55 protein-coding genes, 1 pseudogene and 1 riboswitch (1 of these 57 running past the window's edge) are annotated in these 57,671 nt (G+C 32.3%); of the genes and pseudogenes, 31 read left to right on the top strand and 25 right to left on the bottom strand.

Annotated features, from left to right (window positions below; translation table 11 throughout):
• Positions 1-113: 113 nt before the first annotated feature.
• Positions 114-485 carry a hypothetical protein gene (locus tag LQ611_RS05895; protein WP_119494966.1) on the bottom strand — a complete coding sequence of 124 codons (372 nt, stop codon included), beginning with the start codon at positions 483-485 and terminating at the stop codon, positions 114-116.
• Positions 486-500: 15 nt separating this feature from the next.
• Positions 501-2,276, bottom strand: a complete 1,776-nt coding sequence (locus LQ611_RS05900; protein WP_107572993.1) for a CapA family protein — start codon at positions 2,274-2,276, stop codon at positions 501-503.
• A gap of 463 nt (positions 2,277-2,739) precedes the next feature.
• Between LQ611_RS05900 and LQ611_RS05905 the strand changes: the two genes are divergently transcribed.
• The 5 genes from LQ611_RS05905 to LQ611_RS05925 all read left to right on the top strand — a co-directional run bounded on the left by LQ611_RS05905 (position 2,740) and on the right by LQ611_RS05925 (position 5,476).
• On the top strand, positions 2,740-3,609 hold the full coding sequence (locus LQ611_RS05905) for a hypothetical protein (RefSeq protein ID WP_239703262.1): 870 nt from the start codon (positions 2,740-2,742) through the stop codon (positions 3,607-3,609).
• A gap of 3 nt (positions 3,610-3,612) precedes the next feature.
• Entirely contained in the window at positions 3,613-3,963 is a 351-nt protein-coding gene (locus LQ611_RS05910; protein ID WP_037589628.1) for a hypothetical protein, read from the top strand.
• A gap of 15 nt (positions 3,964-3,978) precedes the next feature.
• Positions 3,979-4,479: a hypothetical protein gene (locus tag LQ611_RS05915; protein ID WP_239703261.1), complete on the top strand. Its 501-nt coding sequence runs from the start codon at positions 3,979-3,981 to the stop codon at positions 4,477-4,479.
• Positions 4,480-4,491: 12 nt separating this feature from the next.
• Positions 4,492-4,797, top strand: a complete 306-nt coding sequence (locus LQ611_RS05920) for a TM2 domain-containing protein (RefSeq protein ID WP_119494911.1) — start codon at positions 4,492-4,494, stop codon at positions 4,795-4,797.
• Between the two features lie 301 nt (positions 4,798-5,098).
• Positions 5,099-5,476, top strand: a complete 378-nt coding sequence (locus tag LQ611_RS05925; protein WP_119494910.1) for a hypothetical protein — start codon at positions 5,099-5,101, stop codon at positions 5,474-5,476.
• A gap of 67 nt (positions 5,477-5,543) precedes the next feature.
• Here LQ611_RS05925 and LQ611_RS14205 read toward each other — a convergent pair whose 3' ends face one another.
• From LQ611_RS14205 to LQ611_RS05950, 5 genes and pseudogenes are all read right to left on the bottom strand, one after another.
• Positions 5,544-5,765, bottom strand: a complete 222-nt coding sequence (locus tag LQ611_RS14205) for a transposase (RefSeq protein WP_345773228.1) — start codon at positions 5,763-5,765, stop codon at positions 5,544-5,546.
• A gap of 17 nt (positions 5,766-5,782) precedes the next feature.
• Positions 5,783-6,055 (bottom strand): annotated as a pseudogene (locus LQ611_RS05935) (transposase); the annotation flags it as partial.
• A 395-nt stretch (positions 6,056-6,450) separates the two neighbouring features.
• Positions 6,451-6,804, bottom strand: coding sequence for a hypothetical protein (locus tag LQ611_RS05940; protein ID WP_107565956.1), 354 nt, complete (start codon positions 6,802-6,804; stop codon positions 6,451-6,453).
• 13 nt (positions 6,805-6,817) lie between these two features.
• Positions 6,818-8,281, bottom strand: coding sequence for a sensor histidine kinase (locus LQ611_RS05945; RefSeq protein ID WP_239709449.1), 1,464 nt, complete (start codon positions 8,279-8,281; stop codon positions 6,818-6,820).
• 4 nt (positions 8,282-8,285) lie between these two features.
• A complete protein-coding gene (locus LQ611_RS05950; protein WP_048540557.1) occupies positions 8,286-8,945 on the bottom strand; it encodes a response regulator transcription factor in 660 nt (219 codons plus the stop codon).
• Positions 8,946-9,079: 134 nt separating this feature from the next.
• Between LQ611_RS05950 and LQ611_RS05955 the strand changes: the two genes are divergently transcribed.
• Both LQ611_RS05955 and LQ611_RS05960 read left to right on the top strand, forming a co-directional pair.
• Positions 9,080-10,255 carry a DUF418 domain-containing protein gene (locus LQ611_RS05955; protein WP_239703157.1) on the top strand — a complete coding sequence of 392 codons (1,176 nt, stop codon included), beginning with the start codon at positions 9,080-9,082 and terminating at the stop codon, positions 10,253-10,255.
• Between the two features lie 7 nt (positions 10,256-10,262).
• Positions 10,263-10,484: a hypothetical protein gene (locus LQ611_RS05960; RefSeq protein WP_151359212.1), complete on the top strand. Its 222-nt coding sequence runs from the start codon at positions 10,263-10,265 to the stop codon at positions 10,482-10,484.
• A gap of 56 nt (positions 10,485-10,540) precedes the next feature.
• Here the strand turns inward: LQ611_RS05960 and LQ611_RS05965 are convergent, their stop codons facing one another.
• Entirely contained in the window at positions 10,541-10,987 is a 447-nt protein-coding gene (locus LQ611_RS05965; protein ID WP_119475226.1) for a MarR family winged helix-turn-helix transcriptional regulator, read from the bottom strand.
• Between the two features lie 214 nt (positions 10,988-11,201).
• Here LQ611_RS05965 and LQ611_RS05970 point away from each other — a divergent pair, with 214 nt between their 5' ends.
• On the top strand, positions 11,202-12,845 hold the full coding sequence (locus tag LQ611_RS05970) for an alpha-keto acid decarboxylase family protein (protein ID WP_119651027.1): 1,644 nt from the start codon (positions 11,202-11,204) through the stop codon (positions 12,843-12,845).
• Between the two features lie 67 nt (positions 12,846-12,912).
• On the opposite strand, the gene lacD is transcribed toward LQ611_RS05970, so the two are convergent.
• The 3 genes from lacD to pfkB are packed head-to-tail and all read right to left on the bottom strand — an operon-like array spanning position 12,913 to position 16,660.
• Entirely contained in the window at positions 12,913-13,848 is a 936-nt protein-coding gene (gene lacD / locus LQ611_RS05975) for a tagatose-bisphosphate aldolase (RefSeq protein WP_119651026.1), read from the bottom strand.
• Positions 13,845-15,719, bottom strand: a complete 1,875-nt coding sequence (locus tag LQ611_RS05980) for a fructose-specific PTS transporter subunit EIIC (protein WP_119651025.1) — start codon at positions 15,717-15,719, stop codon at positions 13,845-13,847. The genes lacD and LQ611_RS05980 overlap by 4 nt, the downstream gene beginning before the upstream one ends.
• A 5-nt stretch (positions 15,720-15,724) precedes the next feature.
• Entirely contained in the window at positions 15,725-16,660 is a 936-nt protein-coding gene (gene pfkB / locus LQ611_RS05985; protein WP_119651024.1) for a 1-phosphofructokinase, read from the bottom strand.
• Between the two features lie 112 nt (positions 16,661-16,772).
• On the opposite strand from pfkB, the gene LQ611_RS05990 reads away from it, so the two are divergent.
• A complete protein-coding gene (locus LQ611_RS05990) occupies positions 16,773-17,549 on the top strand; it encodes a MurR/RpiR family transcriptional regulator (protein WP_233670771.1) in 777 nt (258 codons plus the stop codon).
• Between the two features lie 53 nt (positions 17,550-17,602).
• Here LQ611_RS05990 and LQ611_RS05995 read toward each other — a convergent pair whose 3' ends face one another.
• The gene (locus tag LQ611_RS05995; RefSeq protein ID WP_239709451.1) at positions 17,603-18,187 is read right to left on the bottom strand and encodes a LysE family translocator; all 585 of its coding nucleotides are present in this window, start codon (positions 18,185-18,187) and stop codon (positions 17,603-17,605) included.
• Between the two features lie 117 nt (positions 18,188-18,304).
• Between LQ611_RS05995 and LQ611_RS06000 the strand changes: the two genes are divergently transcribed.
• Positions 18,305-18,811, top strand: a complete 507-nt coding sequence (locus LQ611_RS06000; protein ID WP_119651021.1) for a P-loop NTPase family protein — start codon at positions 18,305-18,307, stop codon at positions 18,809-18,811.
• A 104-nt stretch (positions 18,812-18,915) separates the two neighbouring features.
• Positions 18,916-19,800, top strand: a complete 885-nt coding sequence (locus tag LQ611_RS06005) for a nuclease-related domain-containing protein (protein WP_239709453.1) — start codon at positions 18,916-18,918, stop codon at positions 19,798-19,800.
• A gap of 143 nt (positions 19,801-19,943) precedes the next feature.
• Here LQ611_RS06005 and LQ611_RS06010 read toward each other — a convergent pair whose 3' ends face one another.
• The 8 genes from LQ611_RS06010 to LQ611_RS06045 form a co-directional block, all read right to left on the bottom strand.
• Complete coding sequence (locus tag LQ611_RS06010; protein ID WP_119651019.1) at positions 19,944-20,981, bottom strand: galactitol-1-phosphate 5-dehydrogenase; 1,038 nt, start codon at positions 20,979-20,981, stop codon at positions 19,944-19,946.
• A gap of 26 nt (positions 20,982-21,007) precedes the next feature.
• Entirely contained in the window at positions 21,008-21,166 is a 159-nt protein-coding gene (locus tag LQ611_RS06015; protein ID WP_088592136.1) for a hypothetical protein, read from the bottom strand.
• Between the two features lie 41 nt (positions 21,167-21,207).
• Positions 21,208-22,239, bottom strand: a complete 1,032-nt coding sequence (locus LQ611_RS06020) for a zinc-binding dehydrogenase (protein WP_119651018.1) — start codon at positions 22,237-22,239, stop codon at positions 21,208-21,210.
• 20 nt (positions 22,240-22,259) lie between these two features.
• Positions 22,260-23,519 (bottom strand): PTS galactitol transporter subunit IIC, encoded by a 1,260-nt coding sequence (locus LQ611_RS06025; RefSeq protein ID WP_119651017.1) that lies wholly within the window; start codon positions 23,517-23,519, stop codon positions 22,260-22,262.
• An 84-nt stretch (positions 23,520-23,603) separates the two neighbouring features.
• Positions 23,604-23,882 carry a PTS sugar transporter subunit IIB gene (locus LQ611_RS06030; protein WP_037590477.1) on the bottom strand — a complete coding sequence of 93 codons (279 nt, stop codon included), beginning with the start codon at positions 23,880-23,882 and terminating at the stop codon, positions 23,604-23,606.
• A 57-nt stretch (positions 23,883-23,939) separates the two neighbouring features.
• On the bottom strand, positions 23,940-24,407 hold the full coding sequence (locus LQ611_RS06035) for a PTS sugar transporter subunit IIA (protein ID WP_037590476.1): 468 nt from the start codon (positions 24,405-24,407) through the stop codon (positions 23,940-23,942).
• Between the two features lie 19 nt (positions 24,408-24,426).
• Entirely contained in the window at positions 24,427-26,454 is a 2,028-nt protein-coding gene (locus LQ611_RS06040) for a BglG family transcription antiterminator (protein ID WP_107590793.1), read from the bottom strand.
• 305 nt (positions 26,455-26,759) lie between these two features.
• The gene (locus LQ611_RS06045) at positions 26,760-28,388 is read right to left on the bottom strand and encodes an APC family permease (RefSeq protein ID WP_239709455.1); all 1,629 of its coding nucleotides are present in this window, start codon (positions 28,386-28,388) and stop codon (positions 26,760-26,762) included.
• A 288-nt stretch (positions 28,389-28,676) separates the two neighbouring features.
• Between LQ611_RS06045 and LQ611_RS06050 the strand changes: the two genes are divergently transcribed.
• Entirely contained in the window at positions 28,677-29,387 is a 711-nt protein-coding gene (locus tag LQ611_RS06050) for a MerR family transcriptional regulator (RefSeq protein WP_107590791.1), read from the top strand.
• Positions 29,388-29,457: 70 nt separating this feature from the next.
• On the opposite strand, the gene isaB is transcribed toward LQ611_RS06050, so the two are convergent.
• Complete coding sequence (isaB, locus tag LQ611_RS06055) at positions 29,458-29,964, bottom strand: immunodominant staphylococcal antigen IsaB family protein (RefSeq protein ID WP_107590790.1); 507 nt, start codon at positions 29,962-29,964, stop codon at positions 29,458-29,460.
• A gap of 368 nt (positions 29,965-30,332) precedes the next feature.
• Positions 30,333-30,438: riboswitch (SAM riboswitch) on the top strand.
• Positions 30,439-30,519: 81 nt separating this feature from the next.
• Between isaB and LQ611_RS06060 the strand changes: the two genes are divergently transcribed.
• From LQ611_RS06060 to LQ611_RS06070, 3 genes are all read left to right on the top strand, one after another.
• Complete coding sequence (locus LQ611_RS06060) at positions 30,520-31,335, top strand: MetQ/NlpA family ABC transporter substrate-binding protein (protein ID WP_204172457.1); 816 nt, start codon at positions 30,520-30,522, stop codon at positions 31,333-31,335.
• A 200-nt stretch (positions 31,336-31,535) separates the two neighbouring features.
• The gene (locus LQ611_RS06065; protein WP_107590789.1) at positions 31,536-32,804 is read left to right on the top strand and encodes a pyruvate MFS transporter; all 1,269 of its coding nucleotides are present in this window, start codon (positions 31,536-31,538) and stop codon (positions 32,802-32,804) included.
• A 130-nt stretch (positions 32,805-32,934) separates the two neighbouring features.
• Complete coding sequence (locus LQ611_RS06070) at positions 32,935-34,254, top strand: Nramp family divalent metal transporter (protein ID WP_107590788.1); 1,320 nt, start codon at positions 32,935-32,937, stop codon at positions 34,252-34,254.
• A 25-nt stretch (positions 34,255-34,279) separates the two neighbouring features.
• Here the strand turns inward: LQ611_RS06070 and LQ611_RS06075 are convergent, their stop codons facing one another.
• Positions 34,280-34,870, bottom strand: a complete 591-nt coding sequence (locus LQ611_RS06075) for a TetR/AcrR family transcriptional regulator (protein ID WP_103361792.1) — start codon at positions 34,868-34,870, stop codon at positions 34,280-34,282.
• Between the two features lie 126 nt (positions 34,871-34,996).
• Here LQ611_RS06075 and LQ611_RS06080 point away from each other — a divergent pair, with 126 nt between their 5' ends.
• On the top strand, positions 34,997-36,490 hold the full coding sequence (locus LQ611_RS06080; protein WP_233695058.1) for a CoA transferase: 1,494 nt from the start codon (positions 34,997-34,999) through the stop codon (positions 36,488-36,490).
• 272 nt (positions 36,491-36,762) lie between these two features.
• Here the strand turns inward: LQ611_RS06080 and LQ611_RS06085 are convergent, their stop codons facing one another.
• Positions 36,763-37,050 (bottom strand): putative quinol monooxygenase, encoded by a 288-nt coding sequence (locus tag LQ611_RS06085; protein ID WP_037590620.1) that lies wholly within the window; start codon positions 37,048-37,050, stop codon positions 36,763-36,765.
• A 97-nt stretch (positions 37,051-37,147) separates the two neighbouring features.
• Entirely contained in the window at positions 37,148-38,527 is a 1,380-nt protein-coding gene (locus LQ611_RS06090; protein WP_037590619.1) for an amino acid permease, read from the bottom strand.
• Between the two features lie 259 nt (positions 38,528-38,786).
• Between LQ611_RS06090 and LQ611_RS06095 the strand changes: the two genes are divergently transcribed.
• The 13 genes from LQ611_RS06095 to LQ611_RS06155 all read left to right on the top strand — a co-directional run bounded on the left by LQ611_RS06095 (position 38,787) and on the right by LQ611_RS06155 (position 53,496).
• Entirely contained in the window at positions 38,787-39,788 is a 1,002-nt protein-coding gene (locus LQ611_RS06095; protein WP_107577127.1) for an NADP-dependent oxidoreductase, read from the top strand.
• A 196-nt stretch (positions 39,789-39,984) separates the two neighbouring features.
• Positions 39,985-43,143, top strand: a complete 3,159-nt coding sequence (locus LQ611_RS06100) for an NEAT domain-containing protein (RefSeq protein WP_239709457.1) — start codon at positions 39,985-39,987, stop codon at positions 43,141-43,143.
• A gap of 435 nt (positions 43,144-43,578) precedes the next feature.
• A complete protein-coding gene (locus LQ611_RS06105) occupies positions 43,579-44,757 on the top strand; it encodes a YbfB/YjiJ family MFS transporter (protein ID WP_107590786.1) in 1,179 nt (392 codons plus the stop codon).
• A gap of 98 nt (positions 44,758-44,855) precedes the next feature.
• Positions 44,856-45,566, top strand: a complete 711-nt coding sequence (locus LQ611_RS06110) for a GntR family transcriptional regulator (RefSeq protein WP_025906953.1) — start codon at positions 44,856-44,858, stop codon at positions 45,564-45,566.
• A 55-nt stretch (positions 45,567-45,621) separates the two neighbouring features.
• Positions 45,622-46,722, top strand: coding sequence for an SIS domain-containing protein (locus LQ611_RS06115; protein WP_107590785.1), 1,101 nt, complete (start codon positions 45,622-45,624; stop codon positions 46,720-46,722).
• Between the two features lie 12 nt (positions 46,723-46,734).
• On the top strand, positions 46,735-47,670 hold the full coding sequence (locus LQ611_RS06120; RefSeq protein ID WP_107590784.1) for a 1-phosphofructokinase family hexose kinase: 936 nt from the start codon (positions 46,735-46,737) through the stop codon (positions 47,668-47,670).
• Entirely contained in the window at positions 47,667-48,608 is a 942-nt protein-coding gene (locus LQ611_RS06125) for a tagatose 1,6-diphosphate aldolase (RefSeq protein WP_107590783.1), read from the top strand. Before LQ611_RS06120 ends, LQ611_RS06125 begins: the two co-directional genes overlap by 4 nt.
• A gap of 22 nt (positions 48,609-48,630) precedes the next feature.
• Positions 48,631-50,415 carry a glycoside hydrolase family 35 protein gene (locus LQ611_RS06130; protein ID WP_239703152.1) on the top strand — a complete coding sequence of 595 codons (1,785 nt, stop codon included), beginning with the start codon at positions 48,631-48,633 and terminating at the stop codon, positions 50,413-50,415.
• Positions 50,416-50,892 carry a PTS sugar transporter subunit IIB gene (locus LQ611_RS06135; protein WP_025906948.1) on the top strand — a complete coding sequence of 159 codons (477 nt, stop codon included), beginning with the start codon at positions 50,416-50,418 and terminating at the stop codon, positions 50,890-50,892.
• 27 nt (positions 50,893-50,919) lie between these two features.
• A complete protein-coding gene (locus LQ611_RS06140) occupies positions 50,920-51,822 on the top strand; it encodes a PTS mannose/fructose/sorbose/N-acetylgalactosamine transporter subunit IIC (RefSeq protein ID WP_025906947.1) in 903 nt (300 codons plus the stop codon).
• Entirely contained in the window at positions 51,809-52,666 is an 858-nt protein-coding gene (locus tag LQ611_RS06145; protein ID WP_107590781.1) for a PTS system mannose/fructose/sorbose family transporter subunit IID, read from the top strand. Before LQ611_RS06140 ends, LQ611_RS06145 begins: the two co-directional genes overlap by 14 nt.
• 18 nt (positions 52,667-52,684) lie before the next feature.
• Positions 52,685-53,080, top strand: a complete 396-nt coding sequence (locus LQ611_RS06150; RefSeq protein WP_049320560.1) for a PTS sugar transporter subunit IIA — start codon at positions 52,685-52,687, stop codon at positions 53,078-53,080.
• A gap of 68 nt (positions 53,081-53,148) precedes the next feature.
• A complete protein-coding gene (locus LQ611_RS06155) occupies positions 53,149-53,496 on the top strand; it encodes a DUF2200 domain-containing protein (RefSeq protein WP_025906944.1) in 348 nt (115 codons plus the stop codon).
• Between the two features lie 37 nt (positions 53,497-53,533).
• On the opposite strand, the gene LQ611_RS06160 is transcribed toward LQ611_RS06155, so the two are convergent.
• Positions 53,534-54,313: a class I SAM-dependent methyltransferase gene (locus LQ611_RS06160; protein WP_204172452.1), complete on the bottom strand. Its 780-nt coding sequence runs from the start codon at positions 54,311-54,313 to the stop codon at positions 53,534-53,536.
• A 134-nt stretch (positions 54,314-54,447) separates the two neighbouring features.
• On the opposite strand from LQ611_RS06160, the gene LQ611_RS06165 reads away from it, so the two are divergent.
• The gene (locus tag LQ611_RS06165) at positions 54,448-54,966 is read left to right on the top strand and encodes an NUDIX hydrolase (RefSeq protein ID WP_199185206.1); all 519 of its coding nucleotides are present in this window, start codon (positions 54,448-54,450) and stop codon (positions 54,964-54,966) included.
• Positions 54,967-55,342: 376 nt separating this feature from the next.
• On the top strand, positions 55,343-57,671 hold the 5' portion of the coding sequence (locus tag LQ611_RS14260; protein ID WP_239709459.1) for a YSIRK-type signal peptide-containing protein. Its footprint extends 698 nt past the window's final position; the window shows 2,329 of its 3,027 coding nt (coding positions 1-2,329); it begins with the start codon at positions 55,343-55,345; the stop codon falls past the right edge of the window.

Below are 57,671 nucleotides of genomic sequence, written 5' to 3' on the forward strand. Positions count from 1 at the left end.
AGGTACTAACTCTGAAACAGAAATCATTTCATATTGGTCACGTTTATTCTCGGATTTATTTAACATAGAATCAACTCCTAAATAAAATTTCTACTATATTATAAAACGGATTGTTAATTTTTAGTATTTTTTAGCGCTGACTCCTGCGGGAACAGCATGATTCGAAGACTACAGGCTGAGAACATGCGCGCGGAAAGCATGCGCATAAAAAAATGCCGGCAAAGTCTAAGACTTTGTCGACACTCTGATATTTCAGGATATTTTCGTTTATCCATCGGTACATTATCCACTGTATCAGGAAATTCTGTACGCTTTTTTACCCATTGTCCATCTTCAAAAAATAAACCATCAATTGTCTCATTTTCAAGATCAACATCATCATAAGTAAATACAAAAAAGTCTATATTATAAAAATTACTTATATATGTTAGTGTTCTTCCAAGTACACCTTTTTTATGCTTTTCTCGTAATAATCCTACTTTCATAAACAAAATCCTCTCTTAATTAATTTTTATTTCAAATGCTCGATTTTCCCAGTCTGTTTCAATATATTCTTTACCTTCAGCAATAAATTCTACTATTTCTTTAAATTGTTCATCATTCACATAATCAGGACACCAAAAAGTATCCAAATTATTTGCGTAGAATGGCACTAATCTAAGTTTAATTTCATCATTTTCAAGAAACTTCAATTTAGTTAAGAAACCATATGGTAATGCATCATGTTTATCAAATTCACCGTTACTATTAAAAATCCCATTTCCCATACTATAAACAATCACTGTGTTGTTATATCTTCTCAATTTTTGAATTGTATGAGGACCGTGTCCAAGTATTAAATCGCAACCACTATGAATTAATTGTTCTGCATTCTCAACTTGATACGGTAAAATTTGTTTAAAATCAACACCCCAATGAGGTTGTACGATTATAAAACAATTAGGATCTTCTTGTTTCTTTCTTCGAATTTCTTCATTTATTAAATATAATGGTGCCACACCTGCATCATGACCAATAGCGTAAAAATCGAATTTACGATATGCAATTTTGCGATACCAATAGCCATTATAAATATATACATTTCTATTATTTATATTTAAATGTATCGGTGCTAAAGCTTCTTTAGAGTTCAGACCAGCACCAAATACTTTTAAATCGTTATTTTTAAAGCCTTCAATAGTCTGTTTTAAACGATTAAGTCCGAAATCCATCGCATGATTGTTTCCTAAAGAAACAGCATTTAAATTTAATGATCTTAATGCATTTAATGTTTTTTCTTCATTTGCCCATAATAAAAATGGTTTCGCACCTTCTAAATTTGATACTTCACCTTCTTCAGTAAATACTGCTTCAAAATTGATAATGTTATATCCATTTGGATCAAAGAATGTCTTTAAATGCTTCAATGAATGATCATAACCATAACGCATTAATGCATCTTCTTGATTGCGCTTTTTTCGACGTTCTGTATAAAATTCTCCAAAGTATGTATCACCTAAAAAATTAATTTCTTTTTCTCCTGTGAATGTTTCAACTTCTAATTTAGGCGCTTTAATATCGAATTGAATTTCGTCCATTGCTTCTTTCAGTAAGAAATCTCTATGAAACGCGTTATCTGCACCCATTACAGCTAGTAACACACGCTCATTATTAATGTTAGTTAAGACAATCCCACTATTATCATGTGACCCAAATAAGTAGTTGCATACGACACGATCATCAATATCTATGAAACTTGGATTTTCATAAACAGTGCCACGATAATCAACTAATGAACTATTATATAATTTAAAATCTTTTTCATATTGGCCAAACATTTTTTCTCCAATCTTCAAAAGATCTTTTATCGTATAAGATTGAGGCTTATTTTTCATCTTTCTACCACTAATATTTATAGCAACCTGCTTTTCTAAATCATACTCATCTCGCTTCACTTTCACTTTGATAGCAGGATTATTTCTAGTAGGATCTAGATATTCTGCGATAGCCAATACTGCTGCATTACAATTAAGATTAATGACTAATTGTAATAACTTATATATCGTAATTTCTTTCCCTTCTTCTAAAAACACTTTATCTTTTCTAGAAGTTTTAGAAATAAATTCACTAATTTTCACACTTGCTTGTAGTTTAATCTTTTTATATTTAAGCAAATCTAAAACATAATTTAAAAATAGAGCATTACCCAGTCCATAATCATTTTTGTCTTTATTGCCCTTATCATATAGTACTTTTTTATCACTTAGACGCATCGCCACGACTTTATAATTATTCATACACTTAACTCCTTCATAAATAAAATTAATAGAAAGAATCTATAATCACTTTTTGAACTTACTAAATTAAATATACCAAATAAAAATAATATTACACTAATTTCATGTTAATCCTCTTTTAAGCATTTTTACATTTACATTTTATTACAATTATTAGACCTTTACAATATTAATTACATTTTATTACAATTATTAGCCCTTTACTATATTAATTACATGTTATTTTGCGAACTAAAATGTGCGGATATTGTTTTGTTTTAATAATATTTATATTTTATATATATTATAAATCTTCTCTATCCTTATAATATTCACTTTTTCACCTTGCCATTTAATATAATAATTATATAAACTCTATATACCAATATAAATAAATAAAAATAGAAGGGAATTTTAAATAAAGTTGGAAAATGGACTTATAATATCCATTTAAATATATATTATACATCAGGAGTTGATTAAGTTGGACAAAGCCACTCGTGTATTATCATTACTCACGCGTCTATTAAATGGGGATGTTGTGAACAAGTCAGAGTTTAGCAATATTGCAAATGTTGGAGAAAAATCGATACAAAGGGATATTAATGATTTAAATATGTTTTTCTATGAGAGTGATTATTGGAATAACAAGAATACTAAAATCGTTTATAGTCGTTCACTAGATGGATACGTACTTTCAAATGGTTCCTATTCAGCCGATAGCTTAGCACTGTTAAGTCTATTAATTAAAATCAAAAGCTTAACACCTATGTTGCACAAAAGTGTTTATAACCTTTTCTTAGATAATATTTCGCTTAACCGTATTGAAGATAAATACATTCTAAAAAGTGTTTTGAATCACTTTAATTTACGTTCCGAACCACTACCAGGTATTCATTTAATGAATTTGCAAGAATGTATTACGAAAGGGTTAAAAGTTCGTATTGAATTAGATAAAAAGTTGGTTGTAAAGCCATTGTCTCTTATGTATATGCACTATGATTACTGGTTAACTTATGAGTATGAAGCTAAAATTCATACCGTTAAAGTTCAAGATATTAAGTCAGTATATATTTTAGAAGCTTCTACATATGAAAATGTACCCAACTTACAACCTGTTAAATTTGAAATAGACGTATCTATTTGGGATCAGTTTAAACAGCAATTTTCAATCAAAGAAATCTTAGAATACAAAGATAATAAAATTATCGTCTTAGTATCGTGTACAGAACTAGACTCCTATTACATAGCATATCAACTAGCACCACTCGCACGCATGTTAGGTCCACAAGCTTATATCGATGCCTTTATAAACCGTTTAGACAAAATAAAACACACATACAAAGTAGAATGATTTATGAAGAATTTATTAGGCGTTTGTTTAGTATTAGTTCTATTATTAGCAGCATGTGGAAAGAATGTAGATGGTACATACTCAAATAAAGATTTTAGTATCACTGCAAATAGTGAGACTGGTGAAGCATCATTACATATGGATGCACTAGAATCAGGTGGACTATTTGGCATAGGTGCAAATGACGGAACCTTAGACGGAAAAGTCAATGCAGATGAAAAAGTCATGACATTTAAAATGGAAGACGGTCAAGATCTACAACTTAATTATAAAGTCAAAGGAGACAAACTCATCATCGATAGTCCAGTCGGATATGGTAACGGCGATGGAGAAGTAGAGTTGACTAAAGAATAGGAGTAGAGACTATATATGAAAAAACTATTAGGAACTTTTTTAGGACTAGTTATTATTCTTACAGCTTGTGGGAAAGGAGATAACTTAGTAAACAATAATGATGGTATTTACACATATCGATTACATGTTTCATCACCTCAATATGTTGATCCTTTTTACGAGTATGAAGGAATTGTTATATTCAAAGATAATAAATTAAAAATTTATGGTACCCATAATAATTCACCAGATGAAATTATAGCTTCAAAAAAAGCTAACAAAAATGATGTATTTCAACAATCAAATCCTATTAAATTTAAAACAGACGGTTCTTCGTTGATAACTGATGAAAAAGGAAATGAGACTGGAGATTATAGTAACACTATATTTTCTGAAAAAAACATAAAATTTATAAGAGACATAAAAAAAGATGGGGATAATTTTGAAGGAGTTTATAAACTTAACGATAAAGATGACGGAATAAAAATAACGTTTAAGCCATTAAAAAATAAAGATAAAAAAGTATTATATAAATAAAGGAGAATAATTATGAATTTAGAAGAAAAAAGTTATATAGAATCTCAAGTAGCAAACAAAGGTAAAAAAACAGGCATTGCTTATATTCTTTTAATACTTCTAGGAGGATTTGGTGCACACCGTTTCTATCTAGAAAAAACAGGTTCAGCTGTTGGTTTACTACTATTAACACTACTCACTGGTTGGATGACATTTTTTATTCCATCTTTAATATGGATTATTGTCGATGCATGTTTAATACCTGGATATATAAATGAAAACAACGAAAAAATAAGAAGAGAAGCAACAAATGAAATTAAAACTATAAGAGGAAAATAAGAATATGAAAAAATTATTAAGCATTTGTTTAGGGGTAATTATTTTATTGGCCGCTTGAGGTTCTGATAGTAAAAGTGATGAAAAGTCTAAAGAAAATAACACTTCTAATTCACAACAAGAAAAGAAAAATAATTCGGAATCAAATAGTAAAGTCAGCAGTATAGATGAAGAATACGAAAAGGAATGGCAAGAAGCAAATACAGTAGACTCATCTTCAGAAGATGATTAAGATGTAGATGAAGATTTATACAAACATGAATATGATCAAAATTATGTAGTATCTAAGAAAGAAGAAGAACAATTGAAAAAATTGTTATATAAGAGTACGAATGCTTATGGAAAGATAACTGAAATTGACCACATATGGCAATACGGTGAAGAAGATAGACATTATCCAACGTTTGTAATTGATGGACAAAGCATTATGTATGACGGGCATAATAAAAATTTATTTGAAGATGAAAGTAGTGAAGGATATCAAATTAAAAAAATTGATGATCAGTCTATTGAAGCTGTTATAGCAAAAACACCTAAATCTCAACTTAATGAAGTGAGTGATCCTGTACTTAAAAATAGTAAGATGATTATAACGTATATTGATGATAATACAATCAAAATTAAAAAAGATGATTTTCCAGCAGAAACGCTACATGCATCTATTAATAATTATGAAGAATAAATGATCAGTTTGTTTTTTTATATGGATTAATATTTTCCACTAAAATCATGATTAAACTACGTTTAATCTAGGCTATTTGTGGCTCTTTTACGAGCCACATTGCCAACTTTTTAAGATTCATGGCAGCACAAATAAGCGTGGTGTCCATGGAAACTTTTTTAATTCCTCTATATCTAGTCCATCTCATACCATGCTGTTCTTTTGCATCACCAAATCGTCTTTCTACTGTTTGACTTCTTAGTTTATATGCTTTTTTTATTGTATCTACAAACCTTAAATCTTCGATTATATCTAAATCATCTTGCCATAACGGTAAGCTACGTTAGTTTCAATTTCTTTAATAGTTTGCCTCATTGATTTTATGCCAAATAATCTTTGAATCAGTAAGATCTTAACTAAGATAACAGGATCAATAGAAGGACGTCCGTTATCTAAACAGTATTTATCTTCAACAAGTTCATAAACGAAGTTTAAATCTAATATTTTATCAACTTTTCTCAATAAATGATTTTTAGGTACTAACTCTGAAACAGAAATCATTTCATATTGGTCACGTTTATTCTCGGATTTATTTAACATAGAATCAACTCCTAAATAAAATTTCAACTATATTATAAAATGGATTGTTAATTTTTGGTATTTTTTTAGCGCTGACTCCTGCGGGAATAGCATGATTCGAAGACTACAGGCTGAGAACATGCCCGCGGAAAGCATGCGCATAAAAAAATGCCGGCAAAGTCTAAGACTTTGTCGACACTCTGAGACGCTCAATTCTTGAGCGTCTTTTTTGAATAAAAGAAATAAAAAAATAATCATCACAACTTTAGCTAGTTAATGGTTATTTAAAAATAATTATACAGCTACCGTCACTTAAACGGGCTTGTTGAGGTAATGTGTTCCAGCACGTTACCTTTATTTGATTATAGAATATCATGAAAAAATACAATTTGTCTAGTGTCTTAAACACCTGAAGCTCAATTCTCGAGCTTCTTTTTCTTTCTTCTCTTAATGATTTCTTGTGTAATCAAAATAACAACAATCACCAGCATAGGGTATATTCTGTAATCGGGAGAAACGAATAATCTAATCAAGATGAATGCGATAATTAATGAGCTAAACTGTATTAAGTATTCTTTAGTAAAGATATTATATCTATCTTTTTTATATTTATTATTTTCTAAAACTAGTGGTGTAGCTACTGATATTCCTATTATTGCACCAATTAATGACGCTAAATCCACTTTATTGAAGATAATAAGTTGGGTTAATACAATAATTGAAATCATATACAATCCATACGTCACACTATAAAACAATTTCTCCTTCATTCTTCTCAGCTCCTTAATTTAAATGGATTTTGAAGTTTACACCTTTTGTAGTTGGCATAATTTTAACGGTTCCGTTATGAAATGTGATGCAATCCATAATAATCGTTGAACCGATACCGTGTCCTTCTTTGTTGTCTTTTGTTGTGTAATTTGAATGAAGCATGTGTTTCTCTGTTGTCTTGCTTATGCCGACACCGTCATCTTTGTAGTTAATTTCTAAACCTTCATTTATATTCTTAATGTTGATTTCGATGTTTGGATTGCGTTTATTATGATCGATACTATTATCTATAAGGTTCATCATCATACGTTCAAAATATAGTTTATTGCCATAAAATTTTTGTTCTGTTAATTCATTGATAATTTCAAGCTTGTCATATTGTATCGTTCTTCTCAGCTGCTTTAATGTTTCTGTAATATCGAATGATTCTTTATGAATGGTCATTTGATCTGTTTCATATCTGAAGTTATTGTTTAAACTATCAATCAATTCAGTCATATATGCAGCTTTATCTGAAATTAAAATCGCATATTTCTTAGTGTCTATTTCTTCTGATGATAATAGTTTGGCGTAACCATAAATAGATGTTAAAGGTGATTTTAAATCATGAGATAGCTGATTAAGCCATTTCTCGCGATAGTAATTAATTTGATTTTGATAAATTTTATCTTCAGTCAGTTGTAAGTTTAAGCTTTCTACAGAATCATTAAGTTCTTTAAATAATTTTTTGCTTCTTTTGTTGTAGTGTTTAGAGCTTGGCTTAAACAATTTACCTTTAGAAAGATTTTCTATCCAATCCGTATAGAAGAATAATGGCTTAGAAAGTCTTTTAGAAATGATAAATGCGAAAATAATTACTAAAATCATGTTGAGTAAAAGTAACAATAAGTATGTTAATGCTAAAAATTTAAATGTCTTATTTTCAATGTCATTAAACTCATCTGTATATTGAACTTTATGATAAGCAGGATTATCTATAAATTTTAATTGATTATCCTTTTCGACATGATAATATTTATTATAATTATTGATATACAAGCTACTTATCAGTTTTTTAGTATCAATTTTTTCTATTGAATGTATGTGATGGTTGTGAGATTTTGGATAAATTAATATGACGCTATAGTCATCACTACGAAATGGAATGCCTTGTATATTGTATAAGTTTTCAACAATTTTATTTTTCAAATTCATTTGTTTTTTAGGATAAAGGACATTGGCATCTTTATCGATAATATACAACTGAACATGATTGTCTTTTAATTTTTGTTTTAAATCATCACTCAGTTTATAGCCATTTTCTTCATTTGATATTGAAAAATCCATATAAAAATCATCAACATCATCTAAATCGGAATAAGAAATTTTTATAACATTTGTAAAGAAAAGCCATATGCCAATAACACCTATAATAAAAGTAATCGTAAGAAAAATAAAAATGTATTTCGTGAATTTCCATGTGAATCTTTTATTCATTTCATTAACCTCTATATATGTAACCTTTTCCTCGAACTGTCTGTATGAGCTGAGGATTATTCGGGTCATCTTCTATTTTTTTGCGTAATGTTCGAATGTGAACCATTAATGTATTGTCATCCACACTGACTGAATAACCCCATACACGTTCGTATATTTGACTCTTCGTCAAAACTTGGTTTTTATTTTTAATGAAATAAGCTAGAAGGTCATATTCTCTTGATGTCAGATTAGCTTTTTTATTATTTGTGATAACGTCAGTTGTATCTAGATTGACTTGCAAGTTCTTATTGTGATGCGTATTGATATTTTTAATATGTACAGAGACGCGATAAGCAAGTTCAATAGGATCAAATGGTTTCTTTACATAATCTACGGCACCATTTTCAAACCCTTTATAAACATCTAAATCAGAATCTTTCGCTGTAACGATAATAAGTTTAGTATCTTCATGTTTAATATATTTCACGAGTTCATAGCCGTTTTCTGATTTTAAGTTTAAATCAAGTAACACGACATCAAAGCGATGGGCTTTTAATTTTGCTTCAGCTTCTGGTTTGTCACTTGCTAAATATATGTCACCTAATTGTTTATTAGATAAGGATATTTTTATCAATGTTTGTATATCTAAATCATCTTCTACTATTAATATTTTGGCAGTCATTTTTACACCTCTATATTATTGTATATTTTCATTTTATATGTATCTACACGTATATGTAAAATTAAGTCAGATTTAAGGTTTATATAAGTCAGATTTTATTTTAACTTGTTAATATAATATGTGAGGTGAATAGAATGAACAGAATAGAAGTTGCCGATGCACTAAGAGGATTTAGTTTATTTGGCATATTTATGGCCAATTTATTAATTTTTCAATTTGGTTTAACAGGGCAATTATACATAGATCAGTATCATTTAAGTGGTTTGAATCAAACAATTTATCATATTATCAAGATTATATTTGAAGGCAGCTTTATGCCCATATTTGCGATTTTATTTGGTTTTTCTTTAGATAAGCTCTATCAATCTATGAAAAGTAAACAAGTTAAACGTCCGAGAATTAAGCTGTTAAGAAGAGCCATTTTCTTATTAATATTAGGTAGTTTACATGCTTATTTTATATGGGAAGGAGATATCTTATTTGGTTATGCACTATCGATGTTAATCGTGATTCCATTCATTTTATTGAATCGTAAATTTTTTAAATGGGTGACGATTATTGGATTTGGGTTCATATTAGCAATGTCAGTGGTTTCTTTATTTGATACTTCAGGTCCTATTATAGAAACGAGTGATAAAGCTTCGTATGTGCATGAAGTTAAAACATTATTTAGTGAAGGTAGTTATTGGGATATTCGTGAAGCGGATGATACTATACAAGATCCGAAATTCATGCAATTAAAAGCAATGCTTGGCGATAATACAGGATGGTTATTTGTAATGATTCTGTTTATAGAAGTTCCATATTTCACACTAGGTATATGTTTGTCCAAATATAAATGGTTTGAAAAAAGTATCAAAGATCAACACATTTCAAAATGGTTTATATATTTAATACCCGTATGGATATTAGGGAAGTCATCTTATTTATGGTTATCGAATGAAAATGTGACAGATAACATAGCTATAATATTTGGTATATCGCTGGCCATTGGTTTTATTTGTTTATTTAAATACTTATATCAAACGTATCAACAAAACGTAATATTTAGAGGATTTGAAAGCCTCGGTAAAATGTCGTTATCGATGTATATTCTACAAAGTATTATCGGAACACTCATTCTATATGGCTATGGATTAGGATTCTTTGGTAAAGATATACTCATAGTGACATCGTTTAGTTTTATGTTAATTTATGTATTACAAATGATTTTCGCAACATGGTATCAAAAGCATTGGCGATATGGTCCGCTAGAATATATACTTCGTATGTTTACACATTGGAAAATTAAAGTAGGGAAGAGGAGATGAAATAATAATGATTGAAACAGTTAAGAAAATCGCACGCATATTATTTGTCGTATTTTCAGGACTATTAGTCGCAAGATATGTCATTCAGCAGCTTAATCAATTTACTGATTTGCAATTAAGTTGGTTCTATTTAGAACATGTGCCATATAGTTTCATCATCATTGTTATTTTATATTTTATTTGTATTGTCGTTTATAGTTCATTGCGTACATATGAACAAAGAGATTAGTTTAAGTATATAAAGAAAGGGAGCCGGACGTGTTGTCCAGCTCCCTTTTTTGATTGCTATTCTTTCGGTTTAATAGATTTAACATTTTTAAATCCGCTTTTCATACTTGCAAGGTGTTCCATGAAATCGTGCCACTCTGTACCAGCTTCTTCAAACGTTTGCTGTAATAATTCATTTTGTGCTTGGTTTAATTTATGAACTAATGCACTACCTTCTTCAGTAGTATATAAATGTTTTACACGTCTATCGTTATCAGAGTCTACATATCTAATTAATTTTTTCTCTTTTAATTTTTTTAATGAAGCGTGAGAAGCTTGTTTAGATATTTCAAGTGTATCTAATAAATCTTTAATTGTTATACCTGGCATTTGATCTATAAAAAATAAAAATCTATGATGTTGTCTGTTCATGCCATGATTTTTAATAATATCGTCAGCTGTATTGATAAATGTTTTGTATGCGAAATAAAAAAGCATATGATCATAATTGTTTTTATTATCCATTGTGTCGACTCCTTTTCAACTATTATAAAGGATAGTTGTTAAAAATTCATTTTTAGGTCAATGATGTTGACTTAATTTTAAAGTAGGTATATACTAAGAATTGTTATAGGGATTATTAAACATTTGATATTTAATCAAAGGTTTATTTTTTACATTAATAGGTCAACTATATTGACTTAAATTGATTCGTAAAAATAGAAAAGGAGAATCGGATATGAAAAAACGTGTTGGGGAATATTTAATGGATTCATTAAGTACAGTCGGGGTAGAAAAAGTATTTGGTGTTCCTGGAGATTTTAATTTAGCATTTTTAGACGATATTGTAAGTAGAGACGATATGGAATGGGTAGGCAATACGAATGAATTAAATGCAAGTTACGCTGCAGATGGTTATGCAAGAATGAATGGTATTAGTGCAATGGTCACTACATTTGGCGTTGGTGAACTAAGTGCAGTTAATGGAATTGCCGGATCATATGCAGAACGCGTGCCAGTGATAGCTATTACAGGTGCACCAACAACAGTTGTTGAAGAAGCGGGTAAATATGTTCACCATTCATTAGGTGAAGGTAAGTTTGATAGTTATAGAAAAATGTTTAAAGAAATCACAACAGCTCAAGGTTATATTACAGTAGAAAATGCTCAGACTGAAATTCCAAGATTAATTAATGCAGCATTAGCTGAAAAAAGACCTGTTCATATACATTTACCAATCGATGTAGCTCAAGCAGAAATTGAAGTTGAAGAAGACTTCAAACCAGCTGACGTGATCAATCAAGATGTTTCTCATTACATTGAAATGGTACAACAAAAATTAAAAACAGCTCAGCAACCAGTTATCATTACAGGACATGAAATTAATAGTTTTAAATTACATGATGAATTAGAACGCTTTGTAGAACAAACTCAAATTCCAGTTGCACAACTTTCTTTAGGTAAAGGTGCATTTAATGAAGAAAGTCGTTATTATATGGGCATTTATGATGGTAGTATTGCAGAAGAAGAAATTAGAAATTATGTAGATAACAGTGATGCTATTTTAAATATTGGTGCTAAATTAACAGATTCAGCAACTGCAGGTTATTCATATGGATTTGATATTGATGATGTCGTAATGATCAATCACTTAGATTTCAAATTAAATGATACAACTTCATCAGAATATACATTACCAAGTTTAATGAACGGATTACTTGATATTGAATTTAAAAATGCAGCATATTTCCCAGAAAATAATCGTCCTGAAAAAGGTGATTACACAGTTGATAATGCGCCACTTACACAAGAAACTTACTTTAAAATGATGCAAGACTTTATCGGATTAGATGATATCATCTTAGCAGAACAAGGTACTTCATTCTTCGGTGCGTATGACCTTAACTTATACAAAGAAAATACATTTATTGGACAACCATTATGGGGATCAATCGGTTATACATTGCCAGCAACAACCGGTACACAAATGTCTAATTTATATAGAAGAAATATATTATTAATCGGTGATGGTTCATTACAATTAACAGCACAAGATATATCAACAATGATTAGAAACGACCTTAAACCTGTTATTTTTGTTATTAATAATGATGGATACACAGTTGAAAGAAAAATCCACGGTGAACACCAAGTATATAATGATATTCAAATGTGGGACTACAAAATGTTACCAGCCGTATTTGGCGGTAAAGATACAGTAGCCGTTCATGACGTAGAAACATCTGCCGATTTAGAAAATGTATTCTTAAAAATTAACAACGAACCAAATCAAATGCATTTCATAGAAGTTAAAATGGGCGTATCAGACGCACCAGAAAAACTAGACGCAATCGGACAAGCATTCTCTAAACAAAATAGTTAATACAAAACCCCCTAAACCATTAATCATGGATTAGGGGGATTTTTTATGTGAAGAGGATGGAGAAGGGTTATATGGGTGTAGCAATTTCTTCCACCAATTTATTTAATTCTAGAATGTTATTCTTACAAGTTGATTTCAGTTGTTTTCTGGAAGAATTAATACCATCATCTACATATGCTTTTGCGGCATCACTCCATGTAGCTCTACCACATAATACACCATTAAACTTAGATCCTGACTTATATGCGAAGTTTAATGTATCTAAAAATAATTGTGACGACACTCCAGCACTTAAGAATATAAAAGGTAGGTTGGTAGCATTAGATTGTTCCAGGAAGAATTCAGCAGCTTCTTCTTTTGTATAAATATATTCATTCTTAGCATATCCCTCTACAAAGTTCATATTAACCGGAACTTCTACTTTTAGTACATCTACATTAAATCTTGATTCACTGTAAAGACGCATGGCATTAATCACTTTATGTGGCTTTATCTTAGCAAACTCAATTCCTTTTTCATCACCAATAGAGTCATCATATGTTAAGATTTCTAGGAAAAAAGGTAATGATTCTGATACACATTCACTACCAACTCTCTCTACAAAAGCTTCTTTTTGACTATTTATTTCATCTGACTCATTAATGTCTACATAGATTAGTAGTTTGATAGCATCTGCACCTTTAGATTTTAAGTTTTTTACTGAACAATTTGGAATTAAGTCAGGGATTCTTCCTGGTGTTTTTTTATCATAACCTGTTTTTTCATATGCCATAATTAAACCACAATTTGCATCTCTTATATTAGCTGCTTCTATACCAAATTCAGGATCTAATAATATAGACGATGCATAAGGTGTTAATTCATTCGAGACCAATTCTTTAAAATTAGATATTTCAGTATATGAAATGTTTTCGCCCATCATTCTTTTTAAAGCACCTCTTTGGTCTATAGCTAATGCAGTAATAATACCATTATTGTTAGTTAGTTTTTTTAAGGATTTCATTTCTTATTCACTCCACTTAATAGATTTACGATTTCTTCTATTGAATTTGAAGATATTAGTTGATTTGTAAATTCTTTGTCCATTAATTTTCTAGATAGGTTAGCTAAAATATTTAAATGTTCCTCACCATTATTTTCTGGTACTAATATACTTATTAAGAAATTAGTAGGCTTCTCATCTAAAGATGGCCATTCAATTTCATTATCCATTTTAATTACAATTAGACTTGACGTACTTATTGATTTATCTGATACATGAGGTATAGCTATACCATTCTCCATACCAGTACTACTTTCTGCTTCGCGAGCTTTCAAACCTGCAAAGACTGAATTGAAATTATCTGAAACATTTGTTTCAACTGATTGTTGGGCAATAAACTCTAAAGCACTTTCTTTGTTATTGAAAGATTTATTTAAGAAAACTCGTTTACTGTCTACTAAGTTGTTAGTAGATTTGATTTTAGACTGTTCATCAGACTCATTACTTTTAGTAACATATCTTTTTTGTTCGATTGACATTAATATTCCAGCAACAAGAGCACCAATGATTATTGATACTACCCAGAAAATTGGATGAGTAACTACAGGTAATACTATAAATCCACCATGTGGAGCTGGAACTTCAACTTTCAACATATATGTGAGTATTGCAGCTATAGACGAGCCCACCATAAGTATTGGGATAATAATAAATGGTCGTTTAGCAGCAAATGGAATCGCACCTTCAGTGATATGTGTTGAACCAAGTAAAAAGTTGACTAATCCAGCACTCGTCTCAGATTGACTGTAATATTTTCTAGATAATAATACTGAGAATCCAGTTGCTAATGGAGGGACTATACACGCAGCTGATACTCCAGCCATGAAAAGATGATTACCTTGTGCTAATAGAGCAGTACCTGTTACATACGCTGCTTTATTAACTGGTCCACCCATATCAAATGCACACATTATACCGACAATTAAACCTAAAATTATTGGATTTGAGTCTTGGAAACCTGCTAAAAAGTTCATCATACCTTTATTAATAAATTCCATAGGTATTGATAAATACCACATGATAAAGCCTGCAATAAAAATACCCAAAACAGGTAGTAAAAATATTGCTTTCAAACCATCTAGTGATTTAGGTAAATTTTTTAGAGATTTTTGTAATAATAATACGATGCCACCAGCTAAGAAACCTCCTGCAATACCTCCTAGAAAGCCTGTACCATTTGTATCAGCTATCATACCAACGATAAAACCTATAACTAGACCTGGCCTATTGGCTATTGATTGTGCTATATATGCACTAAGTATAGGAACCATTAGTCCCATAGCTAAGCCGCCTATTGTATTCATTTGTTCAGCGATTACATTATATTGGTCAGATTTTGGATCAGCAGAGTATATGCCAAACATGAATGATATAGCAGTCATAACACCTCCTGCTACTACGAAAGGAAGCATATGCGAAACACCATTCATTAAATGAACATATATTTTATGCCACATATTAGAAGAAGTATTTTCTTGATGCTCAGAATTATCTAATTGATTATTCGTAGATTGATAAATTGACACATCACCTGAAATAGCTTGATCGAGTAACTGATTTGCTTGCTTAATACCTTTAGATACTGAAACATTAATAACTTTCTTCCCTTTGAATCTGTCGATATTTACATTTTTATCAGCTGCAATAATAATGACTTCTGCTTCGTCAATTTCTTTTTTACTAAATTCATTTTCAGTTCCTCTTTGTCCATGCGTTTCTACTTTAATTGTTACATTTTTATTTTTAGCAGCATTTTCTAGTGCTTCAGCTGCCATGAAAGTATGTGCTATTCCCGTTGGACATCCTGTAACTCCTAAAAATTGATATTTCATTAATATCACCCCTGTTTAGTAACGTTTAATGTTGAAATTTGAATCTCTTTCAATAATTCTTTGGTATCGCTAAAATCTGTGAGTCCTGATTTAAATGCCGTAGAAGAACCGGCAACAACAGCTTTTTTGAGAGCGGTAGCTTCATCTAAAGTTTCTTGAAAAGTATGATAAAATGTTGCTAAAATTGTATCTCCAGCTCCAGCTGTATTTAAAACTTCACCTTTAGGAGCAGTACAATGATAACTACAATATTTATTGAAAAAATATGCTCCATTTTCTCCAACAGATACTAAAACATTTTGACACCCCTCTTTAATAAGTAGATTGGATACATATGCGATGTCTTTATCAGATTTTAGATCATGGTTAGGGAAAAGGTTTTGTAACTCTTCTTCATTAGGTTTGATTAAAAACGGTTTATATTTAATAATTTCTTTTAGAATAGGATGGCTGGTATCAATAATTAATTTAAATCCTATTGATTTTGATAATTTTGCAATTGTTAATAATATTTCACCATCAATACTTTTGGGAAGACTTCCAGATACAAAAAGAATATCATTACTATTCAAATTTTTTATTTTGGATAATAGTGTATTTATCTCATTTTTCTTAATGGTAGGTCCCGAATTAACAATTTTATATTCACCTTGGTTTGATTTAAGAAATACATTAATTCTAGTATTACCTTCTACTTCAATAAAATCTGTTTGAATTTTCATTTTTTCTAATTCATCTTTGACAAATTTCCCACTAAATCCTCCTACAAATCCTGTTGCGATATTAGGAGTACCTAATTTACTTAAAATTACAGATATGTTAACTCCTTTTCCATTAGGTTGAAACTCGTCATAAATACTTCTATTTACATAATCAGGTTTAAAATCATTCATATGAACGAACATATCAATAGCTGTGTTTAATGTACAAGTGTATATCATAAGCAAACATCCTTTCTTAATAATGATTATGGCATGTGTAAGAATGAAAATGTTTACAATTTCTATGATATAGTAAAAATAAAGTGAAAATATTTACATAAGGAGGGTTAACATGAATTTTCAACAACGTGTACAATATTTTTATAGTAAGTTAAGTGATAGTGATAAATACTTAATAAACTATATAGAAAAAAATTATCTTGATATGGTAAATCTTTCTATTATTAAATTGAGTGAAGATGTTAATGTATCTACTTCAACGATAGTAAGATGTATGAAAAAACTAGACTACAGTGGTTTTACGGATTTTAAGTTTCAAATTGCAACAGAGATTTCTAATACCAATCCAAAGTCGTTGGAACAAGTAGAATACATTGATAGTCAAATTCAAACTGCGATTATTAAAAATCAAGAAGAAGTTGATAAGACGATTAGATATATTCAATCTTCTATAATAGAGGATGCTATATCAGCGATTAAATACAGTAAAAAAGTTACTATATTTGCAAGAGGATTTTCAGAACATATATCAAATGAAATGACAATAAAATTGCAACTACTAAATAAATATACTGAGGAGCATAATGATCCGAACATAATTCGAATAAAATCAAAAACATTTACAAAAGATGATTTAGTAATATTTATTTCTTTGAATGGTGAAACAGAAGAACTTGTGGAAGCTGCTGAATATTGTAAAAACTTAAACGTCAAAACAATTTGTTTAACAACAAATAAAGAAGGTAGACTATACGAACTATGCGATATAATTTTATTAGGATTTAAATCTGATAAAAATTATTTACCTGAATATGAAGTTAGGTCACGCTTACCATTACAAGTTTTATCTAGAATACTTTTGGATGCATATGTAATAAGAAATGATTAAAATAGTTAATACAAAACCCCCTAAACCATTAATCATGGATTAGGGGGGATTTTTTATGTGAAGAGGATGGAGAAGGCAGTATAAACGAGAAGTAGTGCCATTATGAGGTTAAATGCTAATTCATGTTGATTAATAAACTTTTTAAAGATTGAACCAAAGACACTCCAACTGAACGAGGATAGAAATCCTATGAGTGCTAAATATGTAATTAAGATGATTTGGATAGAGAAGTGTTCAAAGTTTGGCGTTATAAATGCTGCCACAACACTTAACACATAAATCACACCTTTAGGATTTACGAACTGTAACAACATACCAAATTTAATATTATTGTATCTATTACTAAACGATTGAGCATCCGTACCTTTACTCGTTCCAATTTTGTATGCTAAATAAAGTAAATAAATTGCCCCGAAAATCTTCATATATAATTGTATTTTAGGGAATAGGTGATACAAAGCAGAACTAAAGAAATTAGATACGAGTAGTAATATAAAGAAGCCAAGCGCAACGCCAATACAGAATCTTACTGTACCTCGTAGACCAGTTTGTTTAGAATAATATAAAGACATAATGTTATTTGGTCCAGGCGTGAAACTAGAAACAATCGCATAAATCGTCATAGATAATAAAGTCATAAAAAGCGCCCCTTCAAATTAAACTATTGAGAGTATTGTATCGATAGAAGAAAGGATTGTAAATGGTTGATGGTGGGGGATGAGAATGTATAAATCTAATAAAAAGAAGGTGGAAGTATGAAACAACGTATTATGGTTATTGGATGTCCGGGCTCAGGTAAATCAACATTATCAAATAAATTACATAATAACTTAGGAATTCCTTTATATCATTTAGATGAAATAAAATGGCAAAATAGTAACAAAACAATAGATAGTGAGACTTTTGAAGAAATATTAAAAAATATTACTCAATTAGATGAATGGATTATTGATGGTAATTATAACAGTACTTTGGAATTAAGAATGAAGAAAGCTGACATTGTTATCTGGTTAACTTATAGTAGAACAATTTGTATATTTAGAGTTTTTAAAAGGTTTATTCAAAGTTTTTATAGAAAATCTGAAGGGGGAAACCCTAAAAGAATGAGTTGGAGTTTTATCAAATTTGTTTGGAATTTTAAAGACAATCATGATAAAAAATTACTTGATTTAAAAGATAAATATAGTAATCAAAATGAATGGGTAATATTAAAGTCTAAATATGACACTAAATTATTTTGTGATAAACTGCAGGAAAGTTAATGTTGTATAGGTTTATTAATTAAGTATAAGGAACTTTAACATTTTAGTTTATCTTTTCCTGCGCATTCTCTATAATAATTGTAAAGAATTATGGAGGTGCATCGATGAACAGTCAAACATACTTACTGGCTCTCAAAAATCGTATCATTCAAGATAAACTTGATGAAGATACGAGGAACTATATTAAAGGTCTGGAGGGTGAACTTTTCATTAAAGATATTCTTGATGAATATCCAGATCTTCATTATTTATATGATTTTCATATAAACTACAAAAATCGCGTTCAAATTGATTTCTTAATTGTAACGGATGATGCTATATGTCACTTTGAGGTTAAACATTATTCCGGAGATTATACGATTAAAGATGGTCAGCTTATGAACGAATTTGGAAACATGTTTTATACACCTTTTCAACAACTGCGACGAGCCAATCACGAATTAAATTATTTAATATCCCATTTGAATATCAACAAACCCTTACATTCCTATCTTATTTTTTCAAACCCCAAATTTACTTTAAAAGGTACAATGCCTCAACAATTCAATATCCTATTACCAACAGAATTACACAAACTTAAATATATGTTCAAAAATAATCATACTATAGAAAATGCTAATATCTTACATATATTTCAACAAGAGCATAGTGACTTTTCACATCTTTATAACAATATTAAAAAAGTCCCAATGTCTAGTTTAAGACCAGGATTGAAATGCCCGAAATGTAAAAGATTGAATACAGTTGAGGTAGAAGAACGAAAAAAGTATCTACGTTGCAAATTCTGTCACTTTGAAATTAGTAGAAATAAATTGTACTTGTATAATTTAATGGAATTCTATACCTGCAAAGGGGAGCCTTTTACTTTATCAGAAGCTCAAAAATGGTGTGAGGTGGAGAATAAATATACTTTGAGAAGAATATGTGATAAACATTTTAACTATTTTAGGAAGAAACCAAAGAAATATTTTTTAAATAATGATGATTAATTGAGTTTATCATATCTGTGTTGCAAGACTAAGTAAACAAGCAACATACGAACCGTCTCCACCCATCACCAACCAAAATAACAGGGGCGCACTCGGCGCCCCTGTTCCTTCTTAAGGTATTATTGATATATGGTTATGTTTATTTACGGGTGGAAGATTACTTTATCGTACTGTTTCTTTCTGTTTACTAAGTTATCAAATGTTTCTGGTCCTTTTGATAAAGGAAGTACGTCTGAGATAATGGGTTTTACATCAATTTCTCCTGTAGACATATAATGTAATGTAGCTGCCCATTCTTCTCCTGGGAATGGGGCGGATAAACCGTTCCATGAACCTATAACATTAAGCTCATTTCTTAATATCTTTTCGAAATGTTGACGATGAATCTCGATATCTGAATATGGAATACCTAATAGTAAGACTTCGCCACCTTTAGTTGGTAAGGTAAGTACTTGTCCTATCGTAAACGGTGATCCTGCTGATTCAACAGCAACATCAATTTTTTCAGGTATTGCAGATATAGCTTCATCTAAGTCTGTTTCTTTAGAATTAATCGTATAATCCGCGCCGAGTTCCTTAGCGATTTCTAACTTATGGTCATCAATATCTATTGCGATTATTTTAGCTGCCCCAAATATTTTCGACCATTGAATGGCAAGTAACCCGATGCTTCCACATCCCATGACTGCTACAGTAGCACCCGGCTTCATACGTGTTCTGTAAAATCCATGTGCAACGACTGCAGAAGGTTCGACCATTGCTGCAGTATCTAAATCTACATTGTCTGGTACTTTAAGTACATTGCTTGCTGGGAGTTTCACATATTCTGCAAAACAACCAGGTTCATATGATCCTATCACATATAAATTTTCACAACGTGAGTATTCACCTTTTTCACAGTAATGGCATTGGTGGCATACGACAGCAGGGCATCCTGTTACAGCATCTCCGACATTTAACCCTGATACGTCGCTACCAACTTTCTCAACAATTCCTGAAAATTCATGTCCGAACGTCATACCTTGTTTGTAAGGTCCAAGCTTTTTGTAGCGGGAGGTATCTGATCCACATATACCCGTTGCTTTAACTTTAATAATGATATCATTCGGTGCATCTATCTTTGGTACAGCTGTTTCTTCAAATCTTAAATCTTCAATACCATATAAATTTAAGGCTTTCAAAAGTAATATCCTCCCCTCTATTTATATTATGAGGTTTGTTCAGAAGTAACTTTCTTCTTCTTGAAAAGTTTAGAACCGAAATAACTTAAGAAGACAGCACTATTACATACGAGTAAATTATCCATATAGAATTGCGTGATACCTCTCATTGGCCCAAGCATAAAATCTAACATGTGTTCAACCATAATCAACATTCTCCTTTTTTATCTTTTAAAAGATTATTTGTTTATTCGATAGGGCGAAGTAATACTTTAATACCTTCGCCGCCTTTAATGTGATTGTATCCTTCATCCCATTCAGTAATATCAAGCTCAGCAGTAACAAGTGCTTCTGCATTTACTTGTCCAGTACTCATGAGTTGTAATGATGGTTCCCAATCGGCAGGTTTCTGACTTCTACTACCAACAACTCTAATTTCTTTTTGGACGATTTTTTCTAAATCAAAAGGTATTTCGGGATCTTTAAAAATACCAACTTGAACATACAGACCTTTTTTGCGTAATAGATCAAGACCTTGATTAGCAGCAGGTACAGCGCCTGAACATTCTAATACAACATCTGCACCGTATCCGTCTGTAATGTTATTAACATATTCTTTTAAGTCTGTATGTTGAATATTCACAACATGATCTAAATTTAATTCTTCTGCTTTTGCTAAACGCGCTTTATCGTTATCTAAACCAGTTATAACAACTTTGCCACCTTTACTTTTAACGACTTGTGCAACGAGCAGGCCAATTGGACCTGGTCCCATAACAACTACAGTATCACCTTGATTAATTTCAATTTTAGATACTGCGTGATGTGCACAAGCAAGTGGTTCAGTCATAGAAGCGGCTTTGTATGAAACATTGTCAGGCAACTTGTGAACACTTGCTGCTCTTGCTACAAGATATTGTGTGAAACCACCGTTTTGTTGCGTACCTAAACCTTTACGATGATTACATAAATTGTAGTCTCCAGATTGACAGTATTCACATTCACCACAAATATAATATGTTGTTTCAGACGTTACACGATCACCAATTTCGAATCCTTCAACTTTATCACCAAGCGCAACGATTTCTCCAGAAAATTCATGGCCAAGTGTTACAGGGAAGTTTACATTGTAATGACCTTCATATGTGTGGACATCTGTACCACAAATACCGGCATAATGAACTTTTATTTTTATCTCATTTTCATTTGGTTCTGGAATTTCTTTATCTAAAATTTCTAAATTACCAAAACCAGGTGCTGTTTTTACTAATGCTTTCATTTAAAGTCATCCCCTTAATGTTAGTTGAACAATGCAAAGAACTTGAAGATAATATAGTTTAAGATGTTACCACCTTGGTCAATACTTGAGATTTGTGAAGATCCTGATGGCATTTTCACATTAGTACCGTCAGCCATGCTTGTGAAGATAGGTGCTACATCTGTTGCGATGTATAGTGAAATTGCAATCATAATTGTTCCTACGATAACTGAATGTATGATATTACCGCGTGCTGCACCTACGATAAATGCGACGATAAATGGAATTGTTGCTAAGTCACCAAAAGGTAATACTTGGTTACCTGGTAAAATAACAGCTAATAATACAGTTACAGGTACTAAGATTAAAGCAGTTGAGATTACAGCTGGGTGACCTAATGCAACCGCAGCATCTAAACCGATATAAATTTCACGATCTCCAAAGCGTTTGTTTAACCAAGTACGAGCTGATTCTGATACAGGCATTAAACCTTCCATAAGAATCTTAACCATACGAGGCATTAAGACCATAACAGCAGCCATTGACATACCTAAGTTAATTACGTCACCAGCATTGTAGCCAGCTAATAAACCGATTGCTAAACCAAGTACTAAACCAACAAATATAGATTCACCGAAAGCGCCGAAACGTTTTTGAATTGTATCTGGGTCAGCATTTAATTTGTTAATACCAGGCACTTTTTGAAGACCTTTAACAAGGAAGATACCAGGTACATAAGAAATCGTACTACCAGTTGCAATAGATACACCTGGTAAATCATAGAATTTACTCATCATTGGTGCAGTCCAGTCAGCTACTTTTAAGCAGACGATTTGGAATAATGCAGCTGCAACTAATGATTGCCAAATGCTTCCTGAAACGGCATAAACCATTGCACCACAGAATGTATAGTGCCAGAAGTTCCAAATATCAACGTTCATTGTTTTAGTTGTTTTAGTTAATAACATAATGACATTAATCACAATACCTAAAGGAATAATAAATGCAGCGATAACAGATGCCCATGCAATTGATGATGTAGCAGGCCAACCTACATCGATTACATTTAAACTTACGCCTAAATTTTTAACCATTGCTTGTGCTGCTGGTCCTAAATTGTTAACAAGTAAATCAATTACTAAGAAAATACCTACGAAGGCAACACCAATCGTTAAACCAGATCTAAATGCTGCGCCAACTTTCTGTCTGAAAAATAACCCTAATAAGAATATGACAATCGGTAAAATTACCGTTGCACCTAAATCAAGAAATGCTTGAATAAAATTTACAAAACCATTCATTCCCTACACCATCCTCTTTTTAGAAGAATGAGGATGAAATATGATTTATTCCAACCTCATGCTAGTTTTTAATTTTGAATTTGTTTAACTTTGTAACGCGTCTAAAATTTCTTTCTTAGTATCTTCAACACCAATTCCAGTTAAGAAGTTACGTGCGTTAATAACTGGGAATTTGTATTCTTTTTGTGTCATTGCTGTTGTTACTAATAAATCAGCTGTATCAGCGTATGCACCAACTTCAGAGATTTTTATTTGTTTTAAATCTACTTTAATGTTGTGTTCTTTAGCCATTTCCTCAATTGCGTTGTTAACCACTGTTGACGTTGCGATTCCTGCTCCACATGCTACTAATACTTGTTTCATAATAATTTCCTCCTAATTTGAGTCGATGTGTACATCGAACTCTTCCTGTTAATTTTTTTATACTTCGCTTAATTCTTTATCTATTGCATCTACAATTGTTTGTTTATCTTGTGCATTGGCAATCAATTCAAGTAATTGATCGTTTTGGAAGATTCCCATCAGTTTTTGTAATAATGATAGTTGAGCATCTTCTTTATCCATTGCTAACATGAATATTAATTTCACATCTGTTGTTTCTTCAATTTCTCCCATAATGACAAATGGAACGGTTTCTTTTAGTACTGCAATACCTATTGATCTCGTCTGAACGTGTTGTATGTCGGTATGTGGGATTGCCACTGAGCAATATACAGTTGGTAAACCAGTTGCAAATGACTTTTCTCTTTCTATCACTGCGTCTTTGTAAGTGTCTTTAACATAATTATTTTGATACATAACATCTGACAACTTACTCAACGCTTCAACATTCGTCTTAGCTTCTAAATCTAGAATGACGTTAGAAGCATCGATCTTTAAATCTTGCATATTATGCAACCCCTTTGACTTAATCTATTTTTGAAAAGTGTTGAATGATTTTATATACATCAATTTTTGAATCTGTTTGAACAATTTGTTGTATAGCTTCATCGTCTTGAGACATATCTCTCAGTTGTAGTAGTGGTCTTAAATGTTTGAACTTATCTGTAGCAGCGATTGCTACGAAGATATGAACTTTTAATCCAGTACTCAACTTGAGTGGCTCTTTAAGAATCAACATACTCATTGCAGTTCTATGAACGACTTGATCACCATCAGCATGAGGGATTGCGATATTTTGGTTAATAACCATATACGTATCATCAAATGCTGCATGCATCTTATCTATATAAAGCGGGTCGACATATTTCATTCTTACTAACGGATTAGCCGTTAATTGAATGGCTTCTTCAATATCAGCTACACGCTCTACAAAATTGATAAGATTGGTTGGTAATAAATCTTGTAAGTTCAAAGTACTATTAATAGATAATGTCGATGCTTTAACTGATGAATATGCATACGTATCTTCAAATTGTGCTTTTACGATTTTGAAAAGCTCAGATTCATTATGAATTGTTGCATGTTCTCTAATAGCCGAAATCATTTTTTCGACTTGTATTTCTGTTTCCATCGTATTATTTAATTGACCGAATACATGTTGTCGTAGTTCATGTTTTTCTTGAGCAGTTAATATCGTTTTCGTGATATACAATTTTTTAGGTGTCATGATATGCATCGGTGAAAAGACGATATCAAAGTCTAATTCATACTGATTGAAATCACGTAATGACAATGCATCAAGGAATATAAATTCAGGGAATACACTTCGCAACTCTTGTAACATGAGCTGAGAAATGGATGTACCTTGTGTACAAACAACGACTGCTTTTACTTTTTGTTCAATTTCTTCATCTTGCCTTCTTAAACTGCCACCAATCAGTATGGTTAAATAAGCAATCTCATTTTCGGGTAATGATTGCCCGAAGAACTTCTCTAAAGGTTTTGAAGATAATTTAACGAGATGAAAGAGTTCTTTATAATCTTCTTTTAAGGAATTTTCCAAACCTTCTACATCAGATAATTGATATCGAATTCTATAAAAAGCAGGTTCCATATGAAGCATTAATTGGTTAATCAAAGAATCTCGATCTTTAAATTTAATAAAAGTAATTTTTTCAAATTGAACAATCATGTCTATAAGTGCCTTTTTGAGTTCTGGGATATGTTGAACATCACTGACATCTGACCACTGAACACTCGTTGACAACAACTGTAAAGTAATAAATAACTTTTCTTGTCTCGGAATATTTGGATAGTTCGATGTCAAAATTTCTGTTGCTTGATATTCTTTCGTATCCGATAAATCGTCATATCCTATAGAAAATGATGAAACAATTTTGTCATGCTTAATTCTTCGTAAAATTAAATAAAGTTTATAAGGTAATGTTTGTGTACTTTGATCAATGAATTTCCTGTCTAAATATTGTTCGATTTTAGTGATTTGTTTATTGATTAATTCAATTTTTTCATCAATAATACTTAAACTTTTGACGATATCAGACTGAGCAATATGCATTGTAAAGACTTTATCGATGAGCCTCATAAGAAGCCTTCGAATTTCAAATTCACTACCAGCTAAGTAATAACCATTTGTACGACTATATTTCAGATTAACTTCGTATGGTTGTAAAAGTTCTTTCAATTTCTTAATATCATTTAGAATCGTATTTTTACTGACTTCTAAATCAATTGAGAAGTGATTTAATGAAAGACCTTCTTCTTCACTAAACAACATCAATAAAATGAGGTGTGCACGTTGGTATGCGGTATATACCTGCTCATTCTCTTGATAGGTGGATTCAATTGGAACATTAAGAAAATCTTTAATGGTGTCATCAACGATAAAATAACCTTGGCTAGTTCGTTCGATTTCCGGATAATCATGTTCTTTAAACCAGTCATTTAACTTTTGAATCCTGTACCCAAGTTGTCTTCGTGAAATGTTAAACATTGATTCTAAGTCTTTGCCTTTTACTTTTGGATTTTTTATCATTTCTGAAATGATATTAAAGTTTTCTTTTTGTATTTTGAATACCTCCTTTGTTGTTAATCATAATTTAACACAGGTCATCAAAGAGTTGTACAAGCTTTAATCACAAATGTTATTAACTTTTGTGTACACCTTTGTGATTATATTGATATGACAACGTTTGTAAGACACAACGAATAATTTTAAATGCATGAATATTATTAAAATTGAATACATAGTAGGGATAACTTAAGTAAAGAAAGGGGTAATAAGGGGACAAGAACACAAAAAAAGCAATCGCTCGTTTAGCGATTGCTTTTAACTAATAATTATTCTTGAGATTCATCTGGTAAGTTTTCTTTCATTTTTTTATTAATTTTCTTCGCGCGTTTGAAATAAATACCTTCAAAGTAGCTTGTTGTACCTAATTTATAGAATACTAGTGCAACAACTGCAATGACGATGAAATCATATGGGTAGTGGATCCAATTAAGTCCGTTAAATTCTTTACTTCCGATAAATGATAAGAAAGCAAGAATGATAAGGTATGCGATGATCCAAATACTACCACCGATTTGTTTTTTAGTATTTGTCCAATTTGTCTTATATTCATAGAAGAAGTAAATTGGTAAACCTAAAATGATAATAAGTATAACTTGTGCTGTTGTTGGCCACATAGCCCAATATATTGCGAGTGATGCAACAACGAATGAAAATGGCGCCATAAAGCCAAGCATTTTCGCACGGAATGGTCTATGCATATTCGGTGCCATTTTTCTTAATGAAATAACAGTTGTTGGACCAGTTAAATATGCAACAAGTGTTGCTGTAGAGATAACACTTGCTAATACTGCCCAATCTCTAAATAATGAAACCATGATCATACTGACAATAGCGTTAAATACAATTGCGACACGTGGAATGTTGTATTTTTCGTTCATAGAACCTAAGAATTTAGGAATATGACCATTTTTCTCCATTGCACGTAATACACGACCAGTAATCGCTACGAATGAAACACCTGTACCAAATGGTGATACAACGGCTTCTAAATATAATAGAATAGCTAACCAGTTTAATCCTAATATGATGGCTAAGTTAGCAAATGGTGAGTCGAAATTAATACCGCTCCAACCACCACTTTCAGAAAGCATGTCTGCTGGCATAGATGTAATAAATGTACTTTGTAAAATAATATATAATGCAGCACTTAAAGAAAGTGAAATTAATATACCTTTATATATATTCTTTTCAGGATTTTGAATTTCAGATCCCATATTAATAATTGTTTGGAATGCATTAAATGAGAATATAATACCAGACGCTGTAGTAGCAGCAAATATTGGTGCACTACCATACGGCATAAATTCTCCTATTGATGAACCATAGTTTCCTGTATCAAATCCAGAAATAATTAACATAATAATCGTTACAAGTGGCACTCCTAATTTAAAGAATGATATTAAACTTGTAAATGATGTTAATAGTTTAACTGACCAATAATTTAATAATGAGAAAATAATAATGATAATAAATACTGCAAATAATCCAATATTACTAATTGAACCATCATGCATAAGTTGGCTAGTAGGTTTAGCCCAATCCCATGGCCAAGAGCTGATGTATTGAACAGCTGATACAGCCTCGATAGGGATAATCGTTACTAATGATACCCAGTTAGCCCATGATGCTATGAAACCAAGCAGTGAACCATGTGTATACTGCGCGTAGTTACTCATACCACCAGATTGTGGGAACATTGTTCCAATTTCAATATAGTTATAAGCTATCGATCCTATAACAATAAAGCCTATTACCCAAGATATAATTGCGGCAGGACCTGCAATTGATGATGCTTCCCATGCCCCAAATAACCATCCAGAACCGATTAAAGAACCAAGTCCTAATAGTACGAGTTGGGTCAAGTTAATTTTTTTGTTTTCGTTATGATTACTCATCCAATCTCCCATTCTAATTTTTTAATCAATTTTTGTTTGTTTTTATTGTTAAATTTAAAGCACGGGACAATATTATACGCTTATAAAATTAATAGTCAAATTCCGTTGTAAATATCGAGCGTTTTCAAATCGCTGTACACACCAGTTTTATAGGAATGAAAGGTTTTTAGAGTTCCGGCAGTCTGACCGGCTATAAAGTAAATTAATTAGTATTTTTAAGTTGCTTGTGACGCTACGTCATAAAATAGAATATAAGTATAAAAACCAATAATACAAGGAGTGGTTAGTATGAAAATGACTACAGGCGAAGTAGCTAAGAGATGTCATGTAACAGTTCGGACAGTACAGTATTACGATAAGAAAGGCATTGTCAGCCCAAGTGAAACATCTGAGAATAATAGAAGATTATATACAGAAGCGGATTTAAATCAATTAAAGATTGTATTGATTTTGAAAGATATGAATTTTTCTTTGAAAGAAATTAAAGAATTGTTGAAATCAAATGAGTCTATCAACACACTCAATGTACTGTTAAGTGAAAAAATCATTGAACTAGAGGAAAATATTCGAAACGAAAGTGACCAACTGAGACAAATTCAATTTATTAGAAAGAATATAAGTGAAGAAAGTGAATATCCAGTATCTAATATCTTAAATTTACAAAATAAATCTAAAAAGCATCAACTAATGAAAAAATTCCGAAGCAAATTTATGTTAGTATCTATGATTGTCGGCATTGGTCAATATACAAGCATTGCCATGGCGATAACACAGAAAAAATGGAAACCAGTTATCATCGTTTATCCATTCGTACTATTGTATGCAGTATTTGCTGTTAAAAAATACTATGCTGTTGTAAGTTACTTATGTCCAAATTGCCAAAATGAATTTAAACCGATCTTCTCAGAATGGTTCAAATCTAATCATACGTATCAAACAAGAAAGCTATTATGTCCTCATTGTAATGTAGAAAGTTTTTGTATCGAGACACATGAATAATGAAAAAGAGCGAGATAGAACGCTGTGGAATCAGAATTCTATCTCGCTTATTTTAATATGAATTTATCAATTATTGAGGTATAACACCAATTTCCATATGAACTAAATAACCATCTTTATCAAAAGAGGCGAGGTAATGTTGATTTAAAGTACCATATTTTAAATATTGGTCTCCTTCATCAACTAGCATCGTTGCTTCGTGTGCTTTTTTAAATTCAGACTTTGTAACAACACCAGATTTAACATCAAACATGATTGTACCAACTTTACCATTGTCGTCTTTTAATATTGTCGTGTCATAGACTTTAGATGAATGACCACCAGTGCCTGTTTTAGCATCATATTCCGTTTGGTAACCATTAATCGTTACATTATCTGCATAAAGTGCTTCTACAAAATCATAATCTAATACAAAGGACGGGTTATTATATGTGTAGCCATCATAGTTATACCAAGGTGTTGTTTCTGACTCTGAATTTGCTGCAATAGCTTGATCAGAATTTTCGACAGCTGACACACCAAGTAATAAACTCGTCGATAACGCAGTCGTACCAATTAACTGATAAACTTTCTTCAATGTCTCCACTCCCTTTAATAGATATAACAATCCTTTGGCTAAGTGACAAAAAAAGTTTGTAATATTACACTACCCGGTATAAAAGAAGATAATCAAATCGTGAAGAAGGTGGGTTTGTTATTTAGAATGAGGCAAGATGTTAGTTAAAGGTGGAGTAAACACACGAGATTGAGAAACATGTGAGTTAAAGAAGTAGTAAAATCACAAGTTCATCCAAGATATTCCTAAATTCCAAATTATCCCACCAACTCACATATCTTATTGCCATTATCACCACCATCCAATCCAATACCACTCATTCATCAGTGTAAAATTTTAAATTGACTAATCTTGAGTACGATGATAGGATTAATAAAAATAATAAAAGACTCTTATCAAGAGTGGCTGAGGGATGTGCCCTATGAAGCCCAGCAACCTTCTATTTGGAAAGGTGCTAATTCACATAAAGTTTGTCTAAACTTTTGAAGATGAGAGGAGGTTTATCTAACTTTCTCTAATTTTTTAGAGGAAGTTTTTTTATTTTTAATTTTATATCGGAAAGAGGCGTGTATACATATGAGTAAATTCGTAAAGTTTGTTAGTTTTATCGGTATTATTTTATTATTAGCTGCGTGTGGAAAGTCTAGTGGAAGTGAAAATACAAAGATTACGGTTGCTGCTTCTCCGGCTCCGCATGGTGATGTCGTTGAACATGCGAAAGAAAAAATGAAAGAAAAAGGTTATGACTTAGAAGTTAAAACAGTGAATGATTATAAAGTACCTAACAAATTATTAGATAAAGGTGATGTTGATGCAAATCTATTTCAACATGTGCCTTATTTAAAAGCTGAAAAAGCAACACATGGATATAAAATTGAAGAGGTAGGAAAAGTTTTCACAACGCCAATGGGTGTTTATAGTAAAAAACATAAAGATTTGAAACACTTACCAGATGGCGGAACAATATACGTGTCTAACAACCCAGCTGAAGAAGGAAGATTTTTATCATTCTTTGTTAATGAAGGATTGATCAAAATAGATCCAAAAGTGAAAATTGAAGATGCCAAATTTGATGATATTATAGAAAATAAAAAGAATTTGAACTTTAATAATAAACAAGGTGCAGAATTTTTACCTAAGACATATAACAGTGGTGAAGGCGATTTAGTCATTATGAATTCAAACTATGCAATTGATAACGGACTGAATCCAGTGAAAGATTCGATAGCTATTGAAGATAAGTCATCACCATTTGCGAATATATTAGCTGTAAAAGAAGGACATAAAAATGATAAGAAATTCCAAGAACTTCTGAAAGTACTACAGTCTAAAGAAATGAAGAAATATATTAAAGATGAATATGGCGATAATGTTATCCCATATGAAAAGTAATAATACAATGAACCCAGGCATATGTCTGGGTTTTAATATTATATATTTGTGTATTTATTCACAATTAAATAATATTATAAATCTTTAAAATTTATGTTGTAAGCGTTTCCTGTTTGTGCTATATTCAACTTATTAATAAATAGAGTCATCATATGACCACATGAATTAGAAGGGAAATTAATTAAGAAAGTTGGATATTTATGAAAGAAAAAAGAACTAATATAAGATGGTTTTTTGCAATTGCATTCTTTATTATAGGGATTATCGCATATATGGATCGTTCAAACATCTCTATTATCGCCGGACCTATGATGGAAGATTTAAATATGAACAAAGCTCAATTCGGGCTTTTAGCTTCATTCTTCTCACTTGGTTATGCATTAATGCAAGTACCTTCAGGGATATTAGCTGAAAAGTTTGGTCCTAAGAAAATGTTAACAATCGCATTATTATGGTGGAGTGCTTTCACAATTCTTACAGGTATTGTGAAAAATCATGGTTTACTATACTTAGTACGTTTCTTATTTGGTGTAGGTGAAGCGCCTATGTACCCATCAAATGCTGTATTTAATAGTTACTGGTTTAATAAGAATGAAAAAGGTCGTGCATCTTCTGCATTATTAGCAGGTTCATACTTCGGTCCAGTAATCGCACCAATCGTTACAATCGCAATTATGAACGCGTTTGGTTGGCAAGCAGTATTCTATATTTTCGGTTTAATCGGTATTGTAATTGCGATCTTATGGGTGATTATCGCTAAAGATTTACCAGAACAACATAAAATGGTTAATGAAGCAGAAAAAAGATTTATTATGGAAACACGTGACGTTGTAGATACAGGTAAAACAACTGCACCTTGGAATGTATTCTTCAAACGTTTCAGTTTCTATGCAATTGCAGCACAATATTTCGTTGTACAATTTGTCATCACATTATTCTTAATTTGGTTACCAACTTATATTCACGAAGAATATCATGTAGAATTTAAACAAATGGGCTTTATCGCTGGTGCTCCTTGGTTAGCAATGTTTATATTGATTATGCTAGGTGGTACAATTTCAGATAAGATTTTATCTACAGGTAAATCTAAATTTGTTGCACGTGGTGTAATCGCAATTTCTGGATTTGTAGTATTCTGTATATCACTATACTTTGCGTTAGCTACAGATAATTTATATATGAATATTTTCTGGTTATCTTTATGTCTTGGTGGTGTAGGTTTATCAATGGGTATGAGCTGGGCAACTGCTACAGATTTAGGACGTAACTTCTCTGGTACAGTTTCAGGTTGGATGAACTTATGGGGCAATATTGGTGCATTATTAAGTCCAATTTTAGCTGGTTTATTAGCAGATAAAATTGGTTGGACAATGACACTACAATTAATGATGGTTCCAGTAGCATTCGCAATCATCATGTGGTTCTTTATTAAACCTGACAATCCTTTAGTAAAAGAAGAAAATGTATAATATTTTAAGGGTCTAAGGCATGTTATGTGCTTTGGATTCTTTTTTTATAACAAAAAGTTTAGGTTGCCCTAATTAAAATGTTTACAAATTAAATAAATAGGTATATCCTCTTGATATAGAGGTGTTAGACATGGGCAAAAGTTTAGAAGAAATTAATAGTACGGTCTCTTTTGATGCTGAAGCAAATGCTTTTAGAAAGTTCCTAATGTATTTAGGTCCTGGCTTGCTTGTAGCAGTCGGATATATGGATCCGGGTAACTGGATTACTTCTATGTCTGGTGGGGCTCAGTACGGTTATATATTATTATTTGTGATTTTAATATCTAGTTTATCTGCTATGCTGTTACAAAGCATGTGTGCAAGATTAGGTATAGCAAGTGGGATGGATTTAGCACAAGTTACGGAGCATATGACTAATAAATCTTTAGGTGTATTTGCTTGGATTTTAGCTGAATTAGCTATTATGGCAACTGATATTGCTGAAGTAATTGGTAGTGCGATTGCTTTAAATTTACTATTTAACATTCCATTGACTTTAGGGGTAACGATCACAGTATTAGATGTTTTACTTTTACTTTTAATTATTAAACTCGGATTTAGAAAAATAGAAGCAATTGTCGGTGTGCTTATATTTACAGTTCTTATTATCTTTATGTTTGAAGTGTATCTTTCTTCACCGGATGCTAGTTCGTTAATGGCAGGATTTTTACCAAGTTCTGAAATTGTTACGAATAAAGGCGCTTTATATATTGCGTTAGGTATTATTGGTGCAACGATTATGCCACATAACTTATATTTACATTCATCAATCGTTCAGTCTAGAAATTATGAAAGAACAGATAAAGGTAAAAAAAGTGCGATTAAATATGCAACAATCGATTCTAATATTCAATTAACAATTGCGTTTATTATTAACTGTTTATTATTAGTATTAGGCGCAGCATTATTCTTTGGTAGTCATGAAGCTTTAGGAAGATTCTTTGATTTATATGATGCTTTAAGCCACTCTCATGTAGGCGGTGCAATAGGTGGCGCTGTTATGAGTACACTGTTTGCTATAGCATTATTAGCTTCAGGACAAAATTCTACAATAACTGGTACATTATCAGGACAAATTGTTATGGAAGGTTTCTTGAAAATTAAACTTAAACCATGGGTACGTAGAATCATTACAAGAGTTATCGCAGTTATACCAGTATTTCTTTGTTTATGGTTATACGGATCAAGCGATACAAAAATAGAAGATTTATTAATTTTCACACAAGTATTTTTAAGTTTAGCTTTACCATATAGTATTATTCCATTAATTATGGCAACAAGTAATCCAAACATCATGGGTAAACAATTCGTCAATAAAAGATGGGTTAATATTATATCTTGGATACTCGCAGTTGTTCTAAGTGTGCTAAATATCTATTTAATTGTAGAAACAATATCAGAATTTATGTAGTTCATTTAAAGCCAAGGCAATGATTTTATTGCCTTGGCTTTTTTTCTGCGTCTATTAATAATTTGATAGGACCTGTCGAATTAAGTGTGATTAATCTTTGTGCCATTTCATCAGGTGGTGTGTCTAATGCTCTAATGACCCAACCTTGTATCATGCCTGCATATGCTGACGCAACGTATTCAGCGACAATGTCTTTATCTAATATCATGTCATTTTGAACGCCAGTATCTTCAAAAAAGATAATATATCTTTGATGAATATGATTTTTAAGTAAAATATAGAAATTAGGATAGTGTTTGAACATCGTTTGATAGAAATACGCGTTATGGGATATATGGCTAAAGATATTATTAGCGATATAGAATTGTGATTCGCTAATGCTATGATGTTTTAAATAAAATTTATAAGGCTCACCGAATAGTAGTTGAAAGTAACTTGATATCGTATGAGACATTAATACTTCAATTGATGGATAATGTCTATAAAATGTTGAACGATTGATTTCAGCTTCTTCACATAACTTTTTAACTGTTATGGATTGAATGCTCGTTGTATTTAAACATGTTAATAATGCATTCTGAATTTTGTTTCTGGATTGTTTTTGTTTCTTGTCCAAACTGTTCACCTTCTTATGAATGCAACATAATTAGAAAATGTGTTGCTTCTCTCATTTTACACACATTGTTTTTTAAAGTCGAACATTTTTATAATAATAATATGAAAAATATTGGAGGAGAACAAATTGAAACAAGATGCCGAAATGTTGAAAGAAACGTTGTTAAATAATAAACAGAATAGAGTAACTGACGACCACTTTGATTTAAATGCAGCTTTAGAAGAAATTCTTAATTCAGTTGGTTATACGACTGCAGATAGTGGTGGTAACGTTACATTCTATGGTAAAGATCCAGTGTTACCAAGTACATTACGAATTGCTGGATTAGCAGGGTTAGGTTTGGCGGCTAAATCAGTTGCTTTAGCGCATTTATGGCAAGTTCGAGGCGGTAAAGGACAAGACATTCATGTCGATATTAGAAAAGCATTAAAAAGATTATCACCTTTTTACGAACGAAAATGGGAAACATTAAATGGATTTCCTGCAAAAGGTCAAGAAGATCCACATACACCATTTAGATTTAATTTTTATGAAACGAAAGATAATAGATGGGTAATGCCATTAAACCCTTATCCAAATGCTAAAGAACATGTATTGGATTTATTAGATTGTCGTGGAACGAAAGAAGCGGTTACTAAAGCGATAAAACAGTGGAATGGTAAAGAATTAGAAGAAGCGGGTTCTAAAAAAGGTATCGTTATGCCGCTCGTGCGCTCTGTTGAAGAGTTTGTTGAAGAAGAACAGTTTAAATATATTGCAGAAACAGAACTCATTGAAATTAAGAAAATAGGAGAATCTGAACCGATACCATTCACTGAGAACCCAGAACAACCATTAAGTGGTATAAGAGCATTAGGAATGGGACATGTTATAGCAGGAGCAGGACTCGGTAGAGGTTTAGCATTACACGGAGCAGACGTACTCAATGTTTGGCGACCAACTGAGTTAGAAGTAGAAACAATGTATTTAACTTCTAATGTAGGAATGCGTTCAACTTATTTAGATATTACAAATCAACAGTCACATAGAGATAAATTTGATGAATTATTAAGTGATGCAGATATATTCTTCATCAATAAAAGACATGGATTTATGGAAAAATATAATGTGACAGCTGAAGCATTAGCAGAGAAGAAACCAGGTATCATACATGCGTCTGTTAATTTACATGGACATGCTGGACCATGGTCAGATAGAAATGGATTTGATCAGACGGCAGGAAGTGTCACAGGTGTCATGAGTTTAGAAGGAACAGATGAACAACCTGCATTGCCACCGATTGTTGTTGTAAATGATTATGTTATTTCATGGTTGTTAGAACTCGGTACAATTAAAGCATTAGAAAGACGAACAGTAGAAGGCGGTAGTTATAGTGTATCTGTATCATTAAGTAAAGTGTCTGCGTATTTAATGTCTTTAGGTATATTTGATAAAGCATATGCACAAGAAGTAGCAAATAGTAATGAAGAACACCGTGCCGTAGCACCAGAACAATTTGAAGCAGAAACACCACTTGGAACATATGTAGGTGTAACAGATCAAGTAGAAATGAGTGAAACACCAGGACACTACGATACAGTATTGATGGTCAGAGGATCAGATAAACCAGCATGGAAGTAGAAAGTGGTGCTGTTAGGGACAGAATTCGGAGAAGTGTCTCTAAGTGAGCGCCCACCTAATTACCAGAATTCGAAATAATGGAAGTTACAGCGTTCTAACTACCACAATTCGGAATAATGATAGTTAGAGAGTTCTAATTACCAGAATTCAGAATAATGGAAGTTAGCTCAACATAATCACACAAAAAAATAAGCATATCACTTTTCTGAGTTTCTCAGATAAGTGATATGCTTATTCGTTTATTTATAGAGTTCTTTAGCTACGAATAGCTTCTATTCTTTGCTTGCACTTACTTTAATATCTGAAGGTCCGGCTAATAATGGTTTCACACTTTTAATAAATTGTTGGAAGTGCTCGCTATTATTATGTGCTTCTATAGCTTCTTGGTTTTCCCAAATTTCATACATTAAATAAGTATTGTCTGACTCAGTTGATTTGAAGTGTTCGTAACCGATGTTTCCTGTTTCTTGTCTTGATGATGCTACTAAATCTTTAATCAATGCTTCATATTGTTCAACTGCTTGTGCTTGAACTTCAAACTTCGCATTTATGATTAACATAAGATAACCTCTTTCTCTCTATCAATTTGATTTCTATATTTGAATCATGACAGAAAGCGATAGAATTGTAAATTTTGAAATCTTGGAATTGAAAATTTTATTTGGTTCTTAATTTTGAGTGTCTTATTCCATACGTGAAGTACATGATAATTCCTAAAATAAACCATATAATAAATGCTATCCAAGTTGTACGTGTTAAGTTTGTCATCAAATATAAACAGATGATAAAGGATACGATTGGTAATACAGGATATAAAGGTACATTAAAGCCTTCTGATGGTAATGTACGATTTCTTCTTAAGAACAGAACGCCTATTGAAACGGTACAAAATGCAAATAATGTACCGATATTAATTAATGAAGCGAGTTCTGATAAAGGTACAAGACCTGATACGATTCCCATAGATAATGTGAGTATGACAGTATTTTGTACGGGAGTTTGCTTTTGATTCGTTTTAGAGAATACTTTTGGAAGTAAACCATCTCTACTCATTGCGAAAATTAAACGCGTTCCACCATAAGACATGACGAAGATCACTGTTGTCATACCAACGATTGCACCTAGTGACAGGAATCCAGCAATCCAATTTTGATTAATGGACTGTAATGCATAAGCAACTGGCGCGCCGACACCTTCTAAATTTTGATAAGGTACGACACCTGTGAGTACAGCTGAAACAATAATGTATAAAATGGTACAAATCGTTAATGCACCAATAATTCCGATTGGCATGTTCTTTTGAGGATTTTTAACTTCTTCAGCTGCAGACGATACTGCATCAAATCCAATATATGCAAAGAACACCATTGAAGCACCTGTTAACACACCATTGAAACCAAATGGTAAGAACGGACTCCAATTATCAGGTTTAACGTAAAAAATACCTACTATTATAAAGAGTAGGACAACCATTATTTTAACAATAACCATAATATTATTGATGCGCGTAGATTCTTTTACGCCAATAATTAATAATGCGCCAATGATCATAATGATAATAAATGCTGGTAAATCAAAATAATGACCACTAGAAGGGTCATATGAACCAGATAAAGCTTTTACGACATGGATATTCATACCAGATAATAAGTTAACAACATATGAAGACCAGCCACTTGCGACTGCTGCAATTGCTAAGCCATATTCAAGTAATAATGCCCAACCTAATATCCAAGCAATACCTTCACCAAAAACATAATAACTATATGTATAGGCACTACCAGCTTGTGGAATTTTTGATGAAAATTCAGAATAACATAAAGCTGCTAAACCACAGCCGATTGCAGCGATAATAAATGAAAGCATAATTCCAGGTCCGGTTATTGTTGAGGAGATTTCACCAGGCAAGATGAAAATACCACTACCAACAACAGCTCCGACTCCAAGCATGGTTAAATCAAAAGCGCCGAGTGTTTTTTTAAGTTTTTTATTTGATTGAGAAGAAAGGTGTTCTTTCTTCTTGAAAAATTGATTCATGTTGCACCTCCGGCAGACAATTATACAGAGATTTGTCTAAAAATTCTATATGTTTAAATAATTCTATTAGTGTAATTTTGTTTTAAAAAAGGAATTATTATGTATTTAATTTGAAAATTTAGTGAATTATAAATAAAATATGATAAAAGTTATAAAAAAATTAAATTACGAACAGACTGTTTGACTCACTTCATAATCACGTTTAATATTTACAAGCGTAAAGTAAGTAATTACTTTTTATAAATGAGGAGGATAATCCATGAAAAATGAACAAATTGTATTAGCTAAAAGAACTGAAGGTATCCCTCAAGATGATGTATTTCGTTATGAAGAAATAGAAGTGAAAGAACCAAATAATGAAGAAGTATTATTAAAATCAATATATGTTTCTGTAGATCCATACATGAGAGGACGTATGAATGATTCTAAAAGTTATACGCAGTCATATGAATTAGACAAACCATTTAACGGCCATATCGTTGCAGAAGTCATTCAATCAAATGCTTCTGACCTTAAAGAAGGCGATATTGTAACAGGTATTTTACCTTGGCAAAAATATATAACAATTAATGAGAAATATGTTACTAAAATACCATCAACTGAAGTACCGTTATATCTATATTTAAGTGTACTCGGAATGCCTGGTATGACAGCTTATCAAGGACTCTTGAAAATTGGTAAACCTCAAGAAGGTGAAACAGTAGTTGTTTCAGCAGCATCTGGTGCGGTTGGTTCTGTCGTAGGACAAATTGCTAAGCTGAAAGGTGCGCACGTAGTAGGTATTGCAGGCGGATCAGAGAAAGTAAATTACTTAACTGAAACATTAGGCTTTGATGAAGGTATAGATTATAAGAAAGATGACTTTGCTGAAGCATTAGAAAAGGCCGTTCCAAATGGTATAGATGTTTATTTTGAAAATGTTGGTGGTGCACTTTCAGATGAAGTGTTTAAACATTTAAATAAATTTGCGCGTATACCAGTTTGTGGCGCAATTTCTTCATATAACCTTAAAGGCGAAGATATTGGACCACGTATTCAACAAACATTGATTAAAAGCCAAGCATTGATGCAAGGATTCATAGTTGCACAATTTAATGAAGATGTTAAAGAAGCAAGTGAACAGTTAGCACAATGGGTACAAGAAGGGAAAATTAAATCCGAAGTTACAATAGATGAAGGATTTGATCAAATTCCAAATGCATTCCGTAAGTTATTTACAGGCGATAATTTTGGTAAACAAGTTATAAAAGTAGCTGAATAAAAGATTTGAAATCAGTTTAGGGTGAACATGCCCTAAACTGATTTTTTTGTGCGCTCATTTAGACGAGTATAATCTGTCGAAAAATGACAAAAATATCCATTTATTTATTCCTAAAATTTTGATTAGATGGTATAATTTTGAATTAACAAATGATAACGATTATCATTATCGACTTTAAAATACGGGAGAGATGAATATGACAACACAACACGAGCACAACAAGAATCGTTCAACAATCAAGAAGCAACATCATTTTTCTATTAGAAAATTGTCGGGAGGGATAGCTTCTATTGCAATTGGTGCGACTTTATTTTTAGGAGCAGGTCAAACAGCTAATGCAATGGAAGATAAAGTTGATACAGTAAATGAAGCAACGACTGCTACAGACGATAATCAAAGTGAACCAGTCGTGGCAGACGATGCTACAGTTACTGAAAAAGCAGAAGCACCAGCTGCAGAAAATACAGATGATGAAACAGAAAGTAATGACGGTGTAACTGAAGAAGTTCAAGGTTCTGATGCGACTGACTCGTCAGATGTAAATGCAGATGATGCAAAGGCAAATAGCGTATCTGCAGACGACTCAACTGCAGATGATGGAACAAGTTTGGGAGAAGAATCTGAAGCAGCAGAGGAAGAAGAAACTGGAACAGCAGTTACAAATAAAGAGAGAGAATTTTACAATGAAGATGAAACATTAGAATCAGCTGTTGGATCTGACGAAGCGGCAGACAATGCAACAACTGCAGCGACTACTGATAAAAAGGAAAGTGCTGTATCTGAAGAAAACGAAGCACATGACTTTGGATTTATTGTAAAGAAAGAAGCTGAAGATGAAAAATCAGTAATGGATAATTATTTAGAACATCCTTCAAAAGTAAGTCATGAAAATGGAAAAACATATGTGAATTTCACATTATTAAGCCCTGACTGGTGGAAGATGTTTGAATTATATAATGGTGACGAAAAACTTAATATGACAACATTAGAAGAAAATGATGATAAACGTGTTGTTAAAGTTGAAGTACCATCAGGCGTTACAGAACTTACATCAAAAGTACATATCGTTGTACCATTTATTAACTATGACAACAAATATACAACACGCGTTATTTTTGATGAAGCAGTTCCAGAAGCACCTAAAGTAGAAAAAGAAGCTCCAAAAGCGGAAACACCAAAAGACGATTCAACAAAAGAAGAAGCTCCAAAAGCGGAAACACCGAAAGACGACAAAGTAACGGAAGAAAAACCGAAAGAAGAAACACCGAAAGCAGAAACGTCAAAAGAGGAAACACCAAGTGAAGATACAGAAGATCAAGATGAAAATAAAGTTTCTGCAAATAAAGAAGGACAAGACTTCGGTTTCATTGTGAAAAAAGAAAAAGAAGAAGCTAGATTAGTTTCAGATCGTTATTTTGAACATCCTTCAGTAATAAGCCATGAAAATGGAAAAACATTTGTTACCTTTACATTGAAACGTCCTGATTTTTGGAAGAAGTTTGAATTATATAATGGTGATGAAAAACTAAATACTACAATTATAGAAGATACTGAAGAGAAACGTGTTGTTAAGGTTGAAGTACCTACAGGTGTATCAGCACTTACATCTAAATTACATTTATATATCCCTTATGGTGATACCTATGATTACGATATCACAACACGCGTTGTTTTTGATAAAGCTATTCCAGATGGATCTCAAGTAGCTCCAGAGGCACCAAAATCCGATGCAGAGACTCCAAAAGCAGAACCAGATGCACCAAAAGCAGAGCCAGAAAAACCAAAAACAGATGCGGAGGCACCAAAAACAGATACAGAAACACCTAAAGCGGATCAAGAACAAACTTCTAAATTAAGAGAAGATATTAAAAATAAAGAAATCCATAATAAAACAGTTGATGGTGAAAAACGACCAATTAACTTTAAAGTTATTAATCCTAAAGATAATTCAGAAATATTCTATTATGCAGCTATGATTAAAGATCCAGCAAATATTGTTTTTGATGGCGATCAACCTATTTTAGAATTGCATGTAGATGCACCTTCTACATGGTTAGAATTTGACTTATTTGATGGCGATAAAAAATTAGACTACGACGTTGTTTCATATGATACTGAAAATGAAGTAGCAACTATTAGAGTTAAAGTTAATGAAAATACGAAAGAATTAAAAGTAAAAGGAACTGCACTTGCACTAGGTAGTAAGACTGAACATGAGCTTGGTCATATCGTATTTGATAAACCAATTACTAAAGATGCTTCTAATTATGCAACAGCAGATGATTATAAGAAACAAAAAGATAGAGAGAAATATGATAAAGCTATTACTTTAGAAGATAAAGTGCGTGAGCTTGAGAAATTAATCGATAAAGTTTCTGATGATGAAAAACCACAACTTCAAGAAGAATTAAAAGGACTTAAAGATAAATTAGCTAAAGAATTAGAAACTGCGGTTACAGAATTTGAAAAAGCACCAGTTACAAATGTAGACACTTCAAAAGCAAAAGATAGAAACTTTAAAGTTTTACACAGTTCTAAAGAGGATCAATCTCATATGGACTTTGAAGTAGAGCACCCAGCTAAATTAGTTGAATATAATGGTAAGAAGATGTTAGCCGTTACATTAAAACATGATTCAATGTGGAAAGATTTCCAAGTAGAAGGTGAAGATGGATATAAACGTCCTATTACAATTAGTAAAGATAGTGAAAAAGATACAAGAACAATCTTATTCCCTGTTGTAGAAGGTAAAGATTTCTATAATGCAATCATTAAAATTCATTTAATAACACCACATATTGAATATGAAGGATCATACCATGTAAGAATTAAGGACTTAGGAGATGCAGCTGAAACAGCAACACCAGAACCAACACCAAGTACTGAACCAGCACCTGCACCAACGCCAGAACCGAGTCCAGCTCCAGATAATAAACAAGAGCCAACAAAAGATCAGCCATCAACAGCAACACCAGATCAAAAACCAGAACCGGCAAAAGATCAGCCATCAACACCAACACCAGATCAAAAACAAGAACCAACAAAAGATCAACAACCAACAGTTAAACCAGATCAAAAATCAGTTGAGCCAGTAGCAAGCAAAGATAAAGTTGAACCAGCAAAACAAGAAGCAAATAAAGAAAAAGCAGAAACTGAATCAACAAAACAAGAAGCAAGTAAAGAAAAAGCAACAACTGAACAACCAAAAGAACAAGCTAAGAAACAAGAAAATAAAAATGAATTACCAAATACAGGTGAGCTTGATAATACACAATATGCATTATTTGGATCACTTATTGCAGGATTAGGTTCATTATTCTTCATCGGTAGAAGAAAAACAAAAAATAGTAAATAAATATGAGACATAAAAAATAGTAATTCATCATGCCAACAAAGTCACAACTGTGATTTTGTTGGCATTTTTTATAAGCAGTTTTGGTGAGAAGTGCAAATAAGGAGTCCAGTAATTACAATTCTTAGTAGTTTTGTAACTAAGGGGGTCCATAGTAACATTTCGGATGAGTTTTGTAACTAACACCCCCGTTATGAACAAGTTTAGGAAGAAGTGTTCACAACGCTCCCGTTACGAACAAGTTAAGGCAGAAGTGTTCACAACGCCCTCGTTATGAACAAGTTAAGGCAGAAGTGTTCACAACCCGCAACAATCCTCATCACACTCATTCCCCATATCCTTCTTCATTCTCCATATCTTTCTCCTATAAATTCATCTTGTATATTAATGATATGAGGAGGATAATAATGTTTAAATATAGAAAATGAGGTGCATAAATTGTCAGCAAATAAAGCATATAAACAATTACTACTAGGAATGTTATCACTATTTATTGTCATGGCAATTGGGCGATTTTCGTACACACCTATTTTACCTTTTATGCAAAAGGCGACTCATTTAACAAACGAAAATGCTGGTTTACTGGCCACGGTCAATTACTTAGGATATTTAATTGGTGCGATGATTCCGACCTTTTTAATTATTAAAAGTAAAGTGGTAGATTTAAAAATTTATTTATTAATCAATATTATTTCTGTTTTATTGATGGGTGTTACGCAAGGTTTTCTTGTATGGAATATTTTAAGATTCATTGCTGGCATTACTAGTGGTACTGTATTTGTGTTAGCTTCAAATGTTGTGCTCGAGTCTTTAAATAAAGGTGGAAAATCTCATTTATCTGGATTCTTATATAGTGGTGTAGGGATTGGTATCTTTACAAGTAGCATATTTATTCAAATTTATACAGATTATAATACTTGGGCATCAACATGGATTATCTTAGGTATCGCTTCATTGATGCTAGGCTTTATTGTTATATTCTTTATGAAAGAAATTAAAGAACCTGTTAACTTAGAACAAAAGACAATACATATAAATGATCAAAATAGTGCATTATATACAAAATGGTTTATGGTATGTTTCTCAATAGCTTATTTATTAGAAGGTGCAGGATATATTGTCACAGGTACGTTCTTAGTTGCGATTGTTGAATCTATTCCAGATTTAAAAGAATATGCAGCACTTAGTTGGATGTTTGTTGGTATGGCAGCAATACCTTCATGTGTATTATGGTCTATTTTAGGCAATAAAATTGGATTTATTAAAGCGATATATTTAGCGTTCATTCTACAAATTATTGGCGTGATTTTACCAGTGTTTTCGCATAATATTATAAGCTTAATCATAAGTTCATGTCTGTTTGGTGGGACATTCTTAGGATTAACGACTTTATTTATGTCTCGTGGTCAGCTTATGAGTGCTGTCTCAGGAAGAAATTTAGTCGCTTTACTAACATTTATCTATAGTCTCGGACAAGTTGTAGCACCTTACTTTGCAGGTATCCTTATCGGAAGTTCTAATAACTATAATGGCGCATTGATATTTGCCTCTTCATTATTAATACTCGCTCTTGTCGCAATATTTATGAGCATAAGACCGTATCGACCTAAAAGTTAGAGTAGTGCAAATATACATTTTTATAAAGTGTTTACATTTTAAAGAGAATGATTTATAATTAAAACTGGTTATAACCAGTTGGAATAGGAATGATTGAGATGCTAAAAAATACACATTTATATTATCAAGTTTATGCAAAAATTAAAGATAAGATTATTTCAGGTGAATACAAAGAAGGCGACAAGTTACCTTCAGAACGAAAGCTTTGCGATGAATACGAAGTTAGCAGAATAACGATTAGAGAAGCGCTAGATAACTTAGAAGCAGAAAGTTTAATTCAAAGAGAACATGGTAAAGGATCTTTTGTATTAGGTAATCAATATAATCAGAAGATGAATAATCTTTATAGCTTCAAAGATGAAGTTGAAAAAAGCGGCGACAAAGCAAGTACAAAGGTAATAAGTATTCAAAGAGTAAAGCCTAGTATTTATATTCAAGAAAAAATGCAGCTCAAATCATTTCAAGAAGTGTATGAACTTAAAAGGTTAAGATTAGCCAATGATAAACCGTTAGTATTTGAGACTAGTTACTTACCTTTAAAGAATTGCGAAGGGTTGGATCGATTTGATTTTAATGAAGTATCATTATACGAAACATTAAATACGCATTACCAAATTCAAATCAATCATGCCTATGAAACATTAACAGCAAAAAATATAACTAAAGAACAAGCGCAACATTTAGAAAAACATGTTAATGATCCATGTATGTTTATAGAAAGATATAGTTTTGTAAATGATGAGATTATTGAGTACACAGAGAGTGTTGCAAGCGGTAAAGACTATAAGTACACAGTAGACTTAATATAGTCTTTATATATACAAACTGGTTATGACAACATTACCAATATTGGAGGGGAAAGTATTGTTAAACACAACGGACACATATTCGGAGATTAAACAACAACCTGAAATGTGGCAATTAACAGAAGAGATTATTAAAGATATTAAATCAGATTTTGATGAATTTATTAAAGATATAGAGAAAAATGCAACTGGGAAGTTAAAGGTGCTATTTACTGGTGCAGGGTCATCAGCGTATGTCGGAGATATTTTAAGAACAGCAATTGATACGAAACATATGCCTAAGTGGGATTTTGAATCTGTACCAACGACACACTTTGTTACGAGTCCTGAAGCGTATATAGATTCAGAAACGACGTATTTAATTGTGTCATTTGCTAGATCTGGTAATAGTCCTGAAACGAAAGCAACGATTGATTTAGTCGAACAATTATCAGATAACGTACATCATTTATTTATCACAAATAATAAAAGTGGTTATTTAGCAACTGAAGAAAGTTTAAAACATGTTTTTAAAGTGATTCTTCCTAAACAAACAAATGATAAATCATTAGCAATGACATCAAGCTTTTCTTCAATGCTTGTAGCAGGTTATTTATTATTTAATGGATCGATTACGAATGGCTTTTATGATACTGCAGATTCGCTATTTGAATATTTGGAAGAACTAGCAGATCAAACATTACAAAAATCATTTGAAAAAGTATTTTACGTAGGAACTGGTTTGTTAGGTGAACTTACTAAAGAAGTTAGCTTAAAATTAAATGAACTAACAGGCGGTCATGTTGAGATTGCTAGAGAAACGACATTAGGATTTAGACATGGTCCTAAAGCAGGACTAAAGAAAGGGTCTATTTTTATATTGCTTAGAAGTAATGAAACGTATAAACGTGACTATGAAAGTGACTTATTAAATGAAGTGAACAAAGTTAAAGATAAGTACCAGTTGCTTATATTAGATGGTCAATCTTCAGATGAAAGTACACAAATACCGAATATCGAGGATTATAACGACTTTGAAATAGGGCTGATTTACTTAATGTTTGGTCAATTATTAGCAAGCAAAAAATCTGTCGAACTTGGCTTGAATCCTGATAATCCGAGTCCAGATGGCTTTATCAATCGTGTTGTTAAAGGGGTAACAATATATTCATATAGCTAAAGGGTGAGAAGAATGATTTTGACCAATACATTAAATCCATCTATCGATATCAGCTATCAAGTTGAAAGTCTTGAAATTGGGGCGGTGCATAGACCAACGCAAATGATTAAAAATGCTGGCGGTAAAGGTATAAATGTGACGAAAGTTCTGAATGATTTAGGTGCAGACGTGACAGCTACAGGTTATTTAGGTGGAACGAATGGACAATGGATTCAAACACAACTCGAACAAAGAAATATTCAACTTCAATTCATTGATATAGAAGGTAATACAAGACAGTGTATCGCCATTAACGATGGTGAACATCAAACTGAAATTCTCGAAGGTGGTCCAGAAGTATCTGAAGCATCTCAAGCGTTGTATCTTAAACAATTGGCGGATATCGCGCATCAGTACAAAGTTGTAACTATCAGCGGAAGCACACCAAAGTTAATGAATCAGTCAAAGACTGCATATATGATCAAAGTATTAAATCCATTAACGAATACTTACAACATAGTCGATATAGATGGTCAATCGTTAAAAGCAATTTTAGGACAGAGTGCTCATATTCATGCGATAAAACCTAATCAATCAGAATTTGAAGACTTAGTTAATCAAAAGGGGTTAAGTCACCAAGACATTTTCAAGATTCTAAAAACAAATCAGTTATTTAAAGATGTGGATGTATTTGTAACGCTTGGTTCTGAAGGTGCGATTATTAAATTGAAAGAGACGATTTACAAAGCAACTTTACCAAATATAAATGCGGTTAATCCTGTAGGTTCAGGAGATGCTACTGTGGCAGGTATCGCTTATAGTGTGGAGCATGATTTAGATCCTGTAACGACAATTCAAACAGCATTAGCGTGTGGTACTTCAAATGCGATGCAGGCTGCAACGGGAAAAATCATTCAACAAGAAGTGGATGATTTAATCAAAAAAGTGGGAGTGGAGAAATTAGGATGACAAATAAAGATATTAATAAACTCGTCGATGATAAAGGGATATTCGCTGCAATTGCTGTTGACCAAAGAGGGGCACTCAAAAGATTACTTGGTGAACAAGGAACGGATGACAACGTTGCATTATTTAAAAAGCTTGTATCTGAAACACTTTCACCAAGTGGTTCTAGTATTCTATTAGACCCTGAATATGGTAAAGATGGCATACAAGCTAAGGCTAAAGATGCTGGATTAATTTTAGCTTATGAACAAACTGGATACGATAAATCAGTAGTCGGTAGATTACCAAGATTAGTTGAAGGTTTATCTGTTAAACAATTAAAAGAGATGGGTGCTGACGGTATTAAATTACTCATCTATTATGACGTCGATGAGCCGGATGATATTAATGATGTAAAGAAAGATTTAGTGCAACAAGTTGGACAAGAAACGGTCGAAGAGAATATTCCATTTCTATTAGAAATCTTAACTTATGATGATCAAATAGGTGATGAAAAAGGTCAATCCTATGCTAAAGTTAGACCACATAAAGTGATAGAGGCGATGAAAGCTTTTAGTGATAAAAAATATAACGTCGATGTACTTAAAGTTGAAACACCCGTTAATATGAACTATGTCGAAGGTTTTACAGAAGATTATGTCTTTAGTAAAGATGAAGCGGCATCATATTTTAAAGAACAAGACAGTGCAACTTCAATACCTTACATATATTTAAGTGGGGGCTTAACTTCACAACAATTTAAAGATACACTTGTCTTTGCACATGAAAGTGGTGCGCATTTCAATGGTGTATTATGCGGACGTGCAACATGGCAAGGTGGAACTGTTGTACTCAAAGAGCAAGGTCAAGAAGCTGCTAAAGAATGGTTAAACAGTGAAGGCATTCATAATTTAAAAACGCTCAATGACATCATACAGAAGACAGCAACTCCAATAAGATAAACAAAGAACAGGTGGTGAAAAGATGCATAAATTTGAAATTGACACTGATTTCTTATTAGACGATAAACCTATTCAAATATTGTCTGGTGCCATTCATTATTTTAGAGTACCTAAAGATGACTGGTATCATTCGTTATACAATTTGAAAGCACTCGGTTTTAATACAGTTGAAACCTATATTCCGTGGAATTATCACGAACCTCGGGAAGAACACTTTGAATTTAGTGGCGAAAAAGATATTCAACACTTTATTCAATTGGCTGAAGAATTAGGTCTTTACGTAATTATAAGACCATCTCCATTTATATGTGCAGAATGGGAGTTTGGTGGTTTACCTTCATGGTTGCTCAATTACAAAGACATGAGAATTCGTTCGTCAGACCAACGATTTATCGATAAAGTAGACCGATATTATACACAATTATTTAAAATTTTAAAGCCGTTACAAATTGATCATAATGGACCGATTATCATGATGCAGATTGAAAATGAATATGGCTCATTCGGTGAAGATAAATCATATTTAAATATGATTAAAGATTTAATGATTAAACATGGTACAACAGTGCCACTATTTACATCTGATGGTGGATGGGCACAAACTTTGAGAGCGGGCAGTATGGCAGAAGAGAATATTTTACCAACCGCAAACTTTGGATCTAAGACGGATTTAAACTTTCAAAATTTAAAATCATTCCATGAAGAATTTCAGAAAAAATGGCCACTCATGTGTATGGAATTTTGGGATGGTTGGTTTAATAGATGGGGCGATGACATTATTAAACGAGAAAGTGATGATTTAGTTGCCGAAGTAAGAACTGCCGTTCAACAAGGACATATCAATTTATACATGTTTCATGGTGGTACGAATTATGGATTTTGGAACGGTTGCTCAGCTAGAGGTACGGTAGACTTACCTCAAATCACTTCTTATGACTATGATGCACCGCTTAATGAAATGGGCAATCCGACTCAAAAGTATTATGATTTGCAGAAAATGCTTAAAGAAGAAATACCACATATCGAGCAATCAGCACCTTTAATAAAAGATTTTATTGAATTGGATCACATTCAACTACAAGATAAAGTCAGTTTGTTTAATGTTCTAGATGAAATATCGTACAAGACGACTTCTAAATACCCAGAGACGATGGAAGAAGCGGGTGATGGACTTGGTTACATGCTTTATCATACGAAAATACACAAAGATTCACCATTTGAAAAATTTAGAATTGTTGATGCACGAGATAGAGTAAAGATGTATATAGATGGTAAACATGTTTATACGGCTTATCAACAAGAAATCGGCGATGCTTTTGAAGTTGAGTTACATTCAGAAGAACCTCAAATCGATATACTCGTTGAAAATATGGGGCGTGTCAATTATGGATATAAATTGCTTGCGAGTACACAAAGAAAAGGTTTAGGACAAGGTTTAATGCAAGATTTGCACTTTGTTCAAGACTATGAACAATTCCATATTCAATTAGAGCAACTAAACAAGGAGCATTTTGAAAAGGAATGGATTGAAGGGACACCTGCATTTTACAGGTATGTGTTTACGTTAAATGAAGCAAACAATACGCATATTGATGTAAGCGCTTTCTCAAAAGGTGTAGTATTAGTGAATGGCGTGAACATAGGTAGATATTGGAATGTTGGACCAACAGCATCCCTATATATATCAAAAGCACTGCTTCATGAAGGGGAAAACGAAATTATTATTTTTGATACTGAGGGGACATATAACCAAGAAATTAATTTGGTGAAAGAACCTAAATTTATTCAAAAAAAGGGAGAGATTTAAATGACAATTATAGCGAATAGAATTGATGGTAGGCTGATTCACGGGCAAGTAGCAAATTTGTGGACGACAAAACTAGATATTACAAGACTTATGGTTATTGATGATGTTGTTGCTGAAAGTACAGTAGATAAAAGCGGGCTTAAATTAGCAACGCCAGCTGGTGTTAAATTAAGTGTATTACCTGTTAAAAAGGCAGCGGATAATATACTAAATGGTAAATATGACTCTCAAAGATTAATGGTGATTGCCAAAGGACCTGATCAATTTTTAGAACTTGTAAACTATGGTGTAAAAATTGATGAGTTAAATGTTGGTAATATGTCTCAAACAAATGAAACAAGATCAATCAAACGTTCGATTAATGTTACGGATAAAGATATAGAAACATTTAAAGAACTTAACAACAAAGGTATTCGAATTATTTCGCAAATGGTTCCAAATGATAATAGTGAAGATTTCATGTCATTGATTAAATAATATTTAAACAAAAAGGGGTTTTTAATTATGGAAATATTATGGTGGCAAGTTCTGCTTTTAACATTATATGCGGGTTATCAAATATGGGATGAGCTTCATCTTTATTCTTCAATAAGCCAACCCGTATTCGCAGGTTTAATTGCAGGGTTAATAATGGGAGATGTAACAACTGGTTTAATTATCGGTGGTAGCATGCAGTTAACAATTTTAGGGGTTGGTACATTCGGAGGTGCATCAAGAATTGATGCGAACTCAGGTACAATTTTAGCGGTAGCTTTCTCAGTTGCATTAGGTATGCAGCCGACTCAAGCAATTGCTACATTAGCCGTACCTGTTGCGAGTTTGATGATTCAAACAGATATTCTAGCTCGATTTACAAATACATTCTTTGCACATCGTATAGACGCTAAAATCGAACAAATGGATTATAAAGGAATTGAACGTTATTATATTGCAGGTATTATTCCATGGGCATTATCAAGAATGATTCCAGTATTCTTAGCATTAGCATTTGGTGGTTCTGTCGTTAAAACAGTTGTGAATTACTTGAACGCTGACTTAAAGTGGCTTGGAGATGGATTAACAACTGCAGGAGCTGTATTACCAGCAGTCGGTTTTGCAATCTTATTAAGATACTTACCTATTAAGAAACATTATATGTATTTCATTTTAGGATTTGTATTAACAGCGTTATTAGCTACAGTATTTGATGGTATGAGTGGTTTAGGTACAGCTGTATCAGGACTTGATAAGAAATTTGATGCGGTATTCAATCCTCTACCTATGTTAGCCATTGCGTTAATCGGATTTTCATTTGCTGCAATGGAATACAAACGTACTTCTTTAGCAAAACCAGTACAACCTGGAGAAATGAATACTTCTAATTCTCAAAATGATGATGAAGGGGAGATTGAAGATGACGAACTATAATCAAAATGTTGATCCTAAAGAACAAAATGTCACAACAGAAGGTCAGTATAAATTAACTAAAAAAGATTTTAGACAAATTAATAGAAGAAGTTTATTAGGCTTCCAAGCCGGATGGAACTACGAACGTATGCAAGGATCTGGCTATTTATATATTATGCTTCCACAATTACGTAAAATTTATGGTGACGATACACCAGAGCTAAAAGAAATGATGCATACACATGCTCAATTCTTCAATACGAGTAACTTTTTCAACACAATTGTGACGGGTATTGATGTCGCAATGGAAGAACAAGAACAAATTAAATCTAAAGAATCTGTAAGTGGTATGAAAGTAGGTTTAATGGGCCCATTCGCTGCAGTAGGAGACTCTATATTCGGTTCATTAATTCCAACTATATTTGGGGCGTTAGCTGCCAATATGGCGATTAACGGAAATCCTTTTGGTGCTTTTATATGGTTAGCAGCGCAAATTGCCGTTATGGTCTTTAGATGGAAACAATTAGAATTTGCATATAAAGAGGGTATATCTTTAGTAACAACGATGCAACATAAGCTCGAATCATTAACAAATGCCGCTACATTGCTCGGGGTATTTATGGTCGGAGCACTCGTCGCCACGATGGTTAAAGTTCAATTTGCTTGGGAACCAAAAATTGGTGATTTAACGGTTAATATTCAAAATAATGTCGATATGATCTTACCAAAATTATTACCATTAGCAATTGTACTAGGTGTTTATTGGTTATTAGGCAAAAAACATATGAATTCAACACGTGCAATCTTTATCGTTATCATTGTAACGGTTATATTATCTGCATTAGGTGTATTAGCAAAAATTTAATCAATAGGAGTTTTCACAATGGGAAAATTAATTTTAGCAAGTCATGGTTCAATGTGTGAAGGTTTAAAAGAAAGTGTCGAAATGATATTAGGACCACAAGATAATATTGAAACTGTTGCACTTTTGCCGGATGAAGGACAAGAAGACTTTGAAAAGAAATTTCTAGCAGCAATCAATGATGAAGAAGTAACTGTATTTACAGATTTACTAGGCGGTACTCCAGCTAATGTCATTTCTAAAACTTTAATGACTGGAAAGCAGTTTGATTTATATGCCGGAATGAATTTGCCTATGGTTATTGCCTATCTAAATGGAGAAATGTTGAATCAAGAAGCGGACATCATTAATGAAACACAAAAAAGTATCGTAAAAGTAAATGATTTACTTCAAGACTTAGACGAAGATGATGAATAACGATTAAATTAGTCAATAAATGCTGTTACCCTTTATAATAAAGTAAAGATAAAAATGAGGGATGCATAATGAAAAATGAAAAAATATATGACATGCCAGTATCAAATGTTTATCCACATTACGTCACAAAAGCTGAGAAAAAAGGTAAAACAAAAGCAGACGTAGATGAAATCATCATTTGGTTAACAGGTTATAGTCAAGAATCATTAGATCAGCAGTTAGAAAACAAAACTGATTTTAGAACATTTTTTGAAGAAGCACCAAATATGAATCCAAATCGTAAACTGATCAAAGGCGTCATATGTGGCATAAGAGTTGAAGAAATCGAAGAACCACTTATGCAAGAAATTAGATACTTAGACAAATTAATAGATGAGTTAGCAAGAGGTAAGAAAAAAGAAAACATATTTAGGTGATATGAAGTAAAAGCATGGGATAATCTCCCGTGCTTTTTTAATGATATGCTACCCAAAGTGTCCACTGATCTTTTTCTATTATCGGAGAATCGGCTCTTACATATTTAGGGAATTGTGCTACAAATGATTTTAATTCTTGATCTGATAATTCAAATAGAATACTACGACCTTTTCTTGATAAATAATCATGCTGTAAGGATTCTATCGTTGCATATGTTTGTCTAATTTCATTAATTTTTAATGTTTCAACATTATTAAATCCAACATCATATAATGCCTTTGTAACATCTGCTTCTGAATGTCTTCTCTTTGAATCAAAATCCCGAAGCCTTGGAAAATGTTCATATAAATATCCGCGTAGATTGTTTGAAGAAGCGGGAATCGTTAAATCTTCAATAGTTCGATCTTGAATGACAAATATGCTGTTATCTTTTAGAATACGCTTTGTTTCTAAAAAAGCTTTTTGTAAATCTTGAATATGATGAATGAGCGCTCTTGAAAGGATAAAATTCTGTGACTGGTTGGCTAAATGATTACTGAATATATCTCCAACTTCAAATTGTATATGGTTATTGTAAGCTTGTTCATTAGCTGATGCGATCATTATTTCAGATTGGTCTATACCTAAGACATGCTTAAATCCAAATTCACTTAATTGATTTGTGTAAATGCCGCCGCCACACCCGATGTCTAGTGCATTATTCTTATCAATATTAGATTGTTTGATGATGCCACTTATCAAAGTTACCCAATTATAATCAACCTTTCGTCCACTATACATATACTTATTATGCTCATCATGAAAAATATTATTCAAAATATCATCCCCTTTCCTTACACAATACACCTAAATGGATAGTTGTAATAATACACATAACTTATGTATAGCTATAACAAGGTGTTAATTTCAATGTGATAAAATATAATTACTATGATTACGGAGTGGTGAGAATGGAGACTTGGGATTTATACGATGAAAATAGGCAGTTATTAAATGAAACGATGACAAGAGGAAATGTAGTACCTGCTAATCGATATCATCTTGTGATTCATGTCTGTATTATTAATAAACAGGGACAATTACTAATACAAAAAAGAAGAGATGACAAACAAGGATGGCCAGGTAAGTGGGATTTCTCAGCAGGAGGTAGTGCGGTTCAAGGTGATACAAATAGAGTTGCAGCAGAACGAGAAACATATGAAGAACTAGGTATTAAATTAGACTTAACTAATCAAAGACCACATATCACAATTAATTTTGACGATGGATATGATGATTTTTTCATAGTGCATCAAGAGATAAATATAGAAAAACTAAGCTTTCCAACAGAAGAAGTACAAGAAGTAAAATGGGTTACAAAAGATGAATTATTAGACATGATTAAAGAAGGTTTATTTATTCCGTATAGGAATAGTCTTATAGAATTTATATTTGAAATGAATAATGAATTAGGAACAATAAGAGAGTAAAGAAACAGTTTAACTGTTTCTTTTTTTTGCGTAAATTTTATTATATAAATAAAATATTCAAAATAGTCAGACTCTATTTTGAAACACGTTTAAGTTTATAACAATAAATTTTGGATATTTTATATTTGAAAATGTTAAATCATGATAAATATTGATAATGATATATATTATGATGTATAAAACGAATCATATAAATTCTAATAATTGGATTAATTTATTTCATTTACTCCTTAAATGTAATTTTATAACAGTTGGAAAATCTTATATAAATATAGCTACATGGTATAATATTAGTTTCAGTATAAAAAATATGGTGCAAAATTAAAATTATATAGTAATATTAAGTTGTATTTAAATAATTTGGGAGGAGTAAAATATGAGAGAAAAGAGAAGATACTCGATACGCAAATTCACGGTAGGAGCAGGATCAGTTTTAATAGGTTTAACGCTGTACTCGGGATTAAATACAGTAGAAGCAAGCGAAAATAATTATGAAACATCCATCAAGATTTCGGATAATGCATCAGATGATTCTGATGATAGTGATCAAGACAGTGATGCAATACAGGAAAGTAGTTTGAATTCTGAACAACAACAACCTACTTTAAAATCAACTGAGCAAGATTCGAAAGTCAATGTTACAAGTAATAATACGGGAAATGAATTAAATGAATCAGAAGTTCAAGAACCAACTTCAGAACAAGAGAATAGTAATAGCTCTGATGTTGCAGAAGATTCATCCGAAGTAATAAATAATGAAGAAGTAACAAATGATCAAGGGGAAGCTACATATGACGGTCAACCGTCTCAAGAGCAACCAGTAAGTAATAATGACTCAAAAGATACAAATAAACAAAATTCAGAAGAAACAACAGTAGATCAAACTGAACAAGGGAATGAATCAGAAGATTCTCCAACTGATGAACAAAATGTAGAAGACAATACTAAAGATGACATTGACCAATCAAATAATGATCGTCCTTCAGAAAATAGTGAGAATGTGGAAGATATAACATCAGAAGATAAAGGTGAAATTACTGACGATGTTTCTGAAGCAGATGAAGACAATGCATCAAACTCTGATGAAACATCTGAAGATGATACAGCTACAAAAGATGATTTAGAAGATAATTCAGAGAAAACAGACAGTGATAATGCTGAAGAACCAAGTAATGAAGAAGAGACAACAAAAGATGCCGTAGATGCAAATAAAGATTCAGAAAAAGATGTTGCATCTGATAATGAAATCAAAGAAGATGAGTCTGAAAAAAATACAGACGAAAAAGTAGAAACATCAAAAGATGAATCATTGCCTAAAGGTGTAACTAATAATACACAAACCGAAGCTACGAATAAGAGAATAGGGAATATTGGCACTAATGCTTTAATTGATGTAGATTTATTAAGCAATATGAAGTTAGACGCATCCCACAATGATGGGAAGTTACAATTGAAATTAGAAGGCTATCCAGTCTTGAATGTTGGTTTAGGTTCTAGTTATCCGACATTTCAGTTGCCTCCTCAATTTAGAGCATTAATGTCGAATCCTAATTTTAGAAACGCAGTAAAAATTGATTATGACTTGCCTCCAATATTATTAGGATCAAGAAGAACAGGATCAATTACAGGAAATAATCTAAATATCGATCCAAATACTGGTGTAATATATGGTCAAGCACCGGAATTAATCTCATTATCTATTGCTAGTAGAATTACGTATACTTTAACTTTAGATTTAAATGCGCTAACAGCTGGTGGTATTCTTCCAGACTCTGATCAACCAGGAAGACATGAATATAACTTTAGATCAGCAGTTGGAGGTGGTCTTATTGATGTTGATTTATTAGCAAGTAGTGGTGATTCTGATTCAATAATTATTGAAGATGACGCGGATGCCGATGCCGATAGCGACTCAGATTCCGATAGTGACTCCGATGCGGACTCAGATTCCGACTCAGATTCAGATAGTGATTCAGACGCAGATAGTGACTCGGATGCAGACAGTGATTCGGATGCAGACTCAGATTCAGACGCAGATAGTGACTCAGATGCAGACAGTGATTCGGACGCCGACAGTGACTCAGATTCCGACTCAGACTCAGATGCGGACAGCGATTCAGACGCAGATAGCGACTCCGATGCAGACAGTGATTCGGATGCCGATAGTGACTCAGATGCGGATAGCGATTCCGATTCAGATAGTGATTCCGATGCAGACAGCGATTCAGACGCCGACAGTGATTCGGACGCCGACAGTGACTCGGATGCGGATAGTGATTCGGATGCGGACAGTGATTCAGACGCAGACAGCGACTCCGACGCAGACAGTGACTCAGACGCAGATAGTGACTCAGACGCAGATTCCGACTCAGATTCAGATAGTGATTCCGACGCAGATAGTGACTCGGATGCAGACAGTGATTCGGATGCGGACAGTGATTCCGACGCAGACAGCGACTCCGACTCAGAAAGTGACTCAGAGGCAGACTGTGATTCGGACTCAGATGCAGACAGTGATTCCGATGCAGACAGCGACTCAGATGCAGACAGTGATTCGGACTCAGATAGTGATTCAGACTCAGATAGCGACTCGGACTCAGACAGTGACTCAGACTCAGATAGTGATTCGGACGCGGACAGTGACTCGGATGCAGATAGTGACTCAGACGCTGATTCTGACTCCGATGCAGACAGCGATTCAGATG

This window comes from Mammaliicoccus sp. L-M44 (assembly GCF_022386355.1).
GTDB lineage: Bacteria > Bacillota > Bacilli > Staphylococcales > Staphylococcaceae > Mammaliicoccus > Mammaliicoccus sciuri_A.

Coding starts and splice junctions, on each gene's coding strand:
- LQ611_RS06025 (WP_119651017.1), bottom strand. CDS start 23,519: ATGAATGGTTTTGTAAATTTTATTCAAGCATTTCTTGATTTAGGTGCA.
- LQ611_RS06040 (WP_107590793.1), bottom strand. CDS start 26,454: ATGATAAAAAATCCAAAAGTAAAAGGCAAAGACTTAGAATCAATGTTT.
- LQ611_RS06125 (WP_107590783.1), top strand. CDS start 47,667: ATGACAAATAAAGATATTAATAAACTCGTCGATGATAAAGGGATATTC.
- LQ611_RS05915 (WP_239703261.1), top strand. CDS start 3,979: ATGAAAAAACTATTAGGAACTTTTTTAGGACTAGTTATTATTCTTACA.
- LQ611_RS05900 (WP_107572993.1), bottom strand. CDS start 2,276: ATGAATAATTATAAAGTCGTGGCGATGCGTCTAAGTGATAAAAAAGTA.
- LQ611_RS06070 (WP_107590788.1), top strand. CDS start 32,935: ATGGGCAAAAGTTTAGAAGAAATTAATAGTACGGTCTCTTTTGATGCT.
- LQ611_RS05945 (WP_239709449.1), bottom strand. CDS start 8,281: ATGAATAAAAGATTCACATGGAAATTCACGAAATACATTTTTATTTTT.
- LQ611_RS05920 (WP_119494911.1), top strand. CDS start 4,492: ATGAATTTAGAAGAAAAAAGTTATATAGAATCTCAAGTAGCAAACAAA.
- LQ611_RS06155 (WP_025906944.1), top strand. CDS start 53,149: ATGAAAAATGAAAAAATATATGACATGCCAGTATCAAATGTTTATCCA.
- LQ611_RS06060 (WP_204172457.1), top strand. CDS start 30,520: ATGAGTAAATTCGTAAAGTTTGTTAGTTTTATCGGTATTATTTTATTA.
- LQ611_RS06015 (WP_088592136.1), bottom strand. CDS start 21,166: ATGGTTGAACACATGTTAGATTTTATGCTTGGGCCAATGAGAGGTATC.
- LQ611_RS05960 (WP_151359212.1), top strand. CDS start 10,263: ATGATTGAAACAGTTAAGAAAATCGCACGCATATTATTTGTCGTATTT.
- LQ611_RS06005 (WP_239709453.1), top strand. CDS start 18,916: ATGAACAGTCAAACATACTTACTGGCTCTCAAAAATCGTATCATTCAA.
- LQ611_RS06090 (WP_037590619.1), bottom strand. CDS start 38,527: ATGAATCAATTTTTCAAGAAGAAAGAACACCTTTCTTCTCAATCAAAT.
- LQ611_RS06085 (WP_037590620.1), bottom strand. CDS start 37,050: ATGTTAATCATAAATGCGAAGTTTGAAGTTCAAGCACAAGCAGTTGAA.
- LQ611_RS06030 (WP_037590477.1), bottom strand. CDS start 23,882: ATGAAACAAGTATTAGTAGCATGTGGAGCAGGAATCGCAACGTCAACA.
- LQ611_RS06000 (WP_119651021.1), top strand. CDS start 18,305: ATGAAACAACGTATTATGGTTATTGGATGTCCGGGCTCAGGTAAATCA.
- LQ611_RS06035 (WP_037590476.1), bottom strand. CDS start 24,407: ATGCAAGATTTAAAGATCGATGCTTCTAACGTCATTCTAGATTTAGAA.
- LQ611_RS06145 (WP_107590781.1), top strand. CDS start 51,809: ATGACGAACTATAATCAAAATGTTGATCCTAAAGAACAAAATGTCACA.
- LQ611_RS06150 (WP_049320560.1), top strand. CDS start 52,685: ATGGGAAAATTAATTTTAGCAAGTCATGGTTCAATGTGTGAAGGTTTA.
- LQ611_RS06135 (WP_025906948.1), top strand. CDS start 50,416: ATGACAATTATAGCGAATAGAATTGATGGTAGGCTGATTCACGGGCAA.
- LQ611_RS06140 (WP_025906947.1), top strand. CDS start 50,920: ATGGAAATATTATGGTGGCAAGTTCTGCTTTTAACATTATATGCGGGT.
- lacD (WP_119651026.1), bottom strand. CDS start 13,848: ATGAAATCCTTAAAAAAACTAACTAACAATAATGGTATTATTACTGCA.
- LQ611_RS06165 (WP_199185206.1), top strand. CDS start 54,448: ATGGAGACTTGGGATTTATACGATGAAAATAGGCAGTTATTAAATGAA.
- LQ611_RS05965 (WP_119475226.1), bottom strand. CDS start 10,987: ATGGATAATAAAAACAATTATGATCATATGCTTTTTTATTTCGCATAC.
- LQ611_RS06045 (WP_239709455.1), bottom strand. CDS start 28,388: ATGAGTAATCATAACGAAAACAAAAAAATTAACTTGACCCAACTCGTA.
- LQ611_RS06110 (WP_025906953.1), top strand. CDS start 44,856: ATGCTAAAAAATACACATTTATATTATCAAGTTTATGCAAAAATTAAA.
- LQ611_RS05955 (WP_239703157.1), top strand. CDS start 9,080: ATGAACAGAATAGAAGTTGCCGATGCACTAAGAGGATTTAGTTTATTT.
- LQ611_RS05970 (WP_119651027.1), top strand. CDS start 11,202: ATGAAAAAACGTGTTGGGGAATATTTAATGGATTCATTAAGTACAGTC.
- LQ611_RS06020 (WP_119651018.1), bottom strand. CDS start 22,239: ATGAAAGCATTAGTAAAAACAGCACCTGGTTTTGGTAATTTAGAAATT.
- pfkB (WP_119651024.1), bottom strand. CDS start 16,660: ATGATATACACTTGTACATTAAACACAGCTATTGATATGTTCGTTCAT.
- LQ611_RS06050 (WP_107590791.1), top strand. CDS start 28,677: ATGAAAATGACTACAGGCGAAGTAGCTAAGAGATGTCATGTAACAGTT.
- LQ611_RS06095 (WP_107577127.1), top strand. CDS start 38,787: ATGAAAAATGAACAAATTGTATTAGCTAAAAGAACTGAAGGTATCCCT.
- LQ611_RS05910 (WP_037589628.1), top strand. CDS start 3,613: ATGAAGAATTTATTAGGCGTTTGTTTAGTATTAGTTCTATTATTAGCA.
- LQ611_RS06130 (WP_239703152.1), top strand. CDS start 48,631: ATGCATAAATTTGAAATTGACACTGATTTCTTATTAGACGATAAACCT.
- LQ611_RS05940 (WP_107565956.1), bottom strand. CDS start 6,804: ATGAAGGAGAAATTGTTTTATAGTGTGACGTATGGATTGTATATGATT.
- LQ611_RS05895 (WP_119494966.1), bottom strand. CDS start 485: ATGAAAGTAGGATTATTACGAGAAAAGCATAAAAAAGGTGTACTTGGA.
- LQ611_RS05950 (WP_048540557.1), bottom strand. CDS start 8,945: ATGACTGCCAAAATATTAATAGTAGAAGATGATTTAGATATACAAACA.
- LQ611_RS06120 (WP_107590784.1), top strand. CDS start 46,735: ATGATTTTGACCAATACATTAAATCCATCTATCGATATCAGCTATCAA.
- LQ611_RS05980 (WP_119651025.1), bottom strand. CDS start 15,719: ATGAAATATCAATTTTTAGGAGTTACAGGATGTCCAACGGGAATAGCA.
- LQ611_RS06065 (WP_107590789.1), top strand. CDS start 31,536: ATGAAAGAAAAAAGAACTAATATAAGATGGTTTTTTGCAATTGCATTC.
- LQ611_RS06100 (WP_239709457.1), top strand. CDS start 39,985: ATGACAACACAACACGAGCACAACAAGAATCGTTCAACAATCAAGAAG.
- LQ611_RS05995 (WP_239709451.1), bottom strand. CDS start 18,187: ATGACTTTATTATCTATGACGATTTATGCGATTGTTTCTAGTTTCACG.
- LQ611_RS05990 (WP_233670771.1), top strand. CDS start 16,773: ATGAATTTTCAACAACGTGTACAATATTTTTATAGTAAGTTAAGTGAT.